Origin of the sequence: Cryobacterium sp. SO2, assembly GCF_026151165.2 — a bacterium.
GTDB lineage: Bacteria > Actinomycetota > Actinomycetes > Actinomycetales > Microbacteriaceae > Cryobacterium.
Map to the genome: position 1 here is coordinate 57,272 of NZ_CP117849.1, position 57,127 is coordinate 114,398.

At 70.3% G+C, this 57,127-nt stretch carries 50 protein-coding genes (2 of these 50 cut by a window edge); 21 read left to right on the forward strand and 29 right to left on the reverse strand.

All coding sequences use genetic code 11. The features are described 5' to 3' along the window. The 3 genes in view from BJQ94_RS00280 to BJQ94_RS00290 are tightly spaced (at most 49 nt apart) and all read right to left on the reverse strand, a layout consistent with a single transcriptional unit that may run on beyond the window. On the reverse strand, positions 1–497 hold the 5' portion of the coding sequence (locus BJQ94_RS00280) for a CoA transferase subunit A (RefSeq protein ID WP_265399439.1). Its footprint begins 244 nt before the window's first position; the window shows 497 of its 741 coding nt (coding positions 1–497); it begins with the start codon at positions 495–497; its stop codon lies beyond the left edge, outside the window. 49 nt (positions 498–546) lie between these two features. Further along, positions 547–1,293, reverse strand: coding sequence for a 3-hydroxybutyrate dehydrogenase (locus BJQ94_RS00285; RefSeq protein WP_265399440.1), 747 nt, complete (start codon positions 1,291–1,293; stop codon positions 547–549). Further along, a complete protein-coding gene (locus tag BJQ94_RS00290; RefSeq protein WP_265399441.1) occupies positions 1,293–2,681 on the reverse strand; it encodes an MFS transporter in 1,389 nt (462 codons plus the stop codon). Before BJQ94_RS00290 ends, BJQ94_RS00285 begins: the two co-directional genes overlap by 1 nt. 153 nt (positions 2,682–2,834) lie before the next feature. Between BJQ94_RS00290 and BJQ94_RS00295 the strand changes: the two genes are divergently transcribed. Together BJQ94_RS00295 and BJQ94_RS00300 are read left to right on the forward strand one after the other, a co-directional pair. Beyond that, positions 2,835–3,755 (forward strand): LysR family transcriptional regulator, encoded by a 921-nt coding sequence (locus tag BJQ94_RS00295; RefSeq protein WP_265399442.1) that lies wholly within the window; start codon positions 2,835–2,837, stop codon positions 3,753–3,755. Positions 3,756–3,764: 9 nt separating this feature from the next. After that, entirely contained in the window at positions 3,765–4,595 is an 831-nt protein-coding gene (locus BJQ94_RS00300; RefSeq protein WP_265399443.1) for an aminoglycoside phosphotransferase family protein, read from the forward strand. Between the two features lie 82 nt (positions 4,596–4,677). On the opposite strand, the gene BJQ94_RS00305 is transcribed toward BJQ94_RS00300, so the two are convergent. Further along, a complete protein-coding gene (locus BJQ94_RS00305) occupies positions 4,678–5,886 on the reverse strand; it encodes an integrase core domain-containing protein (protein WP_275875463.1) in 1,209 nt (402 codons plus the stop codon). 223 nt (positions 5,887–6,109) lie between these two features. Between BJQ94_RS00305 and BJQ94_RS00310 the strand changes: the two genes are divergently transcribed. From BJQ94_RS00310 to BJQ94_RS00330, 5 genes are all read left to right on the forward strand, one after another. Continuing rightward, positions 6,110–6,778: a histidine phosphatase family protein gene (locus tag BJQ94_RS00310; protein WP_265399445.1), complete on the forward strand. Its 669-nt coding sequence runs from the start codon at positions 6,110–6,112 to the stop codon at positions 6,776–6,778. 91 nt (positions 6,779–6,869) lie between these two features. Then, on the forward strand, positions 6,870–7,925 hold the full coding sequence (locus BJQ94_RS00315) for a hypothetical protein (protein WP_265399446.1): 1,056 nt from the start codon (positions 6,870–6,872) through the stop codon (positions 7,923–7,925). Beyond that, positions 7,922–8,980 (forward strand): ATP-binding cassette domain-containing protein, encoded by a 1,059-nt coding sequence (locus BJQ94_RS00320; RefSeq protein WP_265399447.1) that lies wholly within the window; start codon positions 7,922–7,924, stop codon positions 8,978–8,980. Before BJQ94_RS00315 ends, BJQ94_RS00320 begins: the two co-directional genes overlap by 4 nt. Next, a complete protein-coding gene (locus tag BJQ94_RS00325; RefSeq protein WP_265399448.1) occupies positions 8,970–9,878 on the forward strand; it encodes an ABC transporter permease in 909 nt (302 codons plus the stop codon). Before BJQ94_RS00320 ends, BJQ94_RS00325 begins: the two co-directional genes overlap by 11 nt. 156 nt (positions 9,879–10,034) lie before the next feature. Beyond that, on the forward strand, positions 10,035–11,579 hold the full coding sequence (locus BJQ94_RS00330) for a UDP-N-acetylmuramoyl-L-alanyl-D-glutamate--2,6-diaminopimelate ligase (RefSeq protein ID WP_265399449.1): 1,545 nt from the start codon (positions 10,035–10,037) through the stop codon (positions 11,577–11,579). Positions 11,580–11,584: 5 nt separating this feature from the next. Here the strand turns inward: BJQ94_RS00330 and hutI are convergent, their stop codons facing one another. From hutI to hutH, 5 genes are all read right to left on the reverse strand, one after another. Further along, positions 11,585–12,772 (reverse strand): imidazolonepropionase, encoded by a 1,188-nt coding sequence (hutI, locus tag BJQ94_RS00335; protein ID WP_265399450.1) that lies wholly within the window; start codon positions 12,770–12,772, stop codon positions 11,585–11,587. Between the two features lie 157 nt (positions 12,773–12,929). Continuing rightward, on the reverse strand, positions 12,930–14,342 hold the full coding sequence (locus BJQ94_RS00340; protein WP_265399451.1) for a formimidoylglutamate deiminase: 1,413 nt from the start codon (positions 14,340–14,342) through the stop codon (positions 12,930–12,932). Further along, entirely contained in the window at positions 14,339–15,547 is a 1,209-nt protein-coding gene (locus tag BJQ94_RS00345; protein ID WP_265399452.1) for an allantoate amidohydrolase, read from the reverse strand. Before BJQ94_RS00345 ends, BJQ94_RS00340 begins: the two co-directional genes overlap by 4 nt. Further along, complete coding sequence (hutU, locus tag BJQ94_RS00350) at positions 15,540–17,267, reverse strand: urocanate hydratase (protein WP_265399524.1); 1,728 nt, start codon at positions 17,265–17,267, stop codon at positions 15,540–15,542. Before hutU ends, BJQ94_RS00345 begins: the two co-directional genes overlap by 8 nt. 84 nt (positions 17,268–17,351) lie before the next feature. After that, positions 17,352–18,932: a histidine ammonia-lyase gene (hutH, locus tag BJQ94_RS00355; protein ID WP_265399453.1), complete on the reverse strand. Its 1,581-nt coding sequence runs from the start codon at positions 18,930–18,932 to the stop codon at positions 17,352–17,354. A 138-nt stretch (positions 18,933–19,070) separates the two neighbouring features. Between hutH and BJQ94_RS00360 the strand changes: the two genes are divergently transcribed. Beyond that, positions 19,071–19,586, forward strand: coding sequence for a DUF664 domain-containing protein (locus BJQ94_RS00360; RefSeq protein ID WP_265399454.1), 516 nt, complete (start codon positions 19,071–19,073; stop codon positions 19,584–19,586). A gap of 224 nt (positions 19,587–19,810) precedes the next feature. Beyond that, entirely contained in the window at positions 19,811–20,440 is a 630-nt protein-coding gene (locus tag BJQ94_RS00365; protein WP_265399455.1) for a hypothetical protein, read from the forward strand. Positions 20,441–20,634: 194 nt separating this feature from the next. Here BJQ94_RS00365 and BJQ94_RS00370 read toward each other — a convergent pair whose 3' ends face one another. Both BJQ94_RS00370 and BJQ94_RS00375 read right to left on the reverse strand, forming a co-directional pair. Then, positions 20,635–21,213, reverse strand: coding sequence for a gluconokinase (locus BJQ94_RS00370; RefSeq protein WP_265399456.1), 579 nt, complete (start codon positions 21,211–21,213; stop codon positions 20,635–20,637). A 2-nt stretch (positions 21,214–21,215) separates the two neighbouring features. Next, complete coding sequence (locus BJQ94_RS00375; protein WP_265399457.1) at positions 21,216–22,610, reverse strand: gluconate:H+ symporter; 1,395 nt, start codon at positions 22,608–22,610, stop codon at positions 21,216–21,218. Positions 22,611–22,871: 261 nt separating this feature from the next. On the opposite strand from BJQ94_RS00375, the gene BJQ94_RS00380 reads away from it, so the two are divergent. After that, positions 22,872–23,603, forward strand: a complete 732-nt coding sequence (locus BJQ94_RS00380; protein WP_265399458.1) for an FCD domain-containing protein — start codon at positions 22,872–22,874, stop codon at positions 23,601–23,603. Positions 23,604–23,657: 54 nt separating this feature from the next. On the opposite strand, the gene BJQ94_RS00385 is transcribed toward BJQ94_RS00380, so the two are convergent. The 3 genes from BJQ94_RS00385 to BJQ94_RS00395 all read right to left on the reverse strand — a co-directional run bounded on the left by BJQ94_RS00385 (position 23,658) and on the right by BJQ94_RS00395 (position 28,607). Beyond that, positions 23,658–24,716, reverse strand: coding sequence for a hypothetical protein (locus BJQ94_RS00385; RefSeq protein ID WP_265399459.1), 1,059 nt, complete (start codon positions 24,714–24,716; stop codon positions 23,658–23,660). Then, complete coding sequence (locus BJQ94_RS00390) at positions 24,717–25,946, reverse strand: aminotransferase class V-fold PLP-dependent enzyme (RefSeq protein ID WP_265399460.1); 1,230 nt, start codon at positions 25,944–25,946, stop codon at positions 24,717–24,719. An 84-nt stretch (positions 25,947–26,030) separates the two neighbouring features. Then, the gene (locus tag BJQ94_RS00395; protein WP_265399461.1) at positions 26,031–28,607 is read right to left on the reverse strand and encodes an excinuclease ABC subunit UvrA; all 2,577 of its coding nucleotides are present in this window, start codon (positions 28,605–28,607) and stop codon (positions 26,031–26,033) included. Positions 28,608–28,693: 86 nt separating this feature from the next. Here BJQ94_RS00395 and panD point away from each other — a divergent pair, with 86 nt between their 5' ends. Continuing rightward, positions 28,694–29,104 carry an aspartate 1-decarboxylase gene (panD, locus tag BJQ94_RS00400; protein WP_265399462.1) on the forward strand — a complete coding sequence of 137 codons (411 nt, stop codon included), beginning with the start codon at positions 28,694–28,696 and terminating at the stop codon, positions 29,102–29,104. Between the two features lie 344 nt (positions 29,105–29,448). Here the strand turns inward: panD and BJQ94_RS00405 are convergent, their stop codons facing one another. Next, positions 29,449–30,423, reverse strand: coding sequence for an FKBP-type peptidyl-prolyl cis-trans isomerase (locus tag BJQ94_RS00405; protein WP_265399463.1), 975 nt, complete (start codon positions 30,421–30,423; stop codon positions 29,449–29,451). A 317-nt stretch (positions 30,424–30,740) separates the two neighbouring features. Between BJQ94_RS00405 and BJQ94_RS00410 the strand changes: the two genes are divergently transcribed. Continuing rightward, on the forward strand, positions 30,741–30,899 hold the full coding sequence (locus BJQ94_RS00410; protein WP_265399464.1) for a hypothetical protein: 159 nt from the start codon (positions 30,741–30,743) through the stop codon (positions 30,897–30,899). An 8-nt stretch (positions 30,900–30,907) separates the two neighbouring features. On the opposite strand, the gene BJQ94_RS00415 is transcribed toward BJQ94_RS00410, so the two are convergent. Beyond that, entirely contained in the window at positions 30,908–32,365 is a 1,458-nt protein-coding gene (locus tag BJQ94_RS00415; protein WP_265399465.1) for an MFS transporter, read from the reverse strand. Positions 32,366–32,565: 200 nt separating this feature from the next. Between BJQ94_RS00415 and BJQ94_RS00420 the strand changes: the two genes are divergently transcribed. Both BJQ94_RS00420 and BJQ94_RS00425 read left to right on the forward strand, forming a co-directional pair. Continuing rightward, positions 32,566–32,988 carry a metalloregulator ArsR/SmtB family transcription factor gene (locus BJQ94_RS00420; protein WP_265399466.1) on the forward strand — a complete coding sequence of 141 codons (423 nt, stop codon included), beginning with the start codon at positions 32,566–32,568 and terminating at the stop codon, positions 32,986–32,988. Next, positions 32,985–34,706 (forward strand): SulP family inorganic anion transporter, encoded by a 1,722-nt coding sequence (locus BJQ94_RS00425; protein WP_265399467.1) that lies wholly within the window; start codon positions 32,985–32,987, stop codon positions 34,704–34,706. Before BJQ94_RS00420 ends, BJQ94_RS00425 begins: the two co-directional genes overlap by 4 nt. A gap of 1 nt (position 34,707) precedes the next feature. On the opposite strand, the gene BJQ94_RS00430 is transcribed toward BJQ94_RS00425, so the two are convergent. Continuing rightward, entirely contained in the window at positions 34,708–35,979 is a 1,272-nt protein-coding gene (locus tag BJQ94_RS00430; protein ID WP_275875531.1) for a LuxR C-terminal-related transcriptional regulator, read from the reverse strand. A 113-nt stretch (positions 35,980–36,092) separates the two neighbouring features. Between BJQ94_RS00430 and hxlB the strand changes: the two genes are divergently transcribed. Both hxlB and hxlA read left to right on the forward strand, forming a co-directional pair. Next, positions 36,093–36,725, forward strand: a complete 633-nt coding sequence (gene hxlB, locus BJQ94_RS00435; protein ID WP_265399468.1) for a 6-phospho-3-hexuloisomerase — start codon at positions 36,093–36,095, stop codon at positions 36,723–36,725. Positions 36,726–36,786: 61 nt separating this feature from the next. Continuing rightward, complete coding sequence (gene hxlA / locus BJQ94_RS00440; protein WP_265399469.1) at positions 36,787–37,410, forward strand: 3-hexulose-6-phosphate synthase; 624 nt, start codon at positions 36,787–36,789, stop codon at positions 37,408–37,410. Between the two features lie 85 nt (positions 37,411–37,495). On the opposite strand, the gene BJQ94_RS00445 is transcribed toward hxlA, so the two are convergent. The 4 genes from BJQ94_RS00445 to BJQ94_RS00460 all read right to left on the reverse strand — a co-directional run bounded on the left by BJQ94_RS00445 (position 37,496) and on the right by BJQ94_RS00460 (position 41,616). Next, positions 37,496–38,164 (reverse strand): HAD hydrolase-like protein, encoded by a 669-nt coding sequence (locus BJQ94_RS00445; protein WP_265399470.1) that lies wholly within the window; start codon positions 38,162–38,164, stop codon positions 37,496–37,498. Positions 38,165–38,338: 174 nt separating this feature from the next. Next, a complete protein-coding gene (gene nucS / locus BJQ94_RS00450; protein WP_265399471.1) occupies positions 38,339–39,034 on the reverse strand; it encodes an endonuclease NucS in 696 nt (231 codons plus the stop codon). A 9-nt stretch (positions 39,035–39,043) separates the two neighbouring features. Then, positions 39,044–40,261 (reverse strand): MFS transporter, encoded by a 1,218-nt coding sequence (locus BJQ94_RS00455; RefSeq protein ID WP_265399472.1) that lies wholly within the window; start codon positions 40,259–40,261, stop codon positions 39,044–39,046. Between the two features lie 68 nt (positions 40,262–40,329). Beyond that, the gene (locus tag BJQ94_RS00460) at positions 40,330–41,616 is read right to left on the reverse strand and encodes an MATE family efflux transporter (RefSeq protein ID WP_265399473.1); all 1,287 of its coding nucleotides are present in this window, start codon (positions 41,614–41,616) and stop codon (positions 40,330–40,332) included. Positions 41,617–41,734: 118 nt separating this feature from the next. On the opposite strand from BJQ94_RS00460, the gene BJQ94_RS00465 reads away from it, so the two are divergent. After that, positions 41,735–42,733, forward strand: a complete 999-nt coding sequence (locus tag BJQ94_RS00465) for an ABC transporter ATP-binding protein (protein ID WP_265399474.1) — start codon at positions 41,735–41,737, stop codon at positions 42,731–42,733. After that, a complete protein-coding gene (locus BJQ94_RS00470) occupies positions 42,730–44,397 on the forward strand; it encodes a hypothetical protein (RefSeq protein WP_265399475.1) in 1,668 nt (555 codons plus the stop codon). The genes BJQ94_RS00465 and BJQ94_RS00470 overlap by 4 nt, the downstream gene beginning before the upstream one ends. A 34-nt stretch (positions 44,398–44,431) precedes the next feature. On the opposite strand, the gene BJQ94_RS00475 is transcribed toward BJQ94_RS00470, so the two are convergent. Further along, complete coding sequence (locus BJQ94_RS00475) at positions 44,432–46,732, reverse strand: glycosyltransferase family 2 protein (protein WP_265399476.1); 2,301 nt, start codon at positions 46,730–46,732, stop codon at positions 44,432–44,434. 130 nt (positions 46,733–46,862) lie between these two features. Between BJQ94_RS00475 and BJQ94_RS00480 the strand changes: the two genes are divergently transcribed. Further along, positions 46,863–48,374 carry a carbohydrate-binding protein gene (locus BJQ94_RS00480; RefSeq protein ID WP_265399477.1) on the forward strand — a complete coding sequence of 504 codons (1,512 nt, stop codon included), beginning with the start codon at positions 46,863–46,865 and terminating at the stop codon, positions 48,372–48,374. 16 nt (positions 48,375–48,390) lie between these two features. On the opposite strand, the gene BJQ94_RS00485 is transcribed toward BJQ94_RS00480, so the two are convergent. Continuing rightward, a complete protein-coding gene (locus BJQ94_RS00485) occupies positions 48,391–49,320 on the reverse strand; it encodes an NADP-dependent oxidoreductase (protein ID WP_265399478.1) in 930 nt (309 codons plus the stop codon). Positions 49,321–49,472: 152 nt separating this feature from the next. On the opposite strand from BJQ94_RS00485, the gene BJQ94_RS00490 reads away from it, so the two are divergent. Further along, complete coding sequence (locus BJQ94_RS00490) at positions 49,473–51,437, forward strand: M13-type metalloendopeptidase (RefSeq protein WP_265399479.1); 1,965 nt, start codon at positions 49,473–49,475, stop codon at positions 51,435–51,437. An 84-nt stretch (positions 51,438–51,521) separates the two neighbouring features. After that, positions 51,522–52,430 (forward strand): serine hydrolase, encoded by a 909-nt coding sequence (locus BJQ94_RS00495; protein WP_265399480.1) that lies wholly within the window; start codon positions 51,522–51,524, stop codon positions 52,428–52,430. 54 nt (positions 52,431–52,484) lie between these two features. Here BJQ94_RS00495 and BJQ94_RS00500 read toward each other — a convergent pair whose 3' ends face one another. The 6 genes from BJQ94_RS00500 to BJQ94_RS00525 all read right to left on the reverse strand — a co-directional run. Next, positions 52,485–53,060: a YdeI/OmpD-associated family protein gene (locus tag BJQ94_RS00500; RefSeq protein ID WP_265399481.1), complete on the reverse strand. Its 576-nt coding sequence runs from the start codon at positions 53,058–53,060 to the stop codon at positions 52,485–52,487. 23 nt (positions 53,061–53,083) lie between these two features. Then, complete coding sequence (locus tag BJQ94_RS00505) at positions 53,084–53,665, reverse strand: DUF5655 domain-containing protein (RefSeq protein ID WP_265399482.1); 582 nt, start codon at positions 53,663–53,665, stop codon at positions 53,084–53,086. Positions 53,666–53,691: 26 nt separating this feature from the next. Further along, positions 53,692–54,132 (reverse strand): NUDIX domain-containing protein, encoded by a 441-nt coding sequence (locus BJQ94_RS00510; protein WP_265399483.1) that lies wholly within the window; start codon positions 54,130–54,132, stop codon positions 53,692–53,694. Then, entirely contained in the window at positions 54,129–54,959 is an 831-nt protein-coding gene (locus BJQ94_RS00515) for a shikimate 5-dehydrogenase (protein WP_265399484.1), read from the reverse strand. The genes BJQ94_RS00510 and BJQ94_RS00515 overlap by 4 nt, the downstream gene beginning before the upstream one ends. Before the next feature lie 82 nt (positions 54,960–55,041). Next, positions 55,042–55,251 carry a YbdD/YjiX family protein gene (locus BJQ94_RS00520; protein ID WP_265399485.1) on the reverse strand — a complete coding sequence of 70 codons (210 nt, stop codon included), beginning with the start codon at positions 55,249–55,251 and terminating at the stop codon, positions 55,042–55,044. Positions 55,252–55,264: 13 nt separating this feature from the next. After that, positions 55,265–57,127 carry the 3' portion of a carbon starvation CstA family protein gene (locus BJQ94_RS00525; protein WP_265399486.1) on the reverse strand. Its footprint extends 420 nt past the window's final position, so 1,863 of the gene's 2,283 nt are visible here — the last part of the coding sequence; its start codon lies off the right edge, out of view — the gene reads right to left on this strand; the stop codon is at positions 55,265–55,267.

The window sequence follows — 57,127 nt, forward strand, 5'->3', positions numbered from 1 at the left end:
AGGTTGCCGGCGGTGTCCGCCAGGTGGGCACGCACCAGCGACACGTCGGCCACGATGGCGCGTTCCTGCACGTAGCGCTCGCCGTCGAAGTCGGCGTGCGGCTTGCCCTGCGCGACGAGCGTGCCCACCCCGGTCTTTGTGTAGAAGGCGGGGATGCCGGACCCGCCGGCGCGCAGCCGCTCGGCGAGGGTGCCCTGGGGGCTGAACTCCACCTCGAGGCGCCCGTCGAGGAACTGTTCGGCGAAGAGCTTGTTCTCGCCCACGTACGAGGCGATCACCTTGCTCACCTGGCCGGCCTCGAGCAGCAGGCCCAGGCCCAGGCCGTCGACGCCCATGTTGTTCGACACGACGGTGAGGCCCCGCACGCCGGAGTCGCGCACGGCCTCGATCAGGTCGGCGGGGATGCCGCTGAGGCCGAAGCCGCCCACGGCGAGGATGCAGCCGTCGGTGAGGGTGCCGGCGAGGGCCTCCGCCGCGGTCATGTGCAGTGTTGTCATCGGATTCTCCTTGCGGATCTCGGTGCGGTGGGAGGGGTCGGCGGGCCGCTCAGGCGGTCCAGCCGCCGTCCATCACGTAGGACGAGCCGGTGACCATGGCCGCGTCGCGGGAGGCGAGGAAGGCCACTAGGGATGCCACCTCGTCGGGTTCGACCAGCCGTTTGATGGCGTTCTTGGCCAGGATCACCTCGTGCATCACCTCGTCGGCGGGGATGCCGTGCGCCTCGGCCTGCGCGGCGATCTGGCTCTCCAGCAGGGGAGTGCGCACGTAGCCGGGGTTCACACAGTTGCTGGTGACCCCGTGGTCGCCACCCTCGAGGGCGGTGACCTTGGACAGGCCCTCGAGGCCGTGCTTGGCCGTGACATAGGCCGACTTGAACGGGGAGGCGCGCAGCCCGTGCACCGACGAGATGTTGATGATGCGTCCATGCCCCTGCGCGTACATATGCGGCAGAGCGGCCCGGATCAGCAGGAACGGCACCTCGAGCATGAGGGTGAGCATGCGGCGGAACTCGGCCGGGTCGAAGGCCTCGATCGGGCTGATGCTCTGGAAACCGGCGTTGTTGACCAGGATGTCGGCCTCGAGCGTCAGCGCCTCGAGGGCAGCGGTGTCGAGCAGGTCAACGGCCCACGCTTCCCCGCGCACCTGGCCGGCCACGCGTTCGGCGGCCTCGGCGTCCCGGTCGGCGATGATCACGTGGGCGCCCTGGGCGGCCAGGGCCGCCGCGCAGGCGGCCCCGATGCCGCCGGCGCCGCCGGTGATGAGGGCCGTCTGGCCGGAGAGATCGCTGAGCATCAGTCGACCGCGACGGGAGTGAGGCCGTGCTTGTGGGCATCCACTGCGTCGACCTCGCGGAGTGAGATGCCGCGGGTCTCCTTGAGAGTCACCACGGCGACCAGGGTGACGACGCAGGCCGCGGCGACGTAGAGGGCCACCGGAATCCAGGAGTCGAATTCCTTCAGCAGCGCCGTGGCGATGATCGGGGCCAGGGAGCCGGCCAGGATCGAGGTGACCTGGTAGCCGAGGGAGACGCCGGAGTAACGCATCCGGGTGGGGAACATCTCGGCCATGATGGCGGGCTGGCCGGCGTACATCAGGGCGTGGAAGCACAGGCCGATGGTGATGGCCAGAACGATCAGCGCCGGGTTCTGGGTGTCAAACATGGGGAAGGCGAAGAACGCCCAGGTGGAACCGAGGATGGCGCCGGCGAGGTACACGGGCTTGCGGCCGACGCGGTCGGACAGCCGGCCGACCTGCGGGATCACCAGGAAGTGCACGACGTGGGCGATCAACAGCGCCAGCAGCAGGCTGCTCGTGTTGTACTCCCACACCGTGACCAGGTAGACGATCGAGAAACTCACGATGATGTAGTACAGGATGTTCTCCGCGAAGCGCAGGCCCATCGCACCGAGGATGCCCTTCGGGTACTTGCGCACTACCTCGAGCACACCGTAGTTGGCGGCCTTGTCGGCCTCCACCTGGGCGCGGGCCTCGAGGAAGATCGGCGCCTCGCTGACGTGGGTGCGGATGTAGTAGCCGACGACGACGATGATGGCGGACAGCCAGAACGCCACACGCCAGCCCCAGCTGAGGAACTGGTCGGCGGGCAGGGTCCACGACATGGTCAGCAGCACGAGGGTGGCGAGCAGGTTGCCCACCGGAACGGCCGACTGCGGCCAGCTGGACCAGAAGCCACGGGACTGGTTCGGGCTGTGCTCGGCGACCAGAAGAACCGCGCCGCCCCATTCGCCGCCGACGGCGAAGCCCTGAATGAACCGCAGAGCCACCAGCAGTGCCGGCGCCCAGTAGCCGATGGTGTCGAAACCGGGCAGGCAGCCCATCAGGAAGGTGGCGACGCCGACCAGGACGATGGTGACCTGGAGGGTGTGCTTGCGGCCGAGCCTGTCACCGATCTGGCCGAAGACGATGCCGCCCAGCGGCCGGGCGATGAAGCCCACGGCGTAGGTGAGGAACGCGGCGATGATGCCATCGAGTTGGCTGCCGGCGTTGGGGAAGAAGACCGTGGCGAAGACCAGGCTCGCGGCCGTGGCGTAGAGGAAGAACTCGTACCATTCGACGACGGTGCCGACCATGGAGGCCGCGACGATCTTCTTCAGGCCCGAGGTCTCGCTGGTGGGGGATGGGCCGCTCGTGGCGGCGGTGACACGCGAAGTCGCGCTCATGGTGATCTCCTTGAGTATCGGCATTGACACTGGATGGGGGAAAGACGAGGCCGTTCTGCACGAGGAGGCGGTGAACGGCTCCCCTGAGTATTCCTTCTCCACCATGGTGCGGCAATGACCACTTCGTCACTCCCGCTGTGCATAATTGCAGATATGACCGACTCGCGTGCCGGTGCCCCGGCCAATCCCGACGACCTCCTGGTGCTGCTCGCCGTGGCGAGAACCGGCCGGTTCACCACTGCCGCCGAGTCGATCGGGCTCAATCACACCACGATCTCCCGGCGCATCAGCGCGCTCGAGACGGCGTTGGCCGGCCGGGTGCTCTCCCGCACGGCGGGCGGATGGGAGCTGACCGACCTGGGCACCCGGGCGGTGCGCGCGGCCGAGAACGTGGAGGCTGCTCTCGACCTGCTCGGCGGGCAGGCCGACAGCAACAGGGAGCTCTCCGGCGTGGTGCGCCTGAGCGCGACGGATGGCTTCAGCGCGTTCATCGCGGCGCCTGCGGTGGCCCAGCTGCAGCGCCGGCATCCGCTGCTGCGGGTGGAGATCGTGACGGTGACCCGGCAGGCCCTGCAGCACCGGTCGGGCCTGGATATCGAGGTGGTGGTGGGCCGGCCGCAGGCGCACCGGGCCGAGGCTTTCGAGCTGGGGCGGTACACGCTGGGCATGTACGCGTCGCGGGAGTACCTGGCGCAGAACGGCACTCCGGCGAGCGTGGCCGAGCTGGTCGAGCATCCGCTGGTCTATTTTGTGGACTCGATGCTGCAGGTGGACGACCTGGATGCGCCGCGCCGGCTGGTGCCCACCATGCGCGGGGCGCTGAGCTCTACGAACGTGTTCGTGCAGATCGAGGCCACCCGGGTGGGCGGCGGCATCGGCCTGCTGCCCTGCTTCATGGCCGACCGGCACGACGACCTGGTGCGGCTGCTGCCCACGGAGTTCGCCGAGGAGCTGCCGTACTGGATGGTGCTGCGCCCCGAGGCGCAACGCCAACCGGTGATTGCCGCCGTGGTCGACGCCCTCCGCGCCCAAATGCTGACGGTGGCGGAGGCGCTGCGCGGCACAGCCCGGTAACGTGAGCGGATGCGGGAGGCTTCGGGCGAGATGCGTCGGCGGACGGCCGGGTGGGGCGTGACCCCGGCTGGACCGCCGCAGTTCACGCCGTCCAGTGAGCTCCTGCCGGGAATCCGTGACGGCCTCCCGGTGATGCTGAAGATCGCCCGGGTCGACGAAGAAGTGCGCGGCGCGGCCCTGCTGCACTGGTGGGGTGGCCGCGGTGCCGCGCCGGTGCTGGAGCGTGAGGACCGCGCCATCCTGATGGTGCGCGCCACCGGACCGCGTGATCTCACGGCCATGGCCGCATCCGGTCAGGACGCGGCGGCGACCGAGATTCTCGTGCGAACGGCCCGTGACCTGCACAACCGGCCGGTGCCGACCGTGCAGGACGGCGTGGTGCTCGTTCCCTTGCGCGACTGGTTCCGTGATCTACTGGCCGCCGCCGCCACCGACGACGCCCTGCTGCAGCGTGCCGCGGCGCTGGCCGAGCAGCTGCTCACGGCCACGACCCCGGCGGATGTGACGGTTCTGCACGGCGACATCCATCACGGCAACGTGCTCGACTTCGGCGACCACTGGGCGGCGATCGACCCGAAGGGCCTGATCGGGCACCGTGCCTTCGACTTCGCCAACATCCTCTGCAACCCGTCGGAGGAGTGCGCGCTCGACAACCTCGAGGAGCGGGTGGCCGCCATCAGCCGGCAGGCGAGCCTCATCCCACAGGTGCTCGCCAACTGGACTGTCGCCTGGTGCGGGTTGTCCCTGGTCTGGGACCAGGGCGTCGCAGTCCCGTCGTGGCATGCCCGCACCGCCCGGTCCGTCGCGGAACGGCTGCTCGCCATGCATCGCGAACCGTGAGCTGAGCCCCAAAATCCTGCGTGTGATGTCTCAACACATCGTGGACACTTCATGTCTCAATACATCGTGGAGTTTTCATGTCTCATGACTTCGTGGAGGTTTGGGTGGCCATGAATCCTCGGGGCTTGTTGTTCCCGACGTAGGGCGTGCCTTTGGGCGGTCGTGGATGGCTGAGAATCTCCGTCCCAGCATTGTCGTAGAAGGCGATTGTGGTGGCGTTGTAGCTGACGTGGAGTTCGTGGCCGGTGTAGTCCTTTCCGATTTTGAATCGGGTGCCCAGGACGGTGATTTCGCCGTCGCTGGTCACGGTGCGTTGGACTAACTCGGCGGGTTGTTCGGGGGCCGCTGGTGGGGTCGGTGGGGTGGCCACGGCGGTCGCGTCCCAGGCCTCCTGCGGCGTCATGTGGGGCAGCGATTGGTGCTCACGCTCGGTGTTGTAATACGCGTCGAAGTCGTCGAGCTGGGTTTGTAGTTCCTCAAGCGTGGCGGCGATCGGGTGGGTGTTGAGGTATTTCAGCAAGGTTCCGTGCACGCGTTCGTTTTTGCCTTGGGTGGTGGGCTTGCCGGGTTTGCCTGTAATTGGCACCACTCCGAGGCTGACGAGGTGGTTCACGAGAGCTCCTTCGTGGCCACGGCGGGTCGGGTTGAGCGCGGCGCCGTTGTCGGAGAGGAACTTCTGCGGGACGCCGTGCCGGCTGATCGCCAGGTCGACCACCCTGATCGCGGCTTCGCTGGTCTCGCCGCTCGCGGCCAGCGAGGCCAAAGCGAGGCGGGAGTGGTCATCGATGAGTTGGAAGACCACGACTTTGCGCCCGCTGGCGAGGATCCACTCGGTCGCGTCGATCTGCCAGCACCCGTTCGGGTTGGGATAAACGAACCGGCGATACGCGGACCGCGGCTTCTTCTTCGGCTCCGGGATGACGACGCCAGCCCGAGCGAAGATCCGGGCCAGCGTCGCTCGGGACGGCGGAGTCAGGCCCTGCCTGCGCAGCTTGGCCTGGACGCTGAGCGGGCCGTGATCGAAGCCGCGTCGCTTGAGTTCTGCGCGGGTCTCCAAAGCGAGCTTGACCATGCCTGCGTTCGTTTTCGCCGGGCTGTTCTTCGGCCTCGTGGATCCGAGTTCCATCGCAGCGACCGCACCGCTGGCCTTCGTCTCCGCGCGAACTTTGTGGAACCAGGACGGCGACACGTTGTGTGTTCGACAGAACGCTGCGATCGCGCCCCGAGGGGCGTCATCCGGCCACGTCGTGACCAACATTCGAACTCGGGGATCAGGATTCAGAGCGCTCATCACATGAGCAAAGCCCCTGAACTATCCACGATGTCCTGAGACACACTGTCCACGATGTCCTGAGACATAAATGTCCAATATGTCATGAGACTTCACACCCCAAAATCCTGCGATTTTCGGGGCTCAACTCACGGCTCGCGGGATTCTGTAGCCTGAGGTGACGCATCCGCTCAGTGAGAGGCACCACAGTAATGATCCACCGCCCCACCCCCAGCGACGCAGCATGAGCGCCCGGATCCACTTCGTGCGCCACGCCGAAACCCTCTTCAACGTGAACGGGCAGTTGCAGGGCTGGTGCGACGCCCCACTCACCGAACGCGGCGAAGGCCAGGTGGCGGCGTTGGGCGAACGGATGCGCCAGGTGCCGCTCGCGGCGGCGTTCATGAGTGACCTCACCCGCACCCGCACCACCATGGCGGGCGCCCTCGCCGGGCATCCGCACCTCGTGCCCACCCCGATGCGCGAGCTGCGGGAGTGGCACTTCGGCAGCTGGGAGGGCCAGCCCAACCCCTCGCTGTGGGGGCCGGTCTTCGCCGAACTCGGCACAACCTACGCGCCGGGCAACTTTGCCGGGATCACCGCGGACGGCTTCGACGACCTCATCGACGCCATCCACCGCAGCGACCCGCTCGGCCGGGCCGACTCGGCGCTGGACGTGCGCACCCGCGTCGACGCCGCCCTCGCGACTGTGGTCGCCGCCGCCGAGGACGCCGCGCTGGCCGGCACCGGCGACGTGCTTGTCGTCACCCACGGGTCCGTCCTCGGCAGTATCCTGCACGCCCTGGTGCCGGAGTCGCGGCCCCGGACCGGGTTCCCCAACTGCGGCATCGTGAGCGTGACCTGGCACGAGGGGCAGGGGATCGCGGACCCGATCGACGCATCCTGCGCGTAGGCCGAGATCGGGTGGAACTTTCAGCATCCAGGCGTAAAGTCAGGCCTACGAATAGCGCTGTTCTATCCGGTGACACTGGAGGTTGCTCGTCATGTCCCGTACCTGGCTGAAGTGGATGCCGGCCGTGGCGGTGCCCGCCGTCATCGCCGTGGGAGTGCTCGCCGTTCCCCTGCAGGCCGGCGCGGCCGTCGACCTGCCGGAGAAGACCCCGCAGGGTGTGCTCGAACTGGCCGCCGGCAGTACCGTGGACACCTTCTCCGGCACTCTCGAGCAGTCCTCCGAGCTGGGTCTGCCCGAGCTGCCCAGCACCGGGGATGCGGCGACGAGTGAGTTCTCCGACGCGCTCGACCTGCTCACCGGCGACCACACCGTGCGGGTGTACCAGAACGGCGCCGACCAGAGCCGGGTGCAGGTGCAAGACACCATGTCCGAGCGCAACCTGATCCGCAACGGCTCCGACCTGTGGGCCTACAACTCCGCGGACAACACGGCCGAGCACCTTACCCTGCCTGCCGGGGCCGGCGACGACGCCGACGGAACGAGTCACACGCCCGGCGAGCTGGCCGATAAGTTCCTGGCCGACGTGACCCCGAGCACCATCGTGAGCCTGGGCGAGAACACCCAGGTGGCCGGCCGCGGCGCCTACGAGCTCGTGCTCACCCCGAACACCGACAACACCCTGGTGGGCTCGGTCTCGATCGCGGTCGACGCCGAAACCGGGCTGCCGTTGCGGGTGCAGGTCGAGGCGAAGGACGCCACCGAACCGGCCATCAGTGTGGCCTTCACCTCGCTCAGCCTCGAGGCGCCGTCCGCCGACCTGTTCGCCTTCACGCCGCCGGCCGGGGCCACGGTCTCCGAGGAGACCCTGCCCACCAAGGACGACGCCGAACACCCCGAGGCCGAGGCTAGCGGGGCCACCGTGATCGGCTCCGGCTGGGACGCGGTCGTTTCCGTGCCGGCCAGCGCGGATGCCCAGGTCTTGACCGACCTCACCGCCTCCCCGCTGTACAACCAGCTCACCGACGCCGTCGACGGCGGCCGGGCACTGAGCACGACCCTCGTCTCCGTGTTCATCACCGACGACGGCCGGGTATTCGCCGGCGCGGTTCCGGTGGAGCGGCTGCAGGCCGCCGCAACCCAGGAGTGAGCGCCCCGACCGCTCCCCAGCGCGGCGACCTGGCCATCGAGACCCGGGACCTCACCAAACGGTTCGGCCACCAGACCGCGGTCGACGCCATCAACCTGGCGGTGCCGATGGGCTCGGTATTCGGGTTCCTCGGGCCGAACGGCTCGGGCAAGACCACCAGCATCCGCGTGCTGCTCGGCCTGGCCGCCGCCACCAGCGGCGAGGTAAGCGTGCTCGGCGAGTCGATGCCGGGCCGGCTTGCCCGGGTGCTGCCGCAGGTGGGCGCACTGGTGGAGGGGCCGGCGTTCTACCCGTTCCTCTCCGGTGCCGCGAACCTGAGCCGGCTCGACTCCGCCGACCGCGCCGCCCCCGGCCGCACCCGCCGCGCCCGGGTGCGCGCCGCCCTCGACAGGGTCGGGCTGGGCAACGCGGCCGGCAAGAAGGTGTCGGCCTACTCCCTGGGCATGAAGCAGCGCCTGGGCATCGCCAACGCGCTGCTGATGCCGCGCCGACTGCTGGTGCTCGACGAACCCACCAACGGCCTCGACCCGCAAGGCACCCGCGAGGTGCGGGCCCTGGTGCGGTCGCTGGCCGGCGAGGGCACCACGGTGTTCGTGTCCAGCCACCTGCTCGCCGAGGTGGAGCACATGTGCACCCACGCCGCCATCATGAGCGCCGGGTGCCTGGTGGCCCAGGGCACCCTCGACGAGCTGCGCGCCGGCGAATCCCGGGTGCGGGTGCGCACCCCGGATGCCTCGGCGGCCATCCGCGTGCTGGCCGCCGCCGGACTCGTGGCCGCGCTGGAACCGGCGCCGGACGACCCCGGCGCCGGTGTGGGCGACAGCTGGGTGAGCGCGCCCCTCGAGTTGCCCGTTTCCGGACGAGTTGCTCCGGCAGAGCGGGGCAACTCGTCCGGACCTGGGCAACTCGGCGATGGGGAGGGGGTCGCTCCCGAACGGCTCGTGGCCGCGCTTGTGGCCGGCGGCGTGCGGGTGCGTGGCTTCCAGATCGACGACACCAGCCTGGAGGATCGCTTCGTGGCGCTCACCGGAGAGGGGTTCAACGTTGTCCGATAACTCAGCGCTGCCCACATCCGACGCCCCCGCATCCGGCACCCCCGCATCCGGCACCGCGACAGCGCCGGCGGCCCGGCCGGGCGGGGCCTGGGCGCTGCTCGTGTCCGAACTCACCGTGCTGTTCCGCCGCCGCCGCACCTGGGCGCTGCTGCTCGCGCTGGCCGCTGTGCCCGTGCTCATCGCGGTGGCCGTGCGGCTCTCCTCGCGAGAGCCCACGCCGGGGCGCGGCCCGCCCTTCCTCGACCAGGTCACCCAGAACGGTCTGTTCGTGGCCGTGACCGGCCTGATCGTGTCGATTCCGTTGTTCCTGCCGCTCACCGTCGGCGTTGTCGCCGGCGACACCATCGCGGGCGAGGCCGGGCTCGGCACGCTGCGCTACCTCCTCGTGGCTCCGGCCGGCCGGGCCTGGCTGCTCGTGGTGAAGTACCTCGGTGCGGCCGCGTTCTGCCTCGCCGCCACCGTCACCGTGGTCACCGCCGGCGTGCTCGCGGGGCTGGCGCTGTTCCCGGTCGGCCCGCTCACGCTGCTCTCCGGTGACACGATCAGCCTGGGCGAATCGTTCCTGCGCGCCCTCCTCATCGCCGGCTACGTCACGGTGTCGCTGCTCGGCCTCTCGGCCATCGGCCTGTTCTTCTCCACCCTCACGGTGGTGCCCGTCGGTGCCATGGCCGCCACCATCGTGCTCTCGGTCGTGGCGCAGGTGCTCGACTCGCTGCCGCAACTCGACTGGCTGCATCCGTGGCTGTTCAGCCACTATTGGCTCGACTTCGCCGACCTGTTGCGCCAGCCGCTGGACTTCTCCTCGTTCGGCGCGAACGCCCTGCTGCAGGGCGGCTACCTGCTGGTCTTCGGGGCCCTCGCCTACGGCCGGTTCCTCACCAAAGACATCCTGAGCTGACCCGAACGGGGTCGAACGGCCCCGCGCGGCTATGCGGTTGCTAAGAGGTTGGTATGAGTATGGCCGATCCGGCACCTTCGGCGGACATCAGGCATCCGGAGCGCATACGGTAGTAACGTGCCCTCGAATGGGGGGTTGTTAGTGGAAGGCCGCAGCATGTCCAACGAAAGTATCCCGCCCGTCGTCAGGCCCAGCAACCCGCCGCGTGTGGCCCTGGCGGATATCGCCTCCTGCGCCCAGACGTCGGCGGATGCGTCCGACGCCGCCACCGTCGTCACCGGTATCGCCCTCTCGACCGGGTCGGTGCAGCCGGGGGATCTCTTCGTGGCACTGCCGGGCAAGAACGGCCACGGCGCACAATTCGCCGCACAGGCCGTGCAGGCCGGCGCGGTGGCCGTGCTCACCGACGCCGCCGGCGAGGAGGCCGCCAGCGCCACCGGCGTTCCGGTCCTGATCAGCGACCGCCTGCGGGAACGGCTCGGTGAACTCAGCGCCTTCATCTACGGCACCGCCGACAACGCCCCCATCATCTTCGGCATCACCGGAACCAACGGCAAGACCACCACGGCGTACGTGCTCGAAGCGGTGCTGCGGCAGATGGGCCTGGTCACCGGGCTGTCCACCACCGCCGAGCGGCACATCGCCGGCGAGGTCTTCGTCTCCAGGCTCACCACGCCGGAGGCCACCGACGTGCACGCGCTTCTCGCCCGCATGAAGGAGCAGAAGGTGGAGGCCGTGGTGCTCGAGGTGAGCGCGCAGGGCCTCACCCACGGCCGTGTCGACGGCATCGTGTTCGACTGCGCCGGCTTCACCAACCTCTCGATCGACCACCTCGACGACTACGGCACCATGGAGAACTACTTCGCGGCCAAGGAACTCCTGTTCCGGCCGGAGCGCGCCCGCACAGCGGTCGTGAGCCTGGAGACCTCGTGGGGAGCCCGCCTGCTGGCGGAGCCCACGATTCCCGTCGCCTCCATTTCGGCCGACGCCACTGCCGACCCGGACTGGCGCCTGGAGATCCTCGACGCCCTGCCGGAGGCCACCCGCTTCCGCGTCACGAACCGGGCCGGCGCCACAGTGGAGACCACCGTCGCGCTGCTCGGCGACCACCTCGTGGCGGATGCCGGACTCGCCGTGGCCATGATCATCGACGCCGGCTACGCCGCCGACCGGGTGCAGGCCGCGCTGCAGGACGGCATCGAGGTCTACATCCCTGGCCGCACCGAGAGCGTGTCCGGACCGACCGGGCCGCGCGTCTACGTGGACTTCGGCCACAGCTCGGACGCCTTCGAGAAGACCCTGCGTGCGGTCAAGGCCGTCACAGCGGGACGCGTCATCATGCTCTTCGGCGCCGACGGCGACCGCGACCCGGTCAAGCGCCCCGAAATGGCGCGCGTCGCCGCGGCCGGCTCCGACATCGTGGTCGTCACCGACCACCACCCCCGCTTCGAAGACCCGGCCAGTATCCGCCGGATGCTCGTCGAGGCCGCCAGGGAGGCCTACCCGGGCAAGCAGATCGTGGAAGTGACCCCGCCGGAAGCCGCCATCGACTACGCGGTCGACCTGGCCCGCGACGGCGACGCGATCCTCTGGGCCGGACCCGGCCACCAGGACTACCGCGACATCAGGGGTGTCCGCACCCCGTACTCCGCGCGCGCCCTGGCCCGCGAGGCCCTCACCCGCCACGGCTGGCCGGTCTAAGCCGGTTACAGGTCGCGGGGACGTCGGGCGCGCACGCCCTCGGTCCAAGTGGCGGCGCAGAGCGGCACGCCGGGCCGGTAGGCGAGATGGGCCACAGATGGCGCGTCGAGCACCTGTAGGTCGGCGCGGCCGCCGACCCTGAGCGAGCCCACCGCATCCGGGCCGTGCTCACGACCCAGCGCCCTGGCCGCACCCCGGGTGGCCGCCCACACCGCTTCGCGCACGGTGAGGCCCATCTGCAGCACCGCGGTGGCCACACCGAACGGCATCGACGTGGTGTACGAGGTGCCGGGGTTGCAGTTGCTGGCCAGCGCCACGTGCACGCCGGCATCGAGCAGCAGGCGGGCCGGCGGGAACGGCTCGCGGGTGGACAGATCGCAGGCCGGCAGCAGGGTGGCCACGGTCTCCGAGCCGGCCAGGGCGTCGATGTCGGCCGACTCGAGGTGGTTGCAGTGGTCGACGCTGGCGCAGCCGAGCTCCACGGCCAGGCGCACCCCGCCGCTGAAGCCAAGCTGGTTGCCGTGCAGGCGCAGGCCCAGCCCGGCGGCCCGGCCCGCGAGCAGCACCTCGCGGCACTCCTCAACGTCGAACGCCCCGGTCTCGCAGAAGGCATCGATGAAGTCCACGTGCCCGGCGACGGCCGCGAGCATCGGGCCGGTGACCAGGTCGAGGTAGTCCCGCCGGTCCACGCCCGGCGGCAGCACGTGGGCGCCCAGGAACGTGACCACGTCGGCCACCTCGGCCGCCGCCCTGGCGCTGCGCAGTTCGCTGGCCAGGTCCAGACCGTACCCGGTCTTGGTCTCCAGGAACGTGGTGCCCTGGGCTTCGGCCTCGTGCCGGAGGCGCCGGGCGTTGGCGACGAGGTCCGCCACGCTGGCGGAGCGGGTGGCTGCCATCGTGGTGGTTATGCCGCCGGCGGCATACCGTTGGCCGGCCATCCGTGCCTCGAACTCGGCGGCCCGGTCGCCGGCGAAGACCAGGTGGGTGTGGCTGTCGACCCAGCCGGGCAGCACGGCCCGGCCGCCCACGTCCACCCGGGTGTCGGATGCGGGAGCGTCGGCGGCCGTGCCTATCCAGGCGATCCGGCCGTTCTCGATCACGAGGGCGGCATCCCTGAGCCTGTCGTTGTCGTGGCTGGTCTCGGCGCCCTGGGTGGTCAGCTCGCTGATTCCGGTGAGCAGTTCGGCGGTCATAACGCGGCCTTCCGGTTGGTGTGAGCGGCGGATGTCGGGTCGCCGTGCAGCTTGCCCGTACGCGCACCGCGCCCTACTGTGCCCGTTCCGGACAATTGTGCCCGGTGTGCCGGACGCAATTGTCCGCACGGGGAACAGTAAGCGCGCGTGGGGGTGATCATGTGGGAGAGCGCCGTGTGTTGAGGGCCGCCAGGGCCTCGCGCAGGAGCCGCGCCGGCGAGCCGTTGGGTGTGGCCGCCGCCGCAAGGGTGCCCACCAGGCGACCGGTGTCGGCCACGATGCGGCCGGCCACGATCACCCGTTGCACATCGGCCGCGGTGGCGGCGAACACCAGCTGGTCGGCCTCAGCGCCGGCGGTGCGGATGCTGTGTGCATCGATCTCGACGAGGTCGGCCGGGTCGCCCGGCACCAGGCGGGCCCGGCCGAGGCCGAGGGCCGTGTAACCGTCGGCACTGGCCGCCCGCAGCAGCTGGGCCGGGCTGAACCGGCCGCGGGAGCCGGAGGCCAGGCGTTCGCCCATCTCCAGGCCGCGCATCTCGAGGAACGGGTCGGTGACGGCATTCTGGTCGGAGCCAAGGGCGATCGAAGCGCCCGCGTCCGCCAGGGCGCGCGCCGGGCCGATGCCGTCGCCGAGGTCGGCTTCGGTCGTGGGGCACATCACCACGTTGACCCCGGCGCTGCCGAGACGGGTGAGGTCCTCGCTGGAGAGGTGGGTGGCGTGCACGACACTCAACCGCGGGGTGAGCGCGCCGAGCCCGTCGAGCACGGCGGTGGGTGTGGCACCGTAGGCGGCGAGGCAGTCGGCGTTCTCCTGCGGCTGCTCAGAGAGGTGGATGTGCAGCGGCACGGTGGCGGGCAGCCCAGCGAGGATCTCGCGTATGGCGTCGCGCGGCACGGCCCGCACCGAGTGCAGCGCCGCGCCGACGGAAACCAGGACGGGGTCGGCCGGCCGGGCCGCGGCATCCGTCTCGATCGCCGTGCCCAGCGCGGCCCAGCGGCCCAGCCACCCGGCAGCGGAGCCGTCGCCGAAGCCGCGTTGTTCCGGCCGCAGCGGGGTGCCGAGACCGCCGGCCAGGTAGCTGGTATCGAGCAGCACCAGGCGGATACCGACCTCGCGGGCCGCCGTCGCCAATGCGAGTTCCATCGCATGCGCCTGCGGGTATACGCTGCCGTCCTCCTGGTGGTGCAGGTAGTGGAACTCGCCGACCGCGGTGTAGCCGCTCACGAGCATCTCGGCGAAGACGGCCCGGGCCAGCTCGAGGTAGAGCTTCGGGGTGAGCGCCTGCGCCACCTGGTACATCGACTCGCGCCAGCGCCAGAAGTCGCCGCCCTGGTTGTGCGTGCGGCCGCGCAGTGCTCGGTGGAAGGCGTGCGAGTGGGCGTTGGCCAGACCGGGCAGCACGGTGCCGAGGCGGACGTCGGCGGGCTCGGCGGGCACGTCGTCGGCCCGGCCGGTGATGCGGCCGTCTGCGCCCGCGGTGAGGCGCACGCCCGGGACGGCGACGCCGTCGACGAGGAGCGTCTCGCACCAGTAGGTCACCGGCCCGCGGTCCACCGCGGCCGTGGTCACAGCAGCTCCCGCAGCAGGGTGTCCAGCGCCTCGACACCGGCGAGGCAGTCCTCGAGCGTGGCAAACTCCTCGGGCGAGTGTGAGATGCCGGTGGGGTTGCGCACGAAAAGCATGGCCGTGGGCACCCGGGCGGCGAGCACGCCGGCGTCGTGCCCGGCGCCGGTGGGCAGCGCCGGGATGCCGCCGAGCGCGAGGGCCAGGCGGGCGGCGAGCTCCGGGTCGAAGGTGACGGTACCCGTCCAGGACTCCTCGGTCACGGTGGCGGCGCAACCGGCGTGGGGTGAATCGAGCCGGGCGGTGATGTCGGCCACGACGGCGCGGGCCTGCCCGTCGGTCTCGGCCCGGGCGTCGAGCCAGGCGTGCACCGCCGAGGGGATGACGTTGGTGCCCCCGGGCACGGCCTCGATGCGGCCGACCGTGGCGCGGGCGCCGGGGCTGTCCAGAGCGGCCTGCTGCACGGCCACGATGGCGTGGGCGGCAGCGACCATGGGGTCGCGGCGGTCGGTCATCAGGGTGGCGCCGGCGTGGTTGCCCTGGCCGGTGAAGCTCAACCGCCAGCGGCCGTGCGCGAGGATCGACGAGGCCACCGCGAGCGGCTCGGCCAGGTCAATGAGACCGCGACCCTGCTCCACATGCAGTTCGAGGAATATGCCGATGCGGTCCAGGGCCTCCTGGTCGCGGCCCAGGTGGGCGGGGTCGAGGCCCGCCGTGACGGCGGCCTCGGCAAAGGTGATTCCGCCCCGGTCGGTGAGACCCCGGGCCTTGTCGGCGTCGATGGCGCCGGAGAGCAGCCGGGAGCCCAGGCAGGCCACCCCGAAGCGGGAGCCCTCCTCCTCGGCGAAGACCAGCACGGCGCACGGCCGGGTGGGCACGACACCGGCGGCCTGCAACCGGGCTACGGCGTCGAGGGCGGAGACCACCCCGAGTGGTCCGTCGTAGGCGCCGCCGCCGGGCACCGAGTCGAGGTGGCTGCCGACGACAACGGCATCCCGCCCCGGGGCACCCCACCAGGCCCAGATATTGCCGTTCCGGTCGGTCTCGACGGCCAGGCCCAGCCGCTCGGCGCGCTCGGTGAACCAGGCCCGCAGGTCGAGCTCCGCGCTCTGCCAGAGGTGCCGGGAGTAGCCGCCGGCGCGCTGGTCGCGGCCGGTGCCGGAGATCTCGTCGAGGCCGGCGAGCACACCGTGGGCGACGAGGTCAGGCATCCGGCGCATCCGTGGCGGCCGGCGCCGGCGCATCCGTCTCCCACATCGGTACCCGCAGGCCGCGCTCCCTGGCCACCTCTTCGGCGCGTTCGTAGCCGGCGTCGACGTGGCGCATCACGCCGGTGCCCGGGTCGTTGGTGAGCACGCGGGCGATCTTCTCGGCGGCCAGCGGGGTGCCGTCGGCCACGATCACCTGGCCGGCGTGGATGCTGCGGCCGATGCCGACCCCGCCGCCGTGATGGATCGAGACCCAGGTGGCACCGGACGCGGTATTGAGCAGCGCGTTCAGCAGCGGCCAGTCGGCGATGGCGTCTGAGCCGTCTTTCATGCCCTCGGTCTCGCGGTAGGGCGAGGCGACGGAGCCGGAATCCAGGTGGTCCCGACCGATCACGATCGGGGCGCTCAGCTCACCGGAGGCGACCATCTCGTTGAATTTGAGGCCGGCCAGGTGCCGTTCCTGGTAGCCGAGCCAGCAGATGCGGGCGGGCAGGCCCTCGAACTGCACCTTCTCGCCGGCGGCGGTGATCCATCGGCGCAGGTGCTCGTCGTGCGGGAAGAGCTCGACGATGGCCTGGTCGGTGGCCGCGATGTCTGCCGGGTCGCCCGAGAGGGCCGCCCAGCGGAACGGGCCCTTGCCTTCGGCGAAGAGCGGCCGGATGTAGGCCGGCACGAAGCCGGGGAAGTCGAATGCCCGCTCGCAGCCACCGAGCAGCGCCTCGGCGCGGATGGAGTTGCCGTAGTCGAAGACCTCGGCGCCGGCATCCTGGAAGTCGACCATGGCCTGCACCTGCTTGGCCATGGTGGCGCGGGCCTGGCGGGTGAATTCCTCGGGGTTTTCGGCGGCGTAGGCGTGCCACTCGGCGACCGTGACGCCCTCTGGCAGGTAGGCCAGAGGGTCGTGCGCGCTGGTCTGGTCGGTGACGATGTCGATGGGCACCTGGCGGGCCCGCAGTTCGGCGAAGACCGTGGCGGCGTTGCCGACCAGGCCCACCGAGAGCGGCCGGCGTTCGGCCTTGGCGGCGAGCACCCGGGCGATGGCGTCGTCGATGTCGGCGGTCATCTCGTCGAGGTAACCGCGCTCCACCCGACGCTGAAGCCGGGTCGGGTCGACGTCGACGATGAGCACCACTCCCTCGTTGAGGGTCACGGCCATCGGCTGGGCGCCGCCCATGCCGCCGGCGCCGCCGGTGAGGGTGAGGGTGCCGGCCAGGGTGCCGCCGAACCTCTTCGCGGCCACGGCGGCGAAGGTCTCGTAGGTGCCCTGCAGGATGCCCTGGGTGCCGATGTAGATCCAGGACCCGGCGGTCATCTGGCCGTACATGGTGAGCCCGAGGGCCTCGAGCTTGCGGAACTCGGGCCAGGTGGCCCAGTCGCCGACGAGGTTGGAGTTGGCGATCAGCACCCGCGGCGCCCACTCGTGGGTGCGGAACACGCCCACCGGCTTGCCGGACTGCACGAGCAGGGTCTCGTCCTTCTCCAGCGTGGTGAGGGTGCGCACGATGGCGTCATAGGCCTCCCAGTTGCGGGCGGCCTTGCCCGTGCCGCCGTAGACGACGAGCTTCTCCGGGTGCTCGGCCACCTCGGGGTCGAGGTTGTTCATCAGCATCCGGAGCGGGCCCTCGGTCTGCCAGCTCTTGGCGGTGAGGGTGGTGCCGCGGGCGGCGCGCACGATGCGGGGCGGATGCGCGTCGGTGGGCGGGGCATCCGTCGCTGTGGTCATCGTGGGGCTGGTGGGGCCGGTCTCGGTCAGGTCGGGCATGAGCGGGGTCTGCTTTCTCGAGAGCTGAAGGGAGGGGTCGGTGAATCAGTACAGGTCGCCGGTGGCGCTCTGGGCGGCGGAGAGCACGGCGCCGCTCCGCACGGAGGCGGCCACGGACTCGATCTCGGGGGAGAGGAACCGGTCGGGGCCGGGGCCGGCGACCTCGCGGCGCACCTCGGCGAGCACGGCTCCGGTGGCCGGGCCCGGCGTGAGGGGCGCGCGCAGGTCGAGGGCCCGGCTCGCGGTCATGACCTCGATGCCGAGCACCCGGGCGAGCCCGTCGATGCCGGTGCGCAGCTTGCGGGCGGCGTGCCAGCCCATCGACACGTGGTCCTCCTGCATGGCCGAGGAGGGGATCGAGTCGACCGAGGCGGGCACGGCCAGGCGCTTGAGCTCGGAGACGATGCCCGCGGCGGTGTACTGGGCGATCATCAGGCCGGAATCGACTCCCACGTCGTGGGCGAGGAACGCGGGCAGGCCGTTGTTGCGGGCCGGGTCGAGCATCCGGTCGGTGCGGCGTTCGGACATGCTGGCCACGTCGGCCACGGCGATGGCGAGGAAGTCGAGCACATAGGCGACCGGGGCACCGTGGAAGTTGCCGTTGGATTCGACCCGGCCGTCGATGGTGACGACGGGGTTGTCGATCGCGCTGGCCAGTTCGCGGTCGGCGATGCGGCCGGCGTGGTCGATCGTGTCGCGGGCGGCGCCGTGCACCTGCGGGGCGCAGCGCAGCGAGTAGGCGTCCTGTACCCGGGTGCACTCCGGGCCCTTGTGGCTGGCCACGATGGGGGAGCCGGCGAGCAGGTGGCGGAGGTTCGTGGCGGAGGCCTGCTGGCCGAGCTGGGGGCGGAGGCTCGCGAGGTCGGCGGCGAAGACGGCATCCGTGCCGAGCAGGGCCTCGATGCTCATCGCCGCGGCCACGTCGGCGGTGGCGAGCAGGGTGTGCAGGTCGTGCAGGGCCAGGCTGAGCTGGCCGAGCATACCGTCGGTGCCGTTGATCAGCGCCAGGCCCTCCTTCTCGGCCAGCAGCACGGGCTCGAGTCCGGCGGCGGCGAGGGCAGCGGCCGCGGGCAGTTCCACGCCGGCCCGGTCGCGCACGCTGCCCTCACCCATCAGGGCCAGGGCGCAGTGAGCCAGCGGGGCCAGGTCGCCCGAGCAGCCGAGCGAGCCGTACTCGCGAACGATCGGGGTGATGCCGGCGTTCAGCATGCCGGCGTACGCCTCGGCGGTCGACAGGCGGATGCCGGTGCGGCCGGTGAGCAGCGTCGACAGGCGCAGCAGCATGAGGGCGCGCACGGTCTCCCGTTCCACCTCCGCGCCGGAGCCGGCCGCGTGCGAGCGCACCAGGCTCTGCTGCAGCCGGGTGCGGTCGGCGGCGGTGATGAAGGTGGTGGCGAGGGCGCCGAAGCCCGTGGAGATGCCATAGTGCGGTGCCACGTCGGTGGCGAGCACCTCGATGATGGCGCGGCTGGCGGCCACGGCAGCGCGGGCGTCCTCGCCGATGAGCACGGGGGCGTCGTGGCGGGCGACGGCCACGACATCCGCCACGGTGACCGGCCCCGTACCCACGGTGACCGGGGTCGGGGCAATGGTGGCGGCGGGAAGGACGGTGTCGACGGTGTGCATGCTCCTATCTGACTCCTGCGCGGGCGGCGGCGCAGCGCCTTTCAACCGGTTGGTGTCTCGTATACGAGACAGTTCGCCACGCCGCAGGAAACTTGACGTCGGGTTTAGGGTGGGCAGTGAGCCAGTGGAGGTACCGGGATGCTTTCGACCGACCTGATGACGGATGCCTTCGGCCGGGTGCGCGAAGCCGTGCATGCGGTGCTCGTCGGCGCCGGCCCCGCGCTGCTCGAGTACCGCGCCGATCACGAGGCCAACACCATCGGCTGGCTGATCTGGCACCTCACCCGCGTGCAGGACGACCACGTCGCCGACCTGATGGGCGAGCCCCAGGTCTGGACGACCGGCGGCTGGCAGAAGCGCTTCAACCTGCCGTTCGCGGCCGCCGCGACGGGCTACGGCCAGAGCTCGGCCGACGTGGCCGCGGTGCGCGCCGGCGCCGACCTGCTGCTCGGCTACTTCGACGCCGTGCACGAACGCACGATCGACTATCTGGGCACTCTGCACGAGGACGACTTCAGCCGCATCGTCGACACCCGCTGGACGCCAGCGGTGACCCTGGCCGTGCGGTTGGTCAGCGTGATCGGGGACGACCTGGAGCATGCCGGCCAGGCCGCCTTCGTGCGGGGGCTGGCGATGCGGGCCGGCCTGCACTGACCCCACCCACGCCCGTACCCGCACGCGAGTTCCGCGAGAGCGGTCATACGGCTGCTTCGCTGCGCTGTGGTGACCCTTTCCCCGCTCTCGCGAGATGCTGAGTTCGCGAGAGCGGTCATGTGGCTGCCTGGTTGGGCTGTGGTGACCATTTCCCCGCTTTCGCGAATGGGGCCGCGGGGGCACCCGGCTAGGCTCGGGGGCAGCACCTCGACCCAGGAGAGCCCGTGGCCCACTCGTATCCGCTGTACGTGAACGTGCTGGCGCAGTGCTTCTGCTGCCAGTCGCTGCAGCCGTTCCACTTCACCTCGGCGACCGATCAGGTGGTGTGCACACACTGCCTGCGTCACCTGGGCGCCGAGAAGGCCGAGCAGCGTGACACCGATCACATCAAGCTCTGGCTGGGACAGTTCGCCGCGCAGCAGGAGACCCTGCAGGAGCTCGCCACCACCACCACCGCCACGATCGCCGAGCGCGACGCGGAGATCGCCGCGCTCGCCGCGCAGGTGGCCGAGCTCACCGGCATCGTGGCCGGCCGGTTCGACCGCGGCCCCGATGCGGCCCTGCGCGGCCTGCTCGAGACCGAGGTGCTCAAGCGTGCCGAACGCAAGGCCGAGCTGGGCCAGCGCCGCACGGATGCCGCGATGGCCGTGCTCTGGCAGATCGACAGGTTGCACCAGGTCACCCCGGCCGACCCACAGCGCTGCGGATGCGGCAAGTCGACCGCTGCCTGCCCCGAAACCCGGGCGTTGGGCCCGGTGCGCCAGGCGCTGGGTGACTGGGAGGCGAAGAACCAGAAGCTGCACGCCGCCGGCCAGCGGCACGCCCTGCCGGCCGGGCATCCCGACCTGCCCTGACCCGCCCGGCCCCGACAAGGGTGGCCCATTTTCGCTAGTGAGGAGCCCGCCACCACTAGCAAAAATGGGCCGGTCTCTGGTTCGGCCGCGCGCGCTCCGCCCGGCCCCAACAAGGGTGGCCCACTTTCGCTAGTGCGGGGGTGCCGCTCACTAGCGAAAATGGGCCACTCATGGGGTGGGCTGCCGGGAGAAGGTCAGACCGCGGGGCGGGCGACCGAGGACCGGCCGGGGTCGCGCGCGCCGAAGCTGGAGGAACCGGGGCTGGGCGTGAGGCCCAGGCGGCGCACGATCTCGGCGGCCTCCTCGGCGGGCTTGCGGCCCGCGTCGATGGTGATCGCGTTTTCGTCGGGCCCGGGCACCTCGAGCGTAGCCACCTGCGAGTCGAGCAGCGAGGTGGGCATGTAGTGGTCGTGCCGGGTGGCCAGGCGCCGCCCGATCAGGTCTTTCGATCCGGTGAGGTGCACGAAGATCACGTTGTGCTCGCGCAGCACGTCGCGGTAGCGGCGCTTGAGCGCCGAGCAGGTGATGATGCCGGGCACGCCCGCCATGGTGTGCTCGATGATCCACGACGAGATGGTGTCGAGCCACGGCGCGCGGTCCTCGTCGTTGAGCGGCTCGCCGGAGGACATCTTGTCGATGTTCTCCTGCGGGTGCAGGTCGTCGCCCTCCTCGAGGTCCCAGCCGAGCTGGCCGGCGAGGATGCCCGCCACGGTGGACTTGCCGGATCCGGAGATGCCCATGATCACGAGCACGGGCTGCTGATTCTCATACATGGCTAGATCACAATGTTCAGCAGGAGGACACCGGCCAGGCCGGTGACGGAGATGATGCACTCCATGAGCGTCCAGGTCTTGAGGGTCTGCGGCACGTTGGTGCCCAGGTACTCCTTGACCAACCAGAAGCCCGCGTCGTTGACGTGCGAGAGGAACAGCGAACCGGCGCCGATGGCGAGAACCATGAGCGACACATCCGTGGCCCCCAGGCTGGCGGCGACAGGGGCGAGGATGCCGGCGGCCGTGACGGTGGCGACGGTGGCCGACCCCGTGGCGACGCGCACGAGTGCGGCAACGACCCAGGCCAGCACGAGAACCGAGATGCTCGAGCCGTTGACGGCGTCGGCGATGACGGTACCGATGCCGGTGTCGATGAGGACTTGCTTGAAGCCACCGCCGGCGCCGACGATGAGCAGGATGCCCGCGATGGGCGGCAGGGAGTCGGAGAGGGACTTCGACACGGCCGCGCGGTCCATGCCGCCGCCGCGGCCGAAGACGATCATGGCGTAGATCACGGCGATGCCCAGGGCGATCATCGGGGTGCCGAGGAAGTCGAGGGCGGAGTTGAGCGGGTCGGTCGAACCGGGGTTGAGGGCGTCGGCGATCGAGCGGGCGAGCATGAGCACGACGGGCAGCAGGATGCCGGAGATCGTGGCGATGAAGCTCGGGCGCTTGATGTTCTCTTCCAGGCCCTGGTCGGCGGCGGTGATGAACATCTCGGGAACCGGCACCTGCACCCAGCGGCTGGCGAACTTGCTGAACAGCGGGCCGGCGACGATCACGGTGGGGATGGCGATGAGCACGCCGATGGCCAGGGTGAGGCCGAGGTTGGCGCTGAGGGTGGTGACGGCCACGAGGGGGCCGGGGTGCGGCGGCACGAGGCCGTGCATGACCGACAGGCCGGCCAGCGCCGGGATGGCGATGCGGATGAGCGACTGGCCGCTGCGGCGGGCCACGAGGATGATGACGGGGATGAGGAGGACCAGGCCGACCTCGAAGAACATCGGCAGGCCGATCAGGCCACCGATGAGCGCCATGGTCCACGGCAGGGTGCGCACGCTCGAGCGGCTGACCAGCGCGTCGACGATGCGGTCGGCTCCACCGGAGTCTGCGAGCAGCTTGCCGAACATGGCGCCGAAGCCCACGAGCACGCCCACGCCGGCCATGGTGGCGCCGAAGCCGGCGCCGAAGCTGGTGACGGCGGCGTTCGGGGCCATGCCGGCGCCCACGCCCACGCCGACGGCGCCGATGGAGAGGGCCAGGAACGGATGCACCTTGAGCCAGGTGATGAGCACGATGATCACGGCGACGCCGATGACCGCCGCGAGAATGAGTTGCAGGGTGCTGCCGGCCGGAACCACTGGTTCCACGGCCTGAATTGCGCGGGTCACGTTCATCTCGAAATCCGTTCCGAGGCCGCGTCCCTGCGACCTCATCGTCATAGTGCTGAACACGCGGTCCCCTCACGGCGCGTGATGCGGCATAGTGAAGGAGGAAGCACGTGATCCGATTAATCTGATTAATCGGATTTATGAAGTGTTACACAACGATGGCGATGCGGTCAAGATCGCCGCGGGTGCAGTCTGCGATGCCGCAGACGAGGATGGATCGGCGCGGCGGGCTCGCGCCGGATGAGCGAGGGTGTGACAGTGGCTGCAGTGGGCGATGAAACCTGGCGCGACCGGGGATTGCACGCACGAGTGGTGAACGCCCTCGGTCAGGAGATCGTGGACGGCAGTTACGCGCCCGGCGACATCCTCAATCTCGACAGGCTGAGCGAACGGTTCGCCGTCTCGCGCTCGGTGCTGCGCGAGGCCCTGCGGGTGCTGCAGTCGGTGGGCATGGTGGAACCGCGCCAGCGGGTGGGCACCCAGGTGCTGGCCCGGCGGTCGTGGGACCTGTTCAACCCGCAGATCATCCAGTGGCGCGGCCAGGGCGACTACTTCGCCCAGATGCGCGAGATGCTCGAGTTGCGCCTGGGCATCGAGCCCGTGGCCGCCAGGCTCAGCGCGCGGCTGATGACAGCGCCCGAGCGCGCCGCCGTCGCCCGGGCCGCCGCCGTCATGGTCGAGGCCGACACCGCGCAGGACGGCCGGCGCTACCTCGAGGCCGACGTCGACTTCCACACCCTGATCCTGCAGGGCTCCGGCAACGCCGTGATGGGGCACTTCGCTGGCACCGTGGCGGCGCTCTTGCGCACCAGGGAGCAGGAGAAGCGCTTCACGATCACCGAGTACACCCCGGCCTCAGCGCACCGCCACAACGACCTGGCCGCCGCCATCGTCGCCGGCGATGAGGATGCCGCCTACGGCTGGGCGTACTCCACCATCGAGGCCACCCTCATCGAGTTCGTGCAGGAGTCGGCCGGCTCAACCCTTCGCGAGCCGTGAGGAAAGCCCCAAAAATCCGGGATTTTTAGGGCTCAACTCACGGCTCGCGAAGGGTTACTGCAGGCCGTCTACCGAAACCAGACCGTCGTGGCGGCGGCCGTCGAAGATGATCGTGGGGATCTTCACGGTGGCGATGTCCTCTTCGACGAGGGTTTTATTGGCAGTGATGATGTCGGCCACGGTGTCGGAGGCGGCCTCGGCCACCACGACGTCGATCTGGTCGGGGCTCAGGCCGAATTCGTCCAGCCAGTCGGTCAGGGTCGCGGTGGCTTCCGTGGCGTCCATCGCGTTGATGGTGTCCTGCCAGGGCAGCCCGGTCTCGGCCTTCTCGGTGAAGATACGCTCGAGGATCTGCCAGTCCACCGGGGTGTCCGCGCCGTCCAGCGGGTGCAGCCGGAGGGCCTCGAGGTACTGGGTGACCAGCAGCGAGTTGGGGAACTTGTACCCGTCGGTGCCGGCAATCGGGTACGCGATGTAGGTGAGGTTGTGGGTGGACTCGAAGCCGGACTCCTCAATGTTCTGGAAGAGCGCCCGGCAGAAGGTGCAGCCGGGGTCGATGACCTCGACCGCGGTGGGGTTCGCGTCGTCCTCGGTGAGGTAGCTGGCGTTCGCGGGCAGGTAGTCCTCGGCCGTCCAGGTCTGGAACCGGGCCGGGATGGCCGCGAAGGTCTCGCCGAGGCTGGCGAACTCGTTGCCGAACGCGCCGATGACGTCGAACGCGCCGAGCGACTCCATGAAGCCGGGCGTCTCATCCGGGATCGAGCACGCCTCGGCGCCGAGGGTGCAGGATGCCGAGTCCTGCTTGTTGCAGGTGCCGTAGACGTAGAGGTTGACGGCGCTCTTGACCACCGTGTAGCCCGACCAGATGGTGGTGACGAGAACGAGCACGGCCAGGATCTCGAGGCCGATGCTGGCCGGGCGCACCAGGCCGGGCCGGCGGGCGGCGATCGGGGCGAGCAGGTGGTCCTTCACGTCCTGCTTGAAGGTGGTGTCGCAGGGGCGGAAGGTGACCCGGCGCCAGGTGCAGTTCCAGGCCTTTCCGACGTAACGCCGGTACCGGGCCGAGAAGGCGGCCATGACGACGAGGATGATGAACGCGGCGATACAGAACACTTAGTGGAGGCCTTTCATCAGCCGTGCGAGGGCCTGGGTGGCCGAGTCGATGTCCGACTCGGTCGAGTGCAGGCCGAGGGAGAAGCGCAGCAGCGGGCCGAACCCGAGCTGTTCCTTGAGGTAGTGGTGGGCGCAGAAGTAGCCACTGCGCACCATGATCTGCGAGTGCGAGAGGAACACCGCGAGCCGGTGCGAGTCCTGCGCCGGGGCGTAGACGCTGATCACCGGGCTCACCTCGGTGCCGAGCAGCGTGAGCCCGGGGATGTCGGCGAGCCCGTCGTGCAGCCGCAGGGACAGGCCGCTGATGTGCTCTGCGGGGGAGAGGCCGCCGGGGCGCACGCTGCCGAGCCACTCGATCGCCAGGCCGAGCGCGATGATCTCGCCCCAGGCCTGCAGGCCCGGCTCGAGCAGCGCCGCCGGGTCACCCTGCACGAGGTCGAAGTCCTCCTCGCGAGCGTCTGCCACCATGCCGCCGCCCACGAAGGTGAGCTCGAGGGAGGTGAGCAGCTCGTGCCGGGCAACGACGACGCCGAGGCTGGCGCCGTACATCTTGTGGGCGGAGAAGCAGACCGCATCCGCCTCGGTCTTCTGCAGCAGGGCCCGGCCGTGGCCCATGGCCTGGGCCGCGTCGACGATCACGATGCCGCCGCGGGCGTGGGTGTCGCGCACGAGGTCGGCCAGGTTGGTGAGCTGGCGGCCGTCGATATTGGAGACGGCGTTGACGACGACAACGGCCTTCTCGAGCTGCGCGGGCTCGTAGAGCAGGGCGCCGTCGGTGGCCCGGTCGAGCACCAGGCGTTCCACGCCCAGCCGGCGGGCAGCGGTGATGGTGGGCAGGAACACCGAGTTGTGCTCGATGTGGCTGGTCACGACCCTGTCGAAGCGGCCCAGCGGTAACTGTTGCAGGAGCAGGTTGAGGCCGTAGCTGGTGTTGAGGGTGAACGAGACGGCGTGGCTTCTGGCGGAGAGCCCGAGCAGGCCGAGCACAGCCTGGCGGGTGTCGGCCACGGCCGCGTCGACCTTCTGGCCCCAGGCGTATTTCACCCGGCCGCCGCAGGCGTTGTAACTCGTGTAGTAGTCGGTGAGGGCGTCGATCACGGGCTGCGGGCGCAGGCTCTGGCAGGCAGCGTCGAGGTAGATCTCGCCGGGTTGCAGATAACCGAAATCGCCCGCCCGGCTCGTGTCGAGCGGTGCGGCGGCGGGCCGGCGGAACAGCGTGCTGCGCTTCATTGATCTCAACTCCCGGCTCAGCTTAGATTCGGTGCTGAGCCGGGAATGGGGACTTAAGTCCCGTTTGACCGGGGCAAGCGCTCTTTACACAGCAGGCTCCAAGCGTGCGGCGAGATACGGCGCCGTGCGACTGTGCGGATGCGCCGCGACGACGGCCGGAGTGCCCTCGGCCACGATGCGCCCGCCGGCGGTTCCGCCGGACGGGCCCAGGTCGATGACCCAGTCCGCGGCGGCCACCACGCCCATGTCGTGCTCCACCACGACCACGGTGTTGCCGGCGTCGACGAGCCGGCCCAGCTGGGTCATCAGCAGCTCCACATCGGCCGGGTGCAGGCCTGTGGTGGGCTCGTCGAGCAGGTAGAGGGTGTGGCCACGGCGGGCGCGCTGCAGCTCGGTGGCCAGCTTGATGCGCTGCGCCTCCCCGCCGGAGAGCTCGGTGGCGGGCTGGCCGAGGCGCAGGTAGCCCAGGCCCACCTCGCGCAGGGTCTGCAGGCTGCGGGATGCGCTGGGCACGTCGGCGAGGAACTCGGCGGCCGCGTCGACCGTGAGGCCGAGCACCTCGGCCACGGTTTTGCCGTTGTAGAGCACAGTGAGGGTCTCGGCGTTGTAGCGGGAGCCGCCGCAGGCCGGGCAGGGTGCGTAGCTGCCGGGCAGGAAGAGCAGTTCGACGGCCACGAAGCCCTCGCCCTGGCAGGTGTCGCAGCGGCCGCCCGGCACGTTGAAGGAGAACCGGCCGGCGGTGTAGCCGGCCGCCTTCGCCGCAGCCGTGGCCGCGAAGGTGGCGCGCACGGCGTCGAACAGGCCGGTGTAGGTGGCCAGGTTGGACCGCGGGGTGCGGCCGATCGGCTTCTGGTCCACGCGCACCAGCCTGTCGATGGCGCCGGCGCCGGTCACGGCATCGACGATCGTGGCGGCCCGGTCGGTGCCGGCCTCGTCCTCGTCGGTCGACTCGTCGTCGGCAACGGCCGCGACGGCGGGCACGGCGTCGACAGAGCCCTCGCGGAGCTCCCTGCCCACGGCATCCGCGAGCACCTTGCTGACCAGGGTCGACTTGCCCGACCCGGAGACCCCGGTGACGGCGGTGAGCACGCCCAGGGGAACCCGAACGTCGAGATCGACCAGGTTGTGGCGGGTGACGCCGGTCAGGCCCAGCCAGGCGGCGGCCTGGCGCGGTGCCGGTGCCGCCTCGCCCGGGCTGGTCGGGAACAGGTAGCCGCGTGTGACCGAGGTCTTGACCTCGGCCAGGCCGGCGACCGGCCCGCTGTAGAGCACCTCGCCGCCGCCGTCGCCGGCCTTGGGGCCCACGTCCACGAGCCAGTCGGCGCGTCGCACGACGTCCATATTGTGTTCGACCACGAAGACCGAGTTGCCGGATGCCTTGAGCTGTTCGAGCACCACCAGCAGTGGTTCGGCGTCGGCGGGGTGCAGGCCGGCGGAGGGTTCGTCGAGCACGTAGATCACGCCGAACAGGCCGCTGCGCAGCTGGGTGGCGATGCGCAGGCGCTGCATCTCGCCCGGGGAGAGGGTGGGGGTGGAGCGGCTCAGGCTGAGGTAGCCCAGCCCGAGATCGATGAGCACCGTCAGCCGACGCACCAGGTCGCCGGCCACGGTGACGGCCACCTCGGTGACCTCGCCGGACTGGATGGATCGGTGTGAGCCGGCTGCATCGGTGAGTTCCGCTGTGGGGCGGAGGACGTCGGCCAGCTCGATGAGGGTGAGTGCGTTGAGCTCGTTGATCGGTCGACCGGCGAACGTCACCGCGAGGGCCTCGGCACGCAGGCCGCTGCCGCCGCAGAGCAGGCACGGCCCGGTCTCCACGAACGGGAGCACCCGCTGGCGCATCTGAGCGCTCTTTGAGTCGGCCAGCGTGTGCATCACGTAGCTCTTCGCGCTCCAGAACCGGCCCTTGTAGGGCTTGGCCACCCTGTCCCGCTGTGGGGTGACCTCAACGACGGGCTGTTCCTCGGTATAGAGGAGCCAGTCGCGGGCCTCGCGGCTGAGCTCTCGCCAGGGCAGGTCGATGTCGTAGCCGAGCACCGCGGTGACGTCGCGCAGGTTCTTGCCCTGCCAGGCGCCCGGCCAGGCCGCGATGGCGCCGTCGCGGATGCTCAGACTCGCGTCGGGCACCAGCAGCGGCTCGGTGACGGTGTGGGAGATGCCCAGCCCGTGGCACTGCGGGCAGGCCCCCGTTGCCGTATTGGGTGAGAAGGCGTCGGAATCCAGGCGCAGGTCGGACCCGGCTGGATAGGTGCCGGCGCGGGAGTACAGCATCCGCATCGAGTTGGACAGCGTGGTGACGGTGCCCACCGTGGAGCGAGAGCTGGGTGAGCCACGGCGCTGCTGCAGCGCGACCGCGGGCGGCAGGCCGGTGATCAGGTCGACGTGCGGGGTGTGGCCCTGCTGGATGAGCCGGCGAGCGTATGGGGCGACGGACTCGAAGAACCGGCGCTGCGCTTCGGCGAAGATGGTGCCGAACGCCAGCGACGACTTTCCGGAGCCGGAGACGCCGGTGAACGCGACGATGGCGTCACGGGGCACGTCCACGTTCACGTCGCGCAGGTTGTTCTCCCTAGCCCCGCGCACGCGCACGAAGCCGTCGGCGCCGGGATGGGCGGCGAGGGCCGCGGGTAGGGGCGAGGAGGAGGCGTTGGAGGTGGGCATTCGACCGACTCTAGTTCGACCCCCTGACATTCCACCCGTCGGGGCGCGTATCGTGGAGAAGTTGATCCTCGAAAGGCCTCGCTCCCATGCGCCGCACCATGTTCAAATCCAAGATCCACCGCGCCACCGTGACGCACTCCGCCCTGCACTATGTGGGGTCTCTGACCGTCGACCTCGACCTGCTCGACGCGGCCGACCTGCTGCCGGGCGAGTTGGCGAGCATTGTGAACGTCAATAACGGCGCCCGCTTCGAGACCTATCTGATCGCCGGCGAACGCGGCAGCGGTGTGATCGGCGTCAACGGCGCCGCGGCCCGGATGGCGCACGAGGGCGATCTGGTGATCATCATCTCCTACGCCCAGATGAGCACGAAGAAGGCCAGGGCGTATCAGCCCACCGTGGTGCACGTCGATGGGAACAACGCCATCATCAGCGTGGGAACCGACCCGGCCGCCGCCCACGGCGACGACCTGGAGCGCCCGCCCCTCGCCGTCTGACCGCCCGCCGGTTTGCGGTCGCCAGCACACGCTGGTCGAGCTTGTCGAGACCTCGCGAGGCTGTCCGCACGACGCAGGCACGACGCGCGGGCCGGGTCGCCGGGTCTCGACAGGCTCGACCAGCGAGGCGGGCACGACGCGCGGGGCCGGGTCGCCGGGTCTCGACAGGCTCGACCAGCGAGGGGGTCGCCAGCACACGCTGGTCGAGCTTGTCGAGACCTCGCGAGGTCGTCTGCACGACGCGGGCACGGCCCGCCGGTCTGCCGGCACGACGAAGCCCCGCCGGCCACGGTCGCCCCGAGGTATCGGGACAGTCGTGATCGGCGGGGCCGGTCGAGCGGGTGTTACGCGGTGGCGAGGATGTCGACGACGAACACGAGGGTGTCCGTGCCGCTGATGCCGGCAGTGTCATTGCCGGTGTCGCCGTAGCCCAGGTCCGGCGGGATGACGATGACGACCTGCGAGCCGACGGTCTGGCCGACCAGGCCCTGGCCGAAGCCGGCGATGACCTCCGAGGTCGAGAACGACGTGGGTCCGCCGCCGCCCCAGCTCTGGTCGAACACCTTGCCGGTGCCCCAGATCACTCCGGCGTACTGCACGGTGACGGTGCCGCCATCGGCAACGACAGCGCCGTCGCCCTTCTTGAGCACCTCGACTGCGAGTTCGGTGGGCGGGTCTGTCTCCGGAACCGTCACGGTCGGTGCGCCGTCATCGGCGAGTTCCACCGTGGGGAAGCCGTCCAGCGGCTTCTGGTCTTCGCCGGTGGCGCGGGTGGGCACCTTGTCCTTGACGTCGATCACGAAGAGCATCTGGTCGGTCGCGGCCACACCCAGGTCGGTGTTGCCGGTGTCGCCGAAGCCGTCGGCGGGCGGGATGACCACGGCCACCCGGTCGCCCACGTTGGAGCAGGCCACGCCCTTGAGGATTCCGGAGATCACGCTCTGGTTGTCCACGACGTTGACCGTGAGGCCGGCCTCGTCGCCGTAGCCGGCAGCGCTGAGCTTGGCTCCGGTGGTGGCGTTGTACGCGGCGTAGGAGATGGAGACGGAATCGCCCTCGACCACGGCGTCGCCGGTGCCTTCGGTGACCACGGTGCGCTCGGTCGCCTCGGCAGCCAGGGGCGTGTCGAAGGTCACGGTCGGCTCGACGCCGGCGTCACCGGTCACGGTCACCGCATCCGAGGTAGTGCCGGGGTCTGTGCACTCGATCGCGGCGGTCGTCGCCGTGGGCGTCGCCTCCGTGTCGGGCGACGCAGCGCATCCGGTCAGGGCGATGGCGGCAACTGCCGTCAGGGTGAGAAAAGTAGGAACAGTGCGCACGCAGGAGTCTCCAGTCAGGGTCGGGCCTCGTACAGTCTGGCCCCTCCACCTATGTATGTGCTGAATCGAGGGTCTCACCGACGGTTTTTCTGGCCGATTCTGGAGGGGACTTTGGTCCCTGGCGGGACCCAAGCGGAGTTCTAGACTGGATTCACGGCCTCGAGAATTCATCGGGCCGAGCTGGTCGATGGTGACCGAACCCACCGACAGTGGCGCCACGCTTCATCACGGCAACGTTCTCCTTTGATTGACGCCCTGCCTCACCCAATCGAACGCCGCTCGATCCGGTGAATGCATGTCAACAGAAAGAGCCATTCGTGTCCGACACCAAGTCGACCTCCGCAAACGCCGTCTCCATGGACCGCTGGGAGAGCCTCAAGCGCGAGTACTTCATGCGCACCCACCGCAGTGCCCCCATCGGTTCCCTCCCCGCCGCCGCAGCAACGGCCACGGTCGCCGACCCGAACGCCGAGTAGACCACTGGTCAGCGGCGTTCCTGCCGGAGTCCGCCACGCAAGTGGATGGCCGGGAGAGCGAGTACCGCCGCGGTCGCCGGCACGACCATGAGGGCCGAGAGCCCGAAGATGATCGGCATGCCCACGAGGTAGGCCTCTGACCGGGTCGACCCGGCCGCCTGCATCAGGTCCACCTGAAAGGTGAGCACGGAGCCGAGGACGACCAGGCCGATGGTGCCGCCCAGGGACAGGAAGAACGACACCGACGAGCTCATCGACCCGACCGTGCGGTACGACACCGTGGTCTGCGCGGTGAGGATCAGGTTCTGGATCACCGCGCCCAAGCCGCAGGCGATGAGCACCGTGCCGATGACGGCCATCGGGATGGGCGCGACGTGCATCTGGGAGAGCACGGCATTGCCGGCGAAGAGCGCCACCGCGCCGAGCACTATGACCGGACGCACCCGGCCGGTGCGGCTGATGTACCGGCCGGCCGCGAAGGCCGTGGCCACGGTTCCGAGCGCCATCGGGGTCAGCAGTACCCCGGCCGTGGCCGGCGAGAGGCCCACGCCGAACTGCAGGTACTGGGTGATGAACACCGAGCCGCTGAAGAGGGTGGTGCCAGAGAAGAACGCCGCGACGATGCAGAGCAGCGGCACTCGGGCGGCCAGCAGGCGCAGCGGCAGAATCGGATCCTCGGCGCGCAGCTCCACCAAGACGGCCACGACGAGGGCGATCAGCCCGATCGCGACCGTCACCGCGACCAGCCACTCCGAGGCGGCCGCGTGCGTGAGCGCCGAGATGCAGATGAGCGACGAGGTCACTCCCAGGGCGATCAGGCCGGCGCCGGCGAAGTCGGCACGCATCCGTTGGTGCGGCGTGCGCACGATCCGCAGGGTCGCCGCGATCACGATCACCGACACCAGCGCGCCGGGGATGCTGAGCAGGAAGCACCACTGCCAGCCGAGGCCGGGGGTCTGCACGATCAGCCCGCCGAGTACGGGCCCGCTGAGGGTCGCGGTGGTTTGCATGCTGCTCAGCCAGGCATTGACCCGGCCGCGCTGGCGGGGTTCGACCAGCGCGGCGACCACGATCACGACGAGCGAGAGGATGCCGCCCAGGCCGACGCCCTGCAGCGCGCGGCCCACGATGAGCTGCGTCGTGTTCAGGGAGAGGGCCGCGACGAGGGAGCCGACCGCGAAGAAGACCAGGCCGGCCTGCAGGATGGCCTTGGGGTTGAAGCGATCGCCGAGTTTGCCCCAGATCGGGGTGGTGGCGGTGTTGCCGAGGATGGTCGCGGCGACGATCCAGGTGGAGTGCGAGGTGGGCCCGGGCAGGTTCTGCATGATGGACGGAATCGAGGTGGCGACGATCGTGGCGCTCAACCCGGCGACGAACTGGGCGATGAGGAGCCCGCTGAGCGGGACCACGATCGGGCGGAGGGTCGGGCGGGGGATCTGGTCGCCCTGCGGCTTCACTATGCTCACGATTCTCCTCATTCGAGAACGAGTTTTGCAGTGTCATGTTGCGGCCGGATTGCGCCGCCCGGCCGCCGGGGCCCGGTGTGTATCGGGAGCATTGCGCCACACCGGCGCCGGGTGCGGCCGGCAGTCGGCGCGGCCGGCCCGGCTGCGGAGCGGGACCTTCGACCTCGAAGTCCGGCACGGCTGAGCGATATGATGAATTTATGGAATCACTGATTCAGGATGTCTCCGACCCGTTCACGGACGCGAACCGCCCGCTCTATGAGGTGAAGGCCAACCTCTTCAAGGGCCTGGCCCATCCGGTGCGCGTGCGGGTGCTGGAGGTGCTCGCCAACGCCGAGACCGACCTGTCGGTGTCCGACCTGCTCAGCGATACCGGGCTCGAGGCCTCGCACCTCTCCCAGCACCTGTCGGTGCTGCGCCGGCACAATCTGGTGATGGCCGAGCGGCGCGGCAGCCTGGTCTTCTACCGGCTGGCCTACCCGCAGGTCGCCGACCTCCTCGCGGTGGCCAGGCAGCTGCTGGTGGAGATCCTCGACACCACGCAGAAGAACCTGGCCGACACCGTGGGCCTGCTCCGGATCACGCCGACGGATGCCGCGTCCACGAGCGCGGTGACCCGATGAGCACGATCGGCACCGCCGCATCCGCAACCGGCCGCTACATGCGCGCCCTGCTGCCCAGCTGGCAGGACTACCGCGATGTGAAGCGCACCTGGCGCGGGGACATCGTGGCCGGGCTCACGGTGGGCATCATCGCACTGCCACTCGCCCTCGCCTTCGGCGTCAGCTCCGGCGCCGGCGCCGAGAGCGGCCTTATCACAGCCATCGTGGCCGGCGTCATCGCGGCCGTGTTCGGCGGCTCCAACATCCAGGTCTCCGGGCCGACCGGCGCGATGGTCGTGGTGCTCGGCCCGGTCGTCGCCGCCCACGGCGTGGGCGTCGTCGCCGTGCTCAGCCTGATGGCCGGCCTCATCGTGATCGCCGCCGGCGCGCTCAAGCTCGGCCGCGCGGTCACGTTCATCCCCTGGCCGGTGATCGAGGGGTTCACCCTCGGCATCGCCGTCATCATCTTCCTCCAGCAGGTGCCCGCCGCGATCGGGTCCAAGGCCGGCGCGAGCAGCAACGCCTTCGTGGCCGCCGTGCAGTCGTTCCAGACCGTGGACTGGTCTACCGTGATCATTCCCGTGGCCATGGTGCTCGTCGTCGCGGCGATCATGCTGTTGGCCCCCCTCGTGCACAAGAAGCTGCCGGGGTCGATCGTGGCCATCATCGTGGTGACCGCGATCGCCAACCTCGCCGACCTGCCGCTGGCCCGCATCGGCGAGCTGCCCAGCTCGCTGCCGTCGCCCATGCTGCCGCAACTGGATGCCGGCGTGCTCGGCTCGCTGGTGGGCCCCGCGCTCACGATCGCGGCGCTCGCCGCCATCGAGTCGCTGTTGTCGGCCCGGGTGGCCGTCACCCTCTCCGACACCGGTCCGTACGACGCCGACCGCGAGCTGGTGGGCCAGGGCCTGGCCTCGATCGCCTCCGGCTTCTTCGGCGGCATGCCCGCCACCGGCGCGATCGCCCGCACGGCCGTGAACATCCGCTCGGGCGGCCGCACCCGGCTGGCGGCCATCGTGCACTCGATCGTGCTGATCGGCGTGGTCTACCTGGCCACTGGAGTGGTCTCGCAGATCCCACTCGCCGCGCTGTCCGGCGTGCTCATGATGACCGCGGCCCGGATGATCTCCATCGCCACCGTGCGCAGCATCATCGGCTCCACCGGCTCCGACGCCACGGTGTTCATCATCACCGCCCTCGTCACGGTCTCGGTCGACCTCATCGTGGCCGTGGGCATCGGCATCGCCGTTGCCGCGTTCTTCGCGCTGCGGTCGGTCTCGGCCTCCAGCGGTGTGCACCGCGAAGAATTGCCGGGCGAACCGGTGCCCGGCGACGAACGAATCGCCCTGTTCCGGCTCGACGGCGCGCTGTTCTTCGGTGCGGCCGAGCGGATGCTCGAACGCGTCAATCAGACCAGCCACATCACCGTCGTGATCATCCGGATGTCGCAGCTGCAGATCCTCGACGCCACCGGCGCCCGGGTGATCACCGAGATGATCCAGGCGCTCGAACGCCGCGGCATCACGGTGCTCGTCAAGGGCATCCAGCCGCGGCACCTCAAGCTCGTCACCCGGGTGGGCGTGATCACGTCGTTGCGGCACCGCAACCACCTGTTCACCGACCTCGAGGCCGCCATCGAACACGCCCGCAGCCACGTCACCAGGGCCGCGACGGCGGCGGGCAGCACGGATGTCGGCGACTTCGGCTGGACCAGCGCCATCCGGCTGCCCAGGGACTAGCTCAGCGGGCCAGCGAGGCCAGCTCGGCGCGGGTGGAGGCACCCACCTTGCGCAGCAGGTTGGCAACGTGGAACTTCACCGTGTTCTCGCTGATCAGCAGCTCGGCCGCGATGGCCTTGTTGCGTGCGCCGGAGGCGACGAGGGCCAGCACGCCCTGCTCGCGCGGGCTCAGCCCCCACTCGGAGGCCGGGGTCAGCGGCGCCAGGGGAGCGTCGAGCGGCAGCGACACCGTGAGCTCAGAACCCCAGCCGACCGTGGCCCGCACGCCGAAGGTGCCGCCGAGCGCGGCGACCCTGGCCGTGAGCGGGCCGACGCCGGGGGAGTCGGCGGTGAGGTTTCCGGCGCCGTCGTCGCGGATCTGGATGAGCAGGTTGCTGCCGTCGCAGTCCCACTGCACCCGCACGCGGCTCACCCCGGCCTGCTCCACTAGAGCCAGCACGGAACCGCGCACGATGGCCCGGCCCGCGTGGGCGACCTCGCCGGGCAGGGCGCGTCCGTTCGCCGGCGGTTCGACGAACTGCACGTCGAGGTCACCGAATCGCACCAGCGGCCGCAGGTCGTCCCGCAGCCGGGCGAAGGCTGCAGCGACGGGCTCCTCCGCCAGCGACCGGTCCCGGTCGGAGACCGCCCGCAGGCTCACCATGGCGCTCGCGGCCAGGTCGGTGGCCGTCTGGCGGGCGGCCTCTGCGCTCACTGTGGGGGAGCGCAGCACCGCGAGCATCGACTCCAGGGCCGTCGAGTGGGCATCCGTGAGATCGGCGATGAGTTTGGCACGGTCGGCCGACGCGGCCCGGGAGTCGAGCAGATAGGCGGGGGTGGCCGCGGCGACCTGCTGCCGGATGCTGGTGGCCACGAGCTGCCAGAGCCGGCCGACCAGCGCGAGGGTCGACTCCGGATCGGCGCGGCCGGCCGGGGTGAGTCCGGGGTCGGTGAGCACCAGCAGGGCACCCGTCGAGGCCAGCCACGCTGTGATCGGCCGGTCGGTTCCGCCGATCACGGCCCGCAGGCCCCAGGGGTCGGAGACCTCGGTGGTGAGGGAGCGGCGCACGGCGTCGAGTTCGAGGAGGGTGACCTCGTCGATGATCGCCGGGTCGCCGGCCTTCTTCTGCGGCCGTCCCGTGCAGTCCTCGGTGAAGATCACCAGGGCGGTGTGCCCGATGAGCGGCTGCAGCAGGGTGGAGAAGCCGCCGGCGATGTCGAGCAGGGAACTCGCGACGACGGCCTGCAGGGCGTCAAGCAGCTCGATGGAATGGGGGTTGGCTATCGACTTCACCGGTTCAGCCTATCCGGATCCGCCGATTCCGCCGGTCATGCCTACCCGTCCGGGTAGGGCAGCTCCCCGTTCGGCGGGCCGCACCCGGCCGCCGCTGCGGCAACCATGGAGGGATGGCCAGCACCGACTCCCTCCGCTCCGACTCCACCGGCTCCGAAACGACCGGCACCGAAACGACCGGCGTGCTCCCGGCCCTCCAGATGATCCTGGCCGAGAACGCCGCCGTGGTCGGCCGCCTGGCCGCGGATGCCGGCGCTGCCACCGGCCTGGACGCCGTGGCGCACCGGCTCCTGGCGGCCGACCGGGTCTTCGTGCTCGGCGCCGGCCGGTCGGGGTTGGCGCTGCGGATGACGGCCATGCGGCTGATGCACCTGGGCCTCGTCGTGCACGTGGTCGGCGACGCCACCACCCCGGCGATCACCGCCACCGACGCGCTGCTGGTGGCGAGCGGCTCCGGCAGCACCGCCGGCATCGTGCGCGCCGCCGAGACCGCACACGCGCTGGGAGCCACGGTTCTCGCGTTCACCACCGCGCCGGCCTCCCCGCTGGCCGGACTGTCCGACGTGACCGTCGTCATCCCGGCCGCCCAGAAGCAGGACCACGGCGGAACCCTGTCGGCGCAGTACTCCGGCGGGTTGTTCGAGCAAGCGGTGCTGTTCGCCGGCGACGCCGTCTTCCACACCCTGTGGCAGGCATCCGGTGTCGCCGCCGACGAGCTCTGGCCCCGGCACGCCAACCTCGAGTAGCGCTCGAGCCTCTCACCCACCCGCGGTATCCACCGCTCCACAGATACAGAAAGCAGTCCCCATGAAGCTTCAAGTTGCAATGGATGTCCTCACCACCGCCGACGCGCTCGCGCTCGCCGGCAAGGTCGCCCCGTACGTCGACATCATCGAGCTCGGCACCCCGCTGATCAAGGCGGAGGGGCTGCGTGCCGTCACCGCGATCAAGCAGGCCCACCCCGACAAGATCGTCTTCGCCGACCTCAAGACCATGGATGCCGGCGAGCTCGAGGCAGACATCGCCTTCACGGCGGGCGCCGACCTCGTCACCGTGCTCGGCACGGCCGGCGATAGCACCATCGTGGGCGCCGTCGCGGCGGCCACCAAGCACGGCAAGGGCATCGTCGTCGACCTGATCGGCGTCGCCGACAAGGTGACCCGGGCCCGCGAGGTCACCGCTCTCGGCGCCGTTTTCGTGGAGATGCACGCCGGCCTCGACGAGCAGGCCGAGGAGGGCTTCTCGCTGGACACCCTGCTCACCGCCGGCGAGACCGCCCAGGTGCCGTTCTCGCTGGCCGGCGGCGTCTCCGCCGCCACCATCGCCGCCGTGCAGCGCGCCGGCGCATCCGTCGCCGTCGCCGGTGGCGCGATCTATGGCGCCGACGACCCGGCCGCCGCTGCTGCCGAGCTGCGCGCAGCCATCAACTAACCCGGCGAGTTACGCCAAAAAGCCCCTTCAGCGTGTCTGAAGGGGCTTTTTGCGGCAAGTCGACACCGGCAAGCAAACGGGAGGCTCAGCCCAGCAGCAGTTTGGCGAGCTGGTCGGTGGAGTGCACGACAGCGGTGGCCAGCGCGGCCTCCGCGGGGGAGCCGTAGCCCCACTCGACGAGGATCGTGGGCACTCCGTTGGCCGCGGCGCCCTCGGCGTCGTAGCTGCGGTCGCCCACCATGACGACCGCGGAGGTGTCCACGCCGGCCGAGGCGAAGCGCACGAGGGCCTCCTCGACGATGTCAGCCTTGGCGCTGCGGGTCTCGTTCTCGGTGGCGCCGACCATGACGGTGAAGTACTGGGCCAGTTCGAAGTGCTCGAGAATTGCGATGGCGGTGTGCTCGGGCTTGCTCGTGGCCAGCCCCAGCGGGATGCCGGCTTCGTGGATGCGCTCGAGCAGGCCGGCGACGCCCGGGTACACCGCGGTGTCCAGCGAGGCGGGGCCCTGGTAGTCGGCGCGGTAGACGGCGAGGGCCTCGAGGGCCTCGTCGGGGGTCATGCCGGCGTACTCGCCGAAGGCGGCGAGCAGGGGCGGGCCGACGTAGGCCATCAGCTCGGTGTCGGAGGGAACCGGACGGCCGAGCAGGGCGAAGGTGCGGGCCAGCGAGTTCGTGATGGCCGGGGCGGAGTCCGTGATGGTTCCGTCGAGGTCGAAGAGGATGGCGCTCCAGGTGCGCGTCAAGGTGGGGTTCACTCGCAACATCTTAGGGCCGTAAGGAGCAAACCCTTGCATGTGAGGCTTGATCAGGGTAAGAGCGACACGCCATTCCCAGCCGTCTCCCGCCCGCGACCTGCGGTAATTGTTGCCAGTCCGGACTTTTGCGCCCGGCGTGCCGGGCGCATTTGTCCGCGCGGGTAACAGTTTGCGCTAAAAGAGTTTGGAGGCGGTGTCGTCGAGGCCGCGCATGGCGTCGTAGTCGAGCACCAGGCAACGGATGCCGCGGTCCTCGGCCAGCATCCGCGCCTGCGGTTTGATCTGCTGCGCGGCGAACACGCCCACGACGGGCGCCAGGTGCGGGTCGCGGTTCATCAGCTCGAGGTACCGGGTGAGCTGTTCGACACCGTCGATGTCGCCGCGGCGCTTGAGCTCCACGGCCACCGAGGCGCCCTGCGCATCCCTGGCCAGGATGTCGACCGGGCCGATCGCGGTCATGTACTCGCGGCGCACCAGGGTGTGGCCGTCGCCGAGGAGGTGGATGTGCTCGGCCAGCAGCTTCTGCAGGTGCGCCTCGACGCCGTCCTTGATCAGGCCGGGGTCGATGCCGAGCTCGTGTGCCGAGTCGTGCTGCACCTCGTAGATGCTCACGATGAGCTGGTCGTTGGTCTTGGCGTGCGTCACTGTCCACAGCTCGGTGACGCCGGCCTCCACCTGCAACTCGTCGGGCGCGGACACCGCCAGGCTGCACGGCGGGCTCATCCAGTTGAGTGGCTTGTAGGAGCCGCCGTCGGAGTGCACGAGCAGACTGCCGTCGGATTTGAGCATGAGCAGGCGGGTGGCGAGCGGCAAATGCGCGCTGAGCCGTCCGGCGTAGTCAACTGAACATTTTGCTATAACGAGGCGCACTGAACGAGCTTAACCGGCGGCGGGGGTGCGGGTGCGCTCGCGGGCGGCCGGCGCGGCCAGTCCGGCCAGCGCCATGAGCACCACGATCACGAAGAGGGCGTTCAGGATGCCCACCCGCTCGCCGATCAGGCCCAGCACCGGTGGCCCGACCAGGAACGCGAAATACCCGATCATGGCGACGGCGCTCACCCGGGCGGCCGCGTTGGCGGTGTCGTCGGCGGCGGCGGACATGCCAACGGGGAAGCCGAGCGACGCGCCGATGCCCCACAGCACGGTGCCCACGACGAGCAGCCAGATGGCCGGCGCCAGGATCACGAGCAGCAAGCCGGCCACACCCAGCACCGAGCAGGCCCGCAGCACCGGCACCCGGCCGAACCTGTCCAGCACCGGTCCGCCGAGCACCCGGCCCACCGTCATCGCCGACACGAACACCCCGAAGACCAGCGCCCCGGTGGCGTCACTCTGGCCGTGCCCGTCGACCACGGCCAGGGCCAGCCAGTCGCTGGCCGAGCCCTCGGCGAACGTCATGCCGAGCACGATTACCCCGATGAGCAGGATGCTGGAGTCCCGCCACACGCCGAGGCTCGTGCGCATCCGCTCACGCCAGTTCGGTCGCACGAGGGTGTGGTCCCCGGCGTCGCTCGCATCGCCGAGCGCCGGCCGCAGCGGCACGAAGCGCACCGCGGCGGCGGCCGTCGCCAGCGCCAGGGCGGCGATGCCGGCGAGGTGCCAGCCCACGGGCAGGCCGAGCGCCGCCGCAGCGGACCCGGCCAGCGCGCCGACGACCGTGCCCAGGCTGAAACAGGCGTGCAGCAGCGGCATCAGGGTGACGCCGAGCTCCCGCTCGACGGCGGCCCCCTCGACGTTCATCATGACGTCGGCGGCGCCCATGCCGAAGCCCACCAGGGCCAGGGCGGCGAAGGCGAGCGGCGCTGACCCCCAGACCGATGCGGCCGCGCCCACCAGGACCAGGCCGGCCGAGGAGGTGGCGATGCTCAGGAGCAACGCGCGGCGGGCGCCGAAGGCCGAGAGCAGCCACACCGCCGAGAGCAGCCCGATGACCGAGCCCGCGGAGAGCCCGAAGATGAGCAGGCCCACCTGGTCGGTGCGCAGCGCGAGGTCGTCGCGAGCGGTGGGGATGCGCGACACCCACGACGCCAACCCGAGCCCGCTCACGAAGAACAGGGCGAAGACGCTATTTCGCCATCCCACAGTCGTTGTGCTCACCTCCTCACGCTACCAAGCCCGCGAGCCGTGAGCAGAACCCCGAAAAGCGGGAGTTTTTGGGGTTCAACTCACCGCTCGCGGGCGCCCAGGTGCACCCAGCGGGTGCCGCGGGAGCGCAGGGACAGTGTCACGGCGCGCGAGCCGAGGAACCCGAAGGCGAACGCGGCCATCAACCAGGCCAGGCCGGCGGCACCGGCGGGCGCCCAGAGCAGCACGAGGCCGGCCAACGGTACGAAGGTGGCCAGGTTGACCAGGCCGGTGAGGGCGAGGTACCTGGCGTCGCCGGCGCCGATGAGCACGCCGTCGAGAACGAAGACCAGACCGCCGAGCGGCACGGACAGGCCGAGCACGACCAGCGTCGGCGGCAGCAGTTCGGTCACCTCAGGGGCGCTCGTGAACACGCCGCCCAGCACCCCGCTGGCGGCCACCACCATCAGGCCGAGCACCACCCCGCCGCCGATGCCCCAGTCCAGGCAGCGGCGCAGCACCTGGCGCACCTGCGGCGCGTCCCCGGCGCCGAGCCCCCGGCCCACCAGGGCCTGGGCGGCGATGGCGAGGGCGTCGAGCGCGAAGGCCAGGGTGGCGAAGAGGGTCATCGCGATCTGGAACGCGGCCAGCTCCGCGGACCCGAGGCCGGTGGCCACGAACACGGCCAGGAGCATGGCCGCGCGCAGGCTCGCGGTGCGCAGGAACAGCCAGCCTCCGCTCGTCGCACCGCGGAGCATCCCGGCGCGATGCGGCCGAAGCGGCGCCCGCTCACGGCGGGCGTGCCGCACGACCACGACGACGTAGACGGCCACCATGCCCCACTGGGCCAGCACGGTGCCGAGCGCGGAGCCGATCAGGCCCAGCCCCAGGCCGTAGATGAACCAGAGGTTGAGCAGGATGTTGACCAGGAACCCGAGGCCGGCGACCCAGAGCGGGGTGCGGGTGTCCTGCAGGCCGCGCAGCAGCCCGGTGGCGGCGAAGACGAGCAGCATGGCCGGCACGCCGAGCATCGACAGGCCCAGGTAGTCCGCGGCCGCCCGGGTCACGGCGGGCTCAGCGCCGATCGCGGCGACAAGGCCGGGGGCGGCGAACCAGCCGGCCACGGCGAGCAGCAGGCCGAGGCCCAGCGCGAGCCAGAGCCCGTCCACACCCACCGACACCGCCCGGCGCCGATCGCCCGCGCCCAGCCAGCGTGCCACGGCGGGGGTGGTGCTGTAGGCGAGGAACACCATCAGACCGATGATGGTCTGCAGCACCGCGCTGGCCAGGCCGAGCCCGGCCAACGGCACCGCGCCGAGGTGCCCGACCATCGCCGAGTCGGCCAGGAGGAACAACGGCTCGGCGATGAGCGCGCCGAGGGCAGGCACGGCCAACCGGAGGATCTCCCGGTCGATGGGTTGGGGGCGTAGAAGTCTGATTCCTCGACTCTAGTTAGCCGACAGGGCCGGGCGCGCACGGGCGGGGTTCGGGCGTAGTCTCACCGGTATGGACCCTGTTGTTCAGACGCGTGACCTCACCAAACGATTCGGCCGGGTGCAGGCCCTCGACGGCGTGAACCTGGCGGTGGCCGCCGGCGAGGTGCACGGCTTCGTCGGACCGAACGGTGCGGGCAAGTCCACCACCATCCGCATCCTGCTCGGCCTGATGCGGGCCGGCGGCGGGTCGGCCACGGTGTTCGGCGCCGACCCCTGGGCGGATGCCCCTGCCCTGCACCGCCGTATCGCCTATGTGCCCGGCGATGTGAGTCTGTGGCCCAACCTCTCCGGCGGCGAAGTCATCGACCTGCTCGCCCGGCTGCGCGGGGCGCATACCGCCGACCCGGCCTACCAGGCCCGCCGCCGACAGCTGCTCGAGAGCTTCCAGCTCGACCCCACCCGCAAGGGCCGCACCTACTCCACCGGCAACCGGCAGAAGGTTGCACTCGTGGCGGCGTTCGCCGTGCCCGCCGACCTGCTGATCCTCGACGAACCCACCTCAGGCCTCGACCCGCTGATGGATGCCGTCTTCCGCGCCGAGATCAGCGCGTCGGTCGCGGCCGGGGCCACCGTGCTGCTCTCCAGCCACATCCTCAGCGAGGTGGAGCGGCTCTGCGACCGGGTGAGCATCATCCGCGCCGGCCGCATCATCGAGACGGGCACGCTGCCGGAGCTGCGCCATCTCACCCGCACCGAGGTGTCCTTCGCCGCCGACGGGGTGGCCGAAGCGGGCCCGGCCGGTCTGGCCGCCAGGCTCCCGGGCGCGCACGACCTCACCGTGGAGGCGGGCCGGGTCAGTTTCAGCGTCGACGGCGCCACCCTGTCGGCGCTGCTGCCCACGCTGTCCGATCTGCGGGTGCAGGCGCTCACGGTGGCGGAGCCGACCCTGGAGAGCGTGTTCCTGCGCCACTACCGCGAAGACGCCGACAGCGGCACGCCCCAGGATCGCGACGCTCAGCCGGCTCAGGAGCAGGAGCCCGAGCCCACCCACCATCGGCACCGCCGATGACGACGGTGTCCGCGCGGCCCGCGGCCCCTGCCGTTCACGCCGGCCCGGCGGGCACGCTCTGGCCCGTGCTGTGGCTGCGGTTGCGCCGCGACCGGATCCAGCTCCCGGTCTGGATCCTCGCGCTCGCGGCCTTCGCCCTGCTCAGCGCTACCGCGGTTCCCGCCAGCCTCGGGGCCGCCAACCAGCGGGACGACCTCATCCGGGTGATCGTCGGCACACCGACCATCCTGATCTTCCGTGGCGAGCCGCGCGGCACGGGCACGGGCGCCGTGGTCTTCTTCCAGGTGTTCGCCAATCTCGCCGTGGCGGTGGCGTTCATGAGTACCTTCCTCGCCGTGCGGCACTCCCGCGCCGAGGAGGAATCCGGTCGCTCTGACCTGCTCGGCGCCACGCCCGTCGGCCGCGTGGTGCCTCTCATCGCCACGGTGCTGCACGGCGTCGCGGCCTCCCTGGCGGTGGGCGTCGCCGTGGGCCTCGCGGTGGCCCTGAGCGGCCTGAACCCCACGGGGTCGGTGCTGATGGGCGCGGCGCTGACCGGCACCGGCATAACCTTCCTCGGCGTCGGTCTGGTCGCCGCGCAGCTGATGCGCACCTCCCGCGGCGCCAACGGGCTCGCCGCCGCTTCGGTCGGCGTCGCCTATGTCCTGCGCGCGCTCGGCGACGCCGGTGGCACCCCGGCGGCGGACGGGTTCAGCCTCACCAGCGCCTGGCCGAGCTGGCTCTCGCCCATCGGCTGGGGCCAGCACACCCGCGCCTTCACCGAGAATTCGGCCGGGCCGCTCGCGCTCGACCTGGTGGCGGCGGCCGTGCTCGTGGCCGTCGCCCTGCTGCTGCAGTCCCGGCGCGACACCGGGTCGAGCGTGTTCGCCGAACGCCCCGGCCGGGCGGCGGCCGCGGCGCGGCTGAGCGGCTCCCTCGGGCTGACCTGGCGACTGCAGTGGCCGGCCATCCTGGGCTGGGCGCTCACCGGGCTCGTGTTCGGGGCGTTGGCGGGCAGCCTGGGCGAGAGCGTCGTCACCGTGATGGAGGACAACCCGGTCTTCCAGGACGTGCTGGTGGGCCTGGCCGGCGGACGGGGTGCCATCATCGACCTCTTCACCGCCACCCTGTTCAGCCTCGTCGGCGTGCTCGCCGCCGCCGCGTCCATTCAGACGATGCTCCGTGCGCGCCAGGAAGAGGCCGCCGGAGTGGCCGAGGTCCTGCTGAGCACGCGCCTGGGGCGCATCCGGTGGTTGTTCGACACGGTGCTCGTCGGGCTCGCGGCCATCGTGCTCGTGCTCACGGCAGCCGTCGTCGGTGGGGCCGCCGGGCTCATCCGGTCGGCAGATGCCGCCGATCGGATCACCAGCGTGCTGCAGGCCGGCCTGGCCCAGCTGCCCGCCGCCGCGCTCCTGCTGGCGGTCACCGCGCTGCTCGTCGCGGTACTCCCGCGCTGGAGCATCGGCCTGAGCTGGGCCGTGCTGGTAGCCGCGGTGGTGTTCGGCCAGTTCGGTGAGCTGCTCGACCTGCCCGAGTGGTTGCGCGATCTCTCGCCGTTCACCCACACCCCGGCCGTGGCGGCGGCCGCACCGGACTGGAGCGGGGCCTGGTGGATGAGCGCGCTCGCCGTGGTGCTGGCCGCGGTGGCATTCGGCGGCATCCGGCGGCGTGACCTCGCCCCCTGACCTCGCCCCGTGAACCGGGCCGGCACCGGCCGGGCTAGCGGATGCCGATCCGTCGGCGGCGGTCCTTGGTGCTGCGCACGTCCCTGGCCAGCCGGCGGTCGCCGTGGTACAGGATGCGCTGCCAATCGACGGGCGCGCTCGGGTCGACGAGAGACGCCGGATCGAACGGCTTCTTCTTGGGCTTCCTCTCGTCGACGTAGAGGAAGTTGAGGAAGCCGAGCCAGGTGTCCACGATGGAGTTGCGGATGCCGATGTAGCTGCGGATCGCGCCGGCGGCCATCACGGCGTTGAAGCCCGCGAACAGGGCGTTGCCCCAGTTCTGGTGGATGACGTCGCGGTAGAGCGTGAGCAGCGAGAACAGCACGATCAGGTACGGCACGATCACGTAGAGCGCCGGTGCCGCGGTGCGGTCCTTCACCTTGGGGGTGCGCACGAACGGGATCTTCTCGCCGGTGAGCATCTGCTGGAAGGATTTCAGCACGCCGGCCAGGTTGACCGGCAGCAACACCAGGTTGAACCCGTAGATGCGGAAGATGTCACTGAAGCGGTGCCCGGCCTCACGCAGGTCGAAGCCCATGGCGACGAAGTACGGCATCGCGGCGAGGAACACGAACGGACTGAGCAGACGGCTGTCGTAGGGATAGGCGAGCAGGAACAGCAGGCCGAAGCTGCCCCACGCGATCGAGGCCATGTAGTTGCCGCGCAGCGCGATCTCGGCCAGCAGCACGTGCTCGCGGTTGAACCGGCGGGTGCGCAGCTGGTCGAAGAACTTGGGCAGGATCAGCAGGCCGCCGTTCGCCCAGCGCCGGCGCTGCACGATGAGGGAGCCGAAGTCCGGCGGGGTGGCGCTGTAGCTGAGCCGTTCGGGATAGTTCACCAGGGTCCAGCCGTGCCGGCCCAGGTCGATGCTCGACTCGGTGTCCTCGATCACGGTGCGGTCCTGGATGAAGGTCTTGATGGTGAACCCTGCCACCACCTCGGTCTCGACGATGTCCTCGAGCGCGCGCTTGCGGATGACGGCGTTGGCGCCGACCCAGAAGGTGGCGTTGTAGTAGGTCATGCCCTGGTGCAGCATGTGCTGCAGGTCGGTGCTCGCCCCTGCCACGCGCTCGATGCGGGTGGGCGCGCCCCGGAACGCCGAGTATGGCGTCTGGGTCACGGCCACCTGCGCGTTCTCGGCCTGTTCGAGCAGGTAGACCAGGCGCACGCAGTAGTCGCGCAGCAGCAGCGAGTCGGCGTCGAGGGTGAGCAGGTAGGTGGTGTCCGGCAGCACCAGGTCGCCGATGTCGCCCTCGGCTGTCTCGCGCAGCACGACGCCGTCCGAGGTCTGTTCGGTGGTCCAGGACCGGCCCATCAGGCCGATGTAGGAGTTCAGGTTCATGGCCTTGTTCGCCTCGTGCGAGAGCGACGAGAACATCTTGCGTTCGAAGGAGCCCACCTGGCAGCTGAAGATGCGGGCCAGGCGCAGCCCGAGGGTGATCAACTGGTCGGCGTCGGGGTACGACTCCTGCACGAGCGACCCGTTGAGGGCCAGCAGGCTCAGTCGCAGCTCTCTGGCCAGGCCCATCACGACCTGGTCGACGAAGAACTCGTCCACGTGGTCGGCGACGGGTTCGGTGTCGGCCAGTGTCTCGAGCCAGTCCGCGGCCGCGGCGTAGTCGTCGGCGAGCAGCTGCACATCGGCCCGCCGCACGACCTTCTTCTTGGTGTTGAACCGTTTGGCGCGGGCAGCCACGGATGCGATGAAGCGCTCGGCGGGTTCACGCAGCGCCGCCTCGATCTGGCCGGGCAGCGCCCTGGTGGCGTTCAGCGTCGCCAGCTTGTCCGGGTCGGTGGGGAACGGCGGGTCGTCGAGCAGGAGCACCACGTTGAGGTGGGGGAATTCCTGCAGCGCGGCCGACCACAGGGTCGCGCGCACGACGTTGGTCTCCTCCGCGTAGCTCGGCACGAGCACTGTGATGGCCTCGTCGTAGTCGGCGAAGTGCCGGTCCAGCTCGCCGCGCGGCACCCTGTCGTGGCTGCGGAACCTGTAGAGGGCGCCCTGGCGGGCGACGAGGTACATCAGCGCGGAGAAGGTGAGGATCGTGACGACGGTGAGGTACCCGATGGCCTCCACGGTGAACCTGAACCCCGAGCCGGGGTTGTTCACGAATTCGCGAATGACGGTCGAGAACACGTACAGCACCCAGAAGGTGACCGTCGAGAGGATGGCAAGCCGGCCGAGCGTGATCGTGCGGTTGGACGGCCGGGCGTGCACAATCGACAATGGCTCACTACGCCGTTCCGCGCCCCACTGCCGGCGCCGACCGCTCGAAATCTCACCCGTCAGGTCCATGATTCTTTCCCCAGTTCCCCGTACGGCGAGTTTGTATGCAACTGTATCTAGATCGTAGTGAACCATGAGTGGGGGGCAATTGTCCAAGCGTTTTCCCGGCCGACGCTTGTCGGTTCTTCGACTGACCGGCGTGTTCGTCGTCGTCGCCGGCCTGCTCTTCTCCGGCTTCCAGGGCTGGCGCTGGTTCCAGGACTCCAACACCGAGCGCCCGACGGCGTGGATGGCCGGATACGTGGACGTCACGGCGACGCCCAACTACGCTTTCGAGAACCCGGTCTCCGCCGCCGGTGACCACGTGGTGCTGTCCTTCGTCGTGGCGTCGACCGAGGACGCCTGCGAACCGTCCTGGGGCACCTTCTACTCACTCGCAGAGGCCGACGCGGCGCTGGACCTCGACCGTCGCATCGCCCGCCGCGACCAGCAGGGCGGCGACGTGATCGTGTCGTTCGGCGGTCAGCTCAACGATGAGCTCGCCACCGGCTGCACGGATGCGTCGGCGCTCAAGGACGCCTACGAATCGGTGATCGACCGGTACGACCTGAACACCATCGACCTCGACCTCGAGGGCGACAACCTCGCCGACACGGCGGCCGGCGAACGGCGGGCCGGCGTGATCGCCACCATCCAGAAGCAGCGCGCCTCCACCGACACCCCGCTCGCGGTCTGGCTCACCCTGCCGGTGCTGCCGACCGGCCTCACCCCGGAGGGCACTGACGCCGTCGCGAAGATGCTCGACGCCGGCGTGGACCTGGCCGGCGTGAACCTGATGACCATGGACTACGGCGACAGCCGCGGCACCCTGAGCATGGTGGACGCCAGCGAGGGCGCCCTGAACGGCACCCACGCCCAGCTCAAGACGCTCTACGGGCGGCAGGGCATGACCCTGGGCTCGAAGCAGCTCTGGAACAAGATCGGCATGACCCCGATGGTCGGCCAGAACGACGTCGCCGGTGAGATCCTCACCCTCGACGACGCGGTGGCCCTGAACGCCTTCGCGTTGGACAACGGCGTCGGCCGGGTCTCCCTCTGGTCGTTGAACCGCGACCAGACCTGCGGCTCGAACTACCCGGACGTCACCAGGGTCTCCGACTCGTGCAGCGGCGTGCAGCAGGGCGACCAGTCCTACGCCACCCTGCTCGGGGCCTCGTTCACCGGCACGCCGCACGCCAACGCGGCCGCCGTCACCACCGCCGAACCCACGGCCTCGGCCGCCGACCTGCTGGACGACCCTGACGCGAGCCCGTACCAGGTCTGGTCGGAAGAGGTGGCGTACGCCAAGGACACCAAGGTGGTCTGGCACAAAGAGGTCTACATCGCCAAGTACTGGACGCAGGGCGACCTGCCGGACAACCCCGTGCTGCAGTCGACCGAGACCCCGTGGACCCTGCTCGGCCCGGTGCTGCCGGGCGAGACGCCGGTTCCGCTGGCGACCCTGGAACCGGGCGCGTTCCCGGAGTGGGACGGAACCGCCGTCTACACCGAGGGCGACAGGGTGATGTTCGAATCCATCACCTACGAGGCGAAGTGGTGGACGACCGGCGACAGCCCGCAGGCTGCCGCCGTCGACGCGGACTCGTCGCCGTGGCGGCAGCTCACCGCGGCGGAGATCACCGCGCTGCTCGACGCCGACGTGGCCGGGTAGCCGCCGCCGGAGAGTTCTACGGCAGGATGACGAGCTTGCCGCGGGCGCCGGCGTCGAACGCCTCGAAGGCGTCCGCCACATCCGCCAGCGCGTAGCTGCCCTGCACGGAGACGCTCGTGCGCCCCGCGGCCAGGCTCTCGGCCAGGCGCGCCAGCACGACGGGGGTGGGATCGGCGAAGACCGGCAGCACCTCGATGCCGTCGGCGGAGAGCTGGTCGGGCGAGGCGACGAGGGTGGAGACGAACCGGCCGCCCGCACGCAGCGCCGGCAGCACGGTGGCCGGGTCGCCGGCGAAGTGCAGGATCACGTCGACGCCGTCGGCGTGGTCGGCCAGCACCGCCTCGGCGATGTTCTGGGTGTGGTCCACGATCTCGGTCGCGCCGAGCAGGCGCACCTGGGCGATGCCCAGGGCGGTGCGTGCGGTGGCGATGACCGTGGCACCGGCGGATGCGGCGAGCTGCACGGCCTGGTTGCCGACGCCGCCGGTGGCGCCGACGATCAGCACGGTGCTGCCCGGTGCCAGCTGGGCGGCATCAATCGCGGCCTGTGCCGCCGTGCCGGCCAGCCCGAGGGCGGCGCCGCGGGCGAAGTCGATCTGGGCGGGAAGGACCGCCAGTCCCGTGGACACGGGGACGACGACGAACTCGCCGAACGAGCCGTCGCCGAGGTGCGCCTTGGTGACGACGCCGAAGACCCGGTCGCCGACCGCGTACTCGGAGACGCCGTCGCCGATGGCGTCGACGATTCCGGCGAAGTCCTTGCCCAGCACCACCGGGAAGCGGTGTTCCATGTGGTCCTTGAGGTACCCGGCGGCCACGGCCAGGTCGAAGCCGTTCACGGAGGCGGCGTGCACCCGCACCCGCACCTCGCCCGCGGCCGGCTGGGGGGTGTCGATCTCGGCCAGCTCGAGGGCGGAGCCGAACTCTGGCAGTGTGATGACGCGCATGGGGATCTCCTGGGTCAGGGTCACAAGCGACCCGTCTGGAGCGCCGTATTAGCTCATGGTCCCACGGCCGGCGCATCCGCCACCACGGCCCATAGTCCCAGACCGGTCGCATCCCTTCCCCCAGCACGGCACGACGAGGTTAGGGTGGTGGGATGACTGATCAGGCGACTGCATCCGGAATCGACACCGACGAACTCGACCCGGGCGTGCGCCCGCAGGACGACCTCTTCCGCCACGTGAACGGCAAGTGGATCGCCCGCACCGAGATCCCGAACGACAAGGCCCGCTGGGGCTCGTTCTACCTGCTCGCCGAAGAAGCCGAGAAGGCCGTGCAGGACATCATCCTCGAGGCGCAGACCGCCGCCGAGGGCACGGAGGAGCGCAAGTTCGGCGACCTCTATGCCAGCTTCATGGACGAGGAACGCATCGAGAAGCTCGGCGCCACCCCGCTCGCCGCCGACCTCGCCACCGTCGACGGCATCAGCTCGGTTCCGGTGTTCCTGGCCACCCTCGGCCGCCTCGAGCGCGCCGGTGTCGCCGGCGCCTTCCAGCTCTACGTCGACAACGACCCGGGCAACCCCGAGCGCTACCTGGTCTTCGTGGAGCAGGCCGGCCTCGGCCTGCCGGACGAGTCCTATTACCGCGACGAGAAGTTCGCCGGCGTGCGGGCGGCCTACCTGCCGTTCGTCGAGCGGATGCTCACCCTCGCCGGCATCGACGACGCCGCCGGCCGGGCCGCGCGCATCGTGGCCCTCGAGACCGAGCTGGCCAGCCACCACTGGGACAACGTGCGCACCCGCGACAGCGAGAAGACCTACAACCTCAAGACCTGGGACCAGCTCTCCGCGCTCGCCGCCGGCGCCGACCTCGACCTCTGGCTCGAGGGCCTGGACGCCCCGGCCGTGGCCTTCACCGAGGTCGTGGTGCGCGAGCCCAGCTTCGTCGTCGGCCTGGCCGAGATGCTCACGGATGACAGGCTCGACGCGTGGCGGGACTGGCTGCGCTGGCAGGTCATCCGCTCGAGCGCCGCCTACCTGTCGAGCGATTTCGTCGAGGCCAACTTCGACTTCTACGGTCGCACCCTCACCGGTACCCCGCAGATGCGGGCCCGCTGGAAGCGCGGCGTCTCTCTCGTGGAGGGCGCACTCGGCGAGGCCGTCGGCCGCATCTACGTGGAGCGGCACTTCTCGCCCGACGCGAAGACCAGCATGGACGTGCTCGTCGGCTACCTCGTCGAGGCCTACCGCGCCAGCATCACCGGACTGGACTGGATGACGGCCGAGACCCGCCAGCGGGCGCTGGAGAAGCTGGACAAGTTCACCCCCAAGATCGGCTTCCCGGTGAAGTGGCGCGACTACTCCACCCTGGCCATCGACGCCGGCGACCTGATCAAGAACGTCCGCGCGGCCGGCGAGTTCGAGTTCCACCGCGAGCTGGGCAAGATCGGCAACCCGCTCGACCGGGACGAGTGGTTCATGACCCCGCAGACCATCAACGCCTATTACAACCCGGGCTTCAACGAGATCGTCTTCCCCGCCGCCATCCTGCAGGTGCCGTTCTTCGACGTGAACCGGGATGCCGCCGCGAACTACGGCGCCATCGGCGCTGTCATCGGCCACGAGATCGGCCACGGCTTCGACGACCAGGGCTCCAAGTACGACGGCGACGGCAAGCTCACCGACTGGTGGACCGAGGCCGACCGGGCCGCGTTCGAGGAACGCACGGCGTCGCTGATCGAGCAGTACGACGCCCTCGCGCCGGCGCAGGTGCCCGACCACCACGTGAACGGCGCGCTCACCATCGGCGAGAACATCGGCGACCTCGGCGGTCTGTCCATCGCTTGGAAGGCCTACCTGCTCTCCCTCGAGGGCGCGGAGCCGCCCGTGATCGACGGTCTCACCGGGGCGGAGCGGTTCTTCCTCTCCTGGGCGCAGGCCTGGCAGATGAAGCTGCGCGACGAGGAGGCCATCCGGCTGCTCGCGATCGACCCGCACTCGCCGAACGAGTTCCGCTGCAACCAGATTGTGCGCAATATCGACGAGTACTACACGGCGTTCGGGGTCACGGAGTCGGATGCCGCCTGGCTCGCTCCTGAGAAGCGCGTCACGATCTGGTAGCGTCCTGCGCAGTGTCACACCCGGTGGGTTAGGGTGTTCGCGGAGGCTGAGAACAGCCCGGAGATCCAGAGGATACAAGCAGTAGTGGTCGCGCCAGCACAGGAATCCGAACGACGTTCCCGGCATGGGGTCGAGCGGCGAGGCAAGCACCGCGAGGCCGCAGCGCCGTCCAGCTTCGAGCGCGGCTTCCAGCACCTCGGTGAGCTCGCCATGGGCGGCGCCCAGGTGTCGGCCAGGGCCACTGACCTGGCCACCGGCCGGGTGCTGTTCTCCGTCGACGACCACGTGGTGATGCCCATGGCCGGTGTCGGCACCGTGCTTCTGCTCATCGAGGTGGCCTCGCGGCTGCGTGACCCCGACTTCGGCGCGTATACGATCCTCGACCGCACGGTGAACGACTCCGTGGCCGGCTCGGGGCTCTGGCAGCACCTGCAGGCGCCGTCGCTGCCCGTCGCCGATCTCGCCGCCCTCGTGGGCGCCACCAACGACAACCTCGCCACCAATGTGCTGCTGCGCGCCGTGGGCCTGGAGGCGGTGCGCCGCCGTACCGTCGAGCTCGGCCTGGACCGCACCGGCCTGCTCGACCTGGTGCGCGACGAGCGCGGCCCCGACGATGCCCCGAACCTGTCCATCGGCAGCGCCAACGAGCTCACCTGGCTGTTCACGGCTCTGGCCCGCGGCGAGATCCTCGACGACGAGGGCAGCGAACGGGTGCTCGGTTGGCTCTCGCTCAACTCCGATCTCTCCATGGTCGCCAGCGCCTTCGGCTTCTCGCCGCACGCGCACCGCGAACCCTCGCACGGGGTGCTGCTGGTGAACAAGACCGGAACAGACACCGGCGTGCGCAGCGAGGTGGGCGTACTGCGCGGACCGCGCGCCGGAGTGGCCTACGCCGTCTCTGTGTTCTTCGAAGACCACTCGCTGTCGTCGCGCCTCTCGGTGCTGGACGGCATGCGCTCGGTGGGCCTGGACCTCCTCGAATACGTGCACTAACCATCCGCGAGCCGTGAGAAAAGCCCCGAAAACCTCGAGTTTTCGGGGCTTTTCTCACGGCTCGCGGACGCGTTTGTTCAGGGATGCCGCCTCTGCCGTCGCCTGGATGCGCGCGGCGCGGGTCTCCGGGCGCTTGGCCAGCACGATCCACTCCAGGATGGCGCGGCGCGGGGAGCGCGGGAACGCGTCCCAGTTCGCCCTGGCACCAGCGAAAGCGGCCAGTGCCGCGGCGAGGTCCGGTGGCACGATCAGGTCCTCCACCTCGTCGAGCCGGGTCCAGGAACCATCTGCTTCGGCGGAACGCACCGCGGCCTCGCCGGCCGGGCGCATCAGGCCCTCCTGTCGCAGCCTCTCGATGCGGAGCTTGTTGGGCCGGGACCAGGAGCTGCCGCGCCGGCGCGGGGCGAAGTAGAGCATGGTGCGCCGGTCATCCAGGCGGCTGCCCTTGCTGTCGACCCAGCCAACGGCGAGGGCCTCGAGCACGGCCTCGTCGTAGCCGAGCACCGGCATGCCTGAGGCCTGCCGCCAGGTGACCAGCCAGACGCCCGACCTCACCAGGTGGTGCTCGGCCAGCCAGGCGCGCCAGGCGAGCCTGTCCTCCGGGTGCACCCGCTCGACTTCGTCACTCACGCCGCGAGCATACCCGGGCGGCGCTAGGTGGTCGTGTCGTAGGCGTGCTTCAGCCAGGCGGCCACGTCGGCGTCGACCTGGCCGGGGGCCGTGAGCGGGATGAACGAGGGGAACGCCGGGCCCAGCTCGGCGCTGCGCCGCAGCCGGGTGCTGGGCGCGGTCGGGGGCAGCTCGATGCGAAGGCCCAGGTCGACCCGGTGCTTGGTGGTCGGCTGCACGATCGCGAAGGTGCCGTGCGGGCCCGTCAGAGCCACATGGGTCTGGCGGGTCTGGATGCCGACGTCGTCGAGGTCGCCCGCGTAGAGCAGCACGGCGTCGAGGATCGGCCGCAGCGCCGGCCGGTCGTCGTACTGAGCGTCGAGCATCTCGTCGGCCACCCGCACCGCCGAGTCCGGATAGCCGAACGTCTCGTGCACGAGCAGGGCACGCGGGTAGCCGGAGACCCCCTCGCGGGTGAGCCAGTCGCGCAGCACGTGTTCGCCGGGCGGGTCCAGGTCACGGATGCGGGCCAGCCAGTGTTCGAGGCCGTTGCCCGTCGAACGCTCGAGAAGCCCGATCTCCCACAGCCGGATGTCCGCCCAGGAAAGCGGCTGCGCATCGGTCATGCACGCACAGTACCCCGAGAGAGGGGTTAGTCGATGAGGCCGGATGCCTGCAGGCGGGCTAGGACTTCGGCGCCGGCGGGGGGACAGCGGTGCGCATCGGCCGCGGTGGCCCAGTGCAGGGCGCTCACCTCGGCGCTCGCCGCGGGGTTGTCCGCTGTGTCGGCGCCGAACACGGCCATCCGCACCAGCCGGCCCTCCGGCTCGCCGTGCGCTTGGATCAGCACGGTGAACAGTGGAACGAGGCTGGTCGGGTCCAGGCGCAGCGCCACCTCTTCCCAGGCTTCGCGGGCGGCGGCATCCGCCTCGGTCTCGCCCGGATCGATCTTGCCGCCGGGCATGAACCACACGTCGCGGCCGCGGGCGGTGACCATGAGCACCCGGCGGTCGCGGATGAGCGCGATCGCCGCCACCAGGATGTCGGGGTGTGCCGCGGAGGCCGGGCCCGCTCCGGCCGCCACCGCGGTCACGCGCGGGCGAAGGCCGAGGCGGCCTGCACCTGCTCCGGCGTGGGGCGCACACCGGTGTAGCGCTCGAACTGCTCGGCGGCCTGCAGGGCGATCACCTCAGCACCGGTGATCACGGTCTTGCCGGCGGCGCGGGCGGCCAGGATCAGCGGCGTCTCGGCGGGCAGCGCCACGACGTCGAAGACCGTGTCGGCGGCCGCGATGGCCGCGGCCGAGAACGCCAATTCAGCCGCCTGCGCTCCGCCGGCCATGCCGATCGGGGTGACGTTCACCAGCAGCGGTGCGGTCGCGGTGCCGGGCTCGGCCAGCCAGGTGTAGCCGAGCTCCTCGGCCAGGGCGCGGCCGCGGGTCTCGTTGCGGGCCACGACGGTGCCGGCCGTGAAGCCGGAGTCGCGGAGGGCCGCGCCGACGGCCTTGGCCATGCCGCCGGAGCCGCGGAGCAGCAGCGGGGTGGCCGGGTCGAGGTTGTTGCCACGCACCAGGTCGACAGCGGCGATGTAGTCGGTGTTGTATGCACGCAGGTAGCCGTCGTCGTTCACGATGGTGTTCACCGACTGGATGGCCGTGGCCGAGGCGTCGAGTTCGTCGACGAGCGCGATCACGTCTTCCTTGAACGGCATCGACACCGAGCAGCCGCGGATGCCGAGCGCGCGCACTCCGGCAATGGCCCCGGCCAGGTCGGTGGTGGTGAAGGCCTTGTAGACGAAGTCCAGCCCGAACTGCTCGTAGAGGTAGTTGTGGAACCGGGTGCCGAAGTTGCTGGGTCGTGCGGCCAGCGAGATGCAAAGCCTGGTGTCCTTGTTGAGCGGGGGTTTCGTTGAATCAGTCATCACCGTCAATGTTACGGCCCGCCCGGATCGACGCCCGGGCGGGCCGCGGTGCTGTCGGGGCGACGTCGTGAGCTTCTGCCGCTCAGCAGCACCGGCCCTGCGGGTTGGTGTCCTGCCGGTCGGTCTGGTCGCGCCAGAACTCCCGTTCGGTCATCGCCGGCACCCGGGCACCCGTGCCGTGCACCGACTCATGGTGCGCCAGGTACTTGTCGTAGGCATCCTCACCCATGACGCCCTTGACGTACCAGGCGAGCCCGGCCGCGGCGGTGCGCACGGCGGTGACGACGCTCATCGGTGCCCGCCCCTCAGTGCCCGCGCGTCGTGCGCTTGCCCGTGCTCGGGCGGGCGTCCCACAGCGCCTGGGTTGCCTTCTCGGCCGACGTGGCCGCGAGGCCGGACGGCGCGAAGATGCGCGACGGCACGGCGAGGTCTTCGTTGGTCGCGTTCGAGTGCGTGCGCCAGGCGTTCCAGGTGGCCTGGAGCGCGGTGAAGATCACGATGACCGCGAGTGTGACGAAGATGATCGACAGGATGCCCTGCACCATGGTGTTGCGCACAACGGCCTCCATCGCCTCCACCGAGGTGGCCGTGCCGAAGCTCGTCTCGCCGGCGGCCAGGGCCTTGCTGAACGCGGCGTTCTGGGCGAAGTAACCCACGGACGGCACGCTGGAGAAGATCTTCAGGATGGACGCCGTGATGGTGACGACGGCCGCGAAGGCCAGTGGCACCGCGACGATCCAGAGGTACTTGAACATGCCGCGCTTGGCGACGATGGCCAGGCACACGGCCAGAGCGATCGCGGCGAGCAGCTGGTTGGCGATGCCGAACAGCGGGAACAGCGTGTTGATGCCGCCGAGCGGGTCGGTGACGCCCATTACGAGCACAGCGCCCCAGGCCAGCACCATGATGCCGGTGGTGAGCCAGGCGCCGGTGCGCCAGGAGGTGTCCTTGAACTTCGGGAAGAAGTTGCCCAGGCTGTCCTGCAGCATGAACCGGGCCACGCGGGTGCCGGCGTCCACTGCGGTGAGGATGAACAGCGCCTCGAACATGATCGCGAAGTGGTACCAGAACGCCATCATGCCGCTGCCGCCGGCCACCTGCTGCATGATGTGCGCCAGGCCCACCGACAGGGTGGGCGCGCCGCCGGTGCGGGAGACGATGGAGGCTTCGCCGACGTCCTTGGCCGTCTGGATGAGCATCTGCGGGGTGAGGTTCACGCCGGTCAGGCCGAGGCTGTTGACGAAGGTGACCGCGCCCTCGACGGTGCCGCCGGTGAGGGCGGGCGAGGAGTTCATGGCGAAGTAGATGCCGCGGTCGATCGACAGGGCGGCCACGAGGGCCATGATCGCCACGAACGACTCCATCAGCATGCCGCCGTAGCCGATGAACCGGGTCTGGCGTTCCTTCTCGATCAGCTTGGGCGTGGTGCCGGAGGCGATCAGGGCGTGGAAGCCGGAGAGGGCCCCGCAGGCGATGGTGACGAAGAGGAACGGGAAGAGCTGGCCGCTCACCACCGGGCCGGTGCCGCTGGTGGCGAATTCGCTCACCGCGGGAACCGTGATCTCGGGGCGCACGATGATGATCGCCAGGGCGAGCATGCCGATGGTGCCGATCTTCATGAAGGTGGAGAGGTAGTCGCGCGGGGCCAGCAGCAGCCAGACCGGCAGGATCGCGGCCACGAAACCGTAGATGATGATGCCGATGGCCAGCGGCAGCTTGTCGATGTGGAACATCGCGGAGCCCCACTCGGTGCCGGCGATGGCGCCGCCGCCGACGATTGCGGCGATGAGCAGCACGAAGCCGATGATGGAGATCTCGGTGACCTTGCCCGGCCGGAAGAAGCGCAGGTAGCAGCCCATGAACAGGGCGATCGGGATGGTCATGCCGACCGAGAAGACGCCCCAGGCGCTTTCGGCCAGGGCGTTGACCACGACGAGGGCGAGGATGGCCACGATGATCACCATGATCGTGAGGGTGGCGATGAGGGCGGCGGTGCCGCCGACCCGGCCGAGCTCGTCGCGGGCCATCTGGCCCAGCGAGCGGCCGCCGCGGCGCATCGAGAAGAACAGCACCAGGTAGTCCTGCACGGCGCCGGCGAACACGACGCCCACGATGATCCAGATCGTGCCGGGCAGGTAGCCCATCTGGGCGGCGAGCACCGGGCCCAC

Bases quoted from the DNA above. Each gene is read 5' to 3' on its own strand.
- hutU (WP_265399524.1), bottom strand. From the start codon at position 17,267: ATGACCACAGCGACGGATGCCCCGCCCACCGACGCGCATCCGCCCCGC.
- BJQ94_RS00290 (WP_265399441.1), bottom strand. From the start codon at position 2,681: ATGAGCGCGACTTCGCGTGTCACCGCCGCCACGAGCGGCCCATCCCCC.
- BJQ94_RS00370 (WP_265399456.1), bottom strand. From the start codon at position 21,213: ATGTATGAGAATCAGCAGCCCGTGCTCGTGATCATGGGCATCTCCGGA.
- BJQ94_RS00490 (WP_265399479.1), top strand. From the start codon at position 49,473: ATGACTGATCAGGCGACTGCATCCGGAATCGACACCGACGAACTCGAC.
- BJQ94_RS00515 (WP_265399484.1), bottom strand. From the start codon at position 54,959: ATGACTGATTCAACGAAACCCCCGCTCAACAAGGACACCAGGCTTTGC.
- BJQ94_RS00305 (WP_275875463.1), bottom strand. From the start codon at position 5,886: ATGAGCGCTCTGAATCCTGATCCCCGAGTTCGAATGTTGGTCACGACG.
- hxlB (WP_265399468.1), top strand. From the start codon at position 36,093: ATGGCCAGCACCGACTCCCTCCGCTCCGACTCCACCGGCTCCGAAACG.
- BJQ94_RS00425 (WP_265399467.1), top strand. From the start codon at position 32,985: ATGAGCACGATCGGCACCGCCGCATCCGCAACCGGCCGCTACATGCGC.
- BJQ94_RS00360 (WP_265399454.1), top strand. From the start codon at position 19,071: ATGCTTTCGACCGACCTGATGACGGATGCCTTCGGCCGGGTGCGCGAA.
- BJQ94_RS00390 (WP_265399460.1), bottom strand. From the start codon at position 25,946: ATGAAGCGCAGCACGCTGTTCCGCCGGCCCGCCGCCGCACCGCTCGAC.
- BJQ94_RS00395 (WP_265399461.1), bottom strand. From the start codon at position 28,607: ATGCCCACCTCCAACGCCTCCTCCTCGCCCCTACCCGCGGCCCTCGCC.
- BJQ94_RS00345 (WP_265399452.1), bottom strand. From the start codon at position 15,547: ATGCCTGACCTCGTCGCCCACGGTGTGCTCGCCGGCCTCGACGAGATC.
- BJQ94_RS00310 (WP_265399445.1), top strand. From the start codon at position 6,110: ATGAGCGCCCGGATCCACTTCGTGCGCCACGCCGAAACCCTCTTCAAC.
- BJQ94_RS00475 (WP_265399476.1), bottom strand. From the start codon at position 46,732: ATGGACCTGACGGGTGAGATTTCGAGCGGTCGGCGCCGGCAGTGGGGC.
- BJQ94_RS00520 (WP_265399485.1), bottom strand. From the start codon at position 55,251: ATGAGCGTCGTCACCGCCGTGCGCACCGCCGCGGCCGGGCTCGCCTGG.
- BJQ94_RS00285 (WP_265399440.1), bottom strand. From the start codon at position 1,293: ATGCTCAGCGATCTCTCCGGCCAGACGGCCCTCATCACCGGCGGCGCC.
- BJQ94_RS00330 (WP_265399449.1), top strand. From the start codon at position 10,035: ATGTCCAACGAAAGTATCCCGCCCGTCGTCAGGCCCAGCAACCCGCCG.
- panD (WP_265399462.1), top strand. From the start codon at position 28,694: ATGCGCCGCACCATGTTCAAATCCAAGATCCACCGCGCCACCGTGACG.
- hutI (WP_265399450.1), bottom strand. From the start codon at position 12,772: ATGACCGCCGAACTGCTCACCGGAATCAGCGAGCTGACCACCCAGGGC.
- BJQ94_RS00465 (WP_265399474.1), top strand. From the start codon at position 41,735: ATGGACCCTGTTGTTCAGACGCGTGACCTCACCAAACGATTCGGCCGG.
- BJQ94_RS00485 (WP_265399478.1), bottom strand. From the start codon at position 49,320: ATGCGCGTCATCACACTGCCAGAGTTCGGCTCCGCCCTCGAGCTGGCC.
- BJQ94_RS00300 (WP_265399443.1), top strand. From the start codon at position 3,765: ATGCGGGAGGCTTCGGGCGAGATGCGTCGGCGGACGGCCGGGTGGGGC.
- BJQ94_RS00375 (WP_265399457.1), bottom strand. From the start codon at position 22,610: ATGAACGTGACCCGCGCAATTCAGGCCGTGGAACCAGTGGTTCCGGCC.
- BJQ94_RS00420 (WP_265399466.1), top strand. From the start codon at position 32,566: ATGGAATCACTGATTCAGGATGTCTCCGACCCGTTCACGGACGCGAAC.
- BJQ94_RS00295 (WP_265399442.1), top strand. From the start codon at position 2,835: ATGACCGACTCGCGTGCCGGTGCCCCGGCCAATCCCGACGACCTCCTG.
- BJQ94_RS00505 (WP_265399482.1), bottom strand. From the start codon at position 53,665: ATGACCGATGCGCAGCCGCTTTCCTGGGCGGACATCCGGCTGTGGGAG.
- hxlA (WP_265399469.1), top strand. From the start codon at position 36,787: ATGAAGCTTCAAGTTGCAATGGATGTCCTCACCACCGCCGACGCGCTC.
- BJQ94_RS00315 (WP_265399446.1), top strand. From the start codon at position 6,870: ATGTCCCGTACCTGGCTGAAGTGGATGCCGGCCGTGGCGGTGCCCGCC.
- BJQ94_RS00470 (WP_265399475.1), top strand. From the start codon at position 42,730: ATGACGACGGTGTCCGCGCGGCCCGCGGCCCCTGCCGTTCACGCCGGC.
- hutH (WP_265399453.1), bottom strand. From the start codon at position 18,932: ATGCACACCGTCGACACCGTCCTTCCCGCCGCCACCATTGCCCCGACC.